Origin of the sequence: Shinella sp. NM-101, from assembly GCF_021401195.1 — a bacterium.
Taxonomy (GTDB): domain Bacteria; phylum Pseudomonadota; class Alphaproteobacteria; order Rhizobiales; family Rhizobiaceae; genus Shinella.
In genome coordinates this window covers 1-55815 of record NZ_JACBFT010000024.1, presented here as the reverse complement: position 1 = coordinate 55815, position 55815 = coordinate 1, and the positions used below count along the sequence as shown (strand labels likewise).

At 66.3% G+C, this 55815-nt stretch carries 50 protein-coding genes and 1 pseudogene; 24 read left to right on the top strand and 27 right to left on the bottom strand.

The features are described from left to right. Positions 1-265 precede the first annotated feature (265 nt). The 8 genes from L0976_RS26475 to L0976_RS26440 all read right to left on the bottom strand — a co-directional run bounded on the left by L0976_RS26475 (position 266) and on the right by L0976_RS26440 (position 9365). A complete protein-coding gene (locus L0976_RS26475) occupies positions 266-1090 on the bottom strand; it encodes a sugar phosphate isomerase/epimerase (protein ID WP_234189892.1) in 825 nt (274 codons plus the stop codon). Beyond that, positions 1087-2292, bottom strand: coding sequence for an NAD(P)/FAD-dependent oxidoreductase (locus tag L0976_RS26470; protein WP_234189891.1), 1206 nt, complete (start codon positions 2290-2292; stop codon positions 1087-1089). The genes L0976_RS26475 and L0976_RS26470 overlap by 4 nt, the downstream gene beginning before the upstream one ends. Positions 2293-2350: 58 nt before the next feature. Then, positions 2351-3295, bottom strand: a complete 945-nt coding sequence (locus L0976_RS26465) for a substrate-binding domain-containing protein (protein WP_234189890.1) — start codon at positions 3293-3295, stop codon at positions 2351-2353. Positions 3296-3373: 78 nt separating this feature from the next. Next, positions 3374-3685 (bottom strand): MocE family 2Fe-2S type ferredoxin, encoded by a 312-nt coding sequence (locus L0976_RS26460; protein WP_234189889.1) that lies wholly within the window; start codon positions 3683-3685, stop codon positions 3374-3376. Next, positions 3682-4716: a sterol desaturase family protein gene (locus tag L0976_RS26455; protein ID WP_203315734.1), complete on the bottom strand. Its 1035-nt coding sequence runs from the start codon at positions 4714-4716 to the stop codon at positions 3682-3684. The genes L0976_RS26460 and L0976_RS26455 overlap by 4 nt, the downstream gene beginning before the upstream one ends. Positions 4717-4843: 127 nt before the next feature. After that, positions 4844-5845: a LacI family DNA-binding transcriptional regulator gene (locus L0976_RS26450; RefSeq protein WP_234189888.1), complete on the bottom strand. Its 1002-nt coding sequence runs from the start codon at positions 5843-5845 to the stop codon at positions 4844-4846. 170 nt (positions 5846-6015) lie between these two features. Further along, positions 6016-8457, bottom strand: coding sequence for an FAD-dependent oxidoreductase (locus tag L0976_RS26445; RefSeq protein WP_234189887.1), 2442 nt, complete (start codon positions 8455-8457; stop codon positions 6016-6018). Next, on the bottom strand, positions 8454-9365 hold the full coding sequence (locus L0976_RS26440) for a choline/ethanolamine kinase family protein (protein WP_234189886.1): 912 nt from the start codon (positions 9363-9365) through the stop codon (positions 8454-8456). The genes L0976_RS26445 and L0976_RS26440 overlap by 4 nt, the downstream gene beginning before the upstream one ends. Before the next feature lie 249 nt (positions 9366-9614). On the opposite strand from L0976_RS26440, the gene L0976_RS26435 reads away from it, so the two are divergent. Then, entirely contained in the window at positions 9615-10376 is a 762-nt protein-coding gene (locus L0976_RS26435) for a DeoR/GlpR family DNA-binding transcription regulator (RefSeq protein ID WP_203315730.1), read from the top strand. 77 nt (positions 10377-10453) lie between these two features. On the opposite strand, the gene L0976_RS28810 is transcribed toward L0976_RS26435, so the two are convergent. From L0976_RS28810 to L0976_RS26420, 4 genes are all read right to left on the bottom strand, one after another. Beyond that, a complete protein-coding gene (locus tag L0976_RS28810) occupies positions 10454-11791 on the bottom strand; it encodes a TonB-dependent siderophore receptor (RefSeq protein ID WP_370643871.1) in 1338 nt (445 codons plus the stop codon). Then, complete coding sequence (locus L0976_RS28805; RefSeq protein WP_370643868.1) at positions 11701-12639, bottom strand: TonB-dependent receptor plug domain-containing protein; 939 nt, start codon at positions 12637-12639, stop codon at positions 11701-11703. The genes L0976_RS28810 and L0976_RS28805 overlap by 91 nt, the downstream gene beginning before the upstream one ends. Before the next feature lie 150 nt (positions 12640-12789). Next, the gene (locus tag L0976_RS26425) at positions 12790-13674 is read right to left on the bottom strand and encodes an AraC family transcriptional regulator (RefSeq protein WP_234189895.1); all 885 of its coding nucleotides are present in this window, start codon (positions 13672-13674) and stop codon (positions 12790-12792) included. 489 nt (positions 13675-14163) lie between these two features. Beyond that, positions 14164-14664 carry a heme-degrading domain-containing protein gene (locus tag L0976_RS26420; protein ID WP_234189885.1) on the bottom strand — a complete coding sequence of 167 codons (501 nt, stop codon included), beginning with the start codon at positions 14662-14664 and terminating at the stop codon, positions 14164-14166. 134 nt (positions 14665-14798) lie between these two features. On the opposite strand from L0976_RS26420, the gene L0976_RS26415 reads away from it, so the two are divergent. After that, entirely contained in the window at positions 14799-15380 is a 582-nt protein-coding gene (locus L0976_RS26415) for a LysE family translocator (protein WP_234189884.1), read from the top strand. A 2-nt stretch (positions 15381-15382) separates the two neighbouring features. On the opposite strand, the gene L0976_RS26410 is transcribed toward L0976_RS26415, so the two are convergent. From L0976_RS26410 to L0976_RS26390, 5 genes are all read right to left on the bottom strand, one after another. Beyond that, positions 15383-15673 carry a DUF6074 family protein gene (locus L0976_RS26410; RefSeq protein WP_234189883.1) on the bottom strand — a complete coding sequence of 97 codons (291 nt, stop codon included), beginning with the start codon at positions 15671-15673 and terminating at the stop codon, positions 15383-15385. Positions 15674-15762: 89 nt separating this feature from the next. After that, complete coding sequence (gene repC / locus L0976_RS26405; RefSeq protein WP_234189882.1) at positions 15763-17076, bottom strand: plasmid replication protein RepC; 1314 nt, start codon at positions 17074-17076, stop codon at positions 15763-15765. A gap of 156 nt (positions 17077-17232) precedes the next feature. After that, on the bottom strand, positions 17233-18258 hold the full coding sequence (gene repB / locus L0976_RS26400) for a plasmid partitioning protein RepB (protein WP_234189881.1): 1026 nt from the start codon (positions 18256-18258) through the stop codon (positions 17233-17235). A 2-nt stretch (positions 18259-18260) separates the two neighbouring features. Beyond that, positions 18261-19463 carry a plasmid partitioning protein RepA gene (repA, locus tag L0976_RS26395; RefSeq protein ID WP_370643870.1) on the bottom strand — a complete coding sequence of 401 codons (1203 nt, stop codon included), beginning with the start codon at positions 19461-19463 and terminating at the stop codon, positions 18261-18263. A 207-nt stretch (positions 19464-19670) separates the two neighbouring features. After that, positions 19671-20303 carry a hypothetical protein gene (locus tag L0976_RS26390; protein WP_234189894.1) on the bottom strand — a complete coding sequence of 211 codons (633 nt, stop codon included), beginning with the start codon at positions 20301-20303 and terminating at the stop codon, positions 19671-19673. 167 nt (positions 20304-20470) lie between these two features. Here L0976_RS26390 and L0976_RS26385 point away from each other — a divergent pair, with 167 nt between their 5' ends. From L0976_RS26385 to L0976_RS26355, 7 genes and pseudogenes are all read left to right on the top strand, one after another. Continuing rightward, positions 20471-20863 carry a RidA family protein gene (locus L0976_RS26385; RefSeq protein WP_203315723.1) on the top strand — a complete coding sequence of 131 codons (393 nt, stop codon included), beginning with the start codon at positions 20471-20473 and terminating at the stop codon, positions 20861-20863. 180 nt (positions 20864-21043) lie between these two features. Continuing rightward, the gene (locus L0976_RS26380; RefSeq protein ID WP_234189879.1) at positions 21044-21586 is read left to right on the top strand and encodes a flavin reductase family protein; all 543 of its coding nucleotides are present in this window, start codon (positions 21044-21046) and stop codon (positions 21584-21586) included. Between the two features lie 114 nt (positions 21587-21700). Next, entirely contained in the window at positions 21701-23053 is a 1353-nt protein-coding gene (locus L0976_RS26375; RefSeq protein ID WP_234189878.1) for an LLM class flavin-dependent oxidoreductase, read from the top strand. A gap of 9 nt (positions 23054-23062) precedes the next feature. Further along, positions 23063-23914: an ABC transporter permease gene (locus L0976_RS26370; protein WP_203315720.1), complete on the top strand. Its 852-nt coding sequence runs from the start codon at positions 23063-23065 to the stop codon at positions 23912-23914. A 31-nt stretch (positions 23915-23945) separates the two neighbouring features. Continuing rightward, the gene (locus L0976_RS26365; RefSeq protein WP_234189877.1) at positions 23946-24920 is read left to right on the top strand and encodes an ABC transporter substrate-binding protein; all 975 of its coding nucleotides are present in this window, start codon (positions 23946-23948) and stop codon (positions 24918-24920) included. Positions 24921-24929: 9 nt separating this feature from the next. After that, positions 24930-25700, top strand: a complete 771-nt coding sequence (locus L0976_RS26360) for an ABC transporter ATP-binding protein (RefSeq protein WP_234189876.1) — start codon at positions 24930-24932, stop codon at positions 25698-25700. A 112-nt stretch (positions 25701-25812) separates the two neighbouring features. Beyond that, positions 25813-27072 (top strand): annotated as a pseudogene (locus L0976_RS26355) (replication-associated recombination protein A); the annotation flags it as partial. Positions 27073-27132: 60 nt separating this feature from the next. On the opposite strand, the gene L0976_RS26350 reads toward L0976_RS26355, so the two are convergent. Beyond that, positions 27133-27729 carry a CDP-alcohol phosphatidyltransferase family protein gene (locus L0976_RS26350; protein WP_234189893.1) on the bottom strand — a complete coding sequence of 199 codons (597 nt, stop codon included), beginning with the start codon at positions 27727-27729 and terminating at the stop codon, positions 27133-27135. A 98-nt stretch (positions 27730-27827) separates the two neighbouring features. On the opposite strand from L0976_RS26350, the gene L0976_RS26345 reads away from it, so the two are divergent. From L0976_RS26345 to L0976_RS26315, 7 genes are all read left to right on the top strand, one after another. Then, positions 27828-29588 (top strand): bifunctional alpha/beta hydrolase/class I SAM-dependent methyltransferase, encoded by a 1761-nt coding sequence (locus tag L0976_RS26345; RefSeq protein WP_234189875.1) that lies wholly within the window; start codon positions 27828-27830, stop codon positions 29586-29588. 8 nt (positions 29589-29596) lie between these two features. Beyond that, the gene (locus tag L0976_RS26340) at positions 29597-30931 is read left to right on the top strand and encodes a phosphatase PAP2/dual specificity phosphatase family protein (RefSeq protein WP_234189874.1); all 1335 of its coding nucleotides are present in this window, start codon (positions 29597-29599) and stop codon (positions 30929-30931) included. Next, positions 30928-31362, top strand: a complete 435-nt coding sequence (locus L0976_RS26335) for a hypothetical protein (RefSeq protein WP_234189873.1) — start codon at positions 30928-30930, stop codon at positions 31360-31362. Before L0976_RS26340 ends, L0976_RS26335 begins: the two co-directional genes overlap by 4 nt. Further along, positions 31359-32015 (top strand): lysophospholipid acyltransferase family protein, encoded by a 657-nt coding sequence (locus tag L0976_RS26330; protein WP_234189872.1) that lies wholly within the window; start codon positions 31359-31361, stop codon positions 32013-32015. Before L0976_RS26335 ends, L0976_RS26330 begins: the two co-directional genes overlap by 4 nt. Continuing rightward, positions 32012-32944 carry a phosphatidate cytidylyltransferase gene (locus L0976_RS26325; RefSeq protein WP_234189871.1) on the top strand — a complete coding sequence of 311 codons (933 nt, stop codon included), beginning with the start codon at positions 32012-32014 and terminating at the stop codon, positions 32942-32944. The genes L0976_RS26330 and L0976_RS26325 overlap by 4 nt, the downstream gene beginning before the upstream one ends. An 86-nt stretch (positions 32945-33030) precedes the next feature. Further along, the gene (gene speB / locus L0976_RS26320; RefSeq protein ID WP_234189870.1) at positions 33031-33984 is read left to right on the top strand and encodes an agmatinase; all 954 of its coding nucleotides are present in this window, start codon (positions 33031-33033) and stop codon (positions 33982-33984) included. Between the two features lie 101 nt (positions 33985-34085). After that, positions 34086-34424 carry a RidA family protein gene (locus L0976_RS26315; protein ID WP_203315711.1) on the top strand — a complete coding sequence of 113 codons (339 nt, stop codon included), beginning with the start codon at positions 34086-34088 and terminating at the stop codon, positions 34422-34424. Between the two features lie 57 nt (positions 34425-34481). Here the strand turns inward: L0976_RS26315 and nadE are convergent, their stop codons facing one another. The 5 genes from nadE to L0976_RS26290 are packed head-to-tail and all read right to left on the bottom strand — an operon-like array spanning position 34482 to position 40308. Beyond that, positions 34482-35462: an NAD(+) synthase gene (gene nadE / locus L0976_RS26310; RefSeq protein WP_234189869.1), complete on the bottom strand. Its 981-nt coding sequence runs from the start codon at positions 35460-35462 to the stop codon at positions 34482-34484. A 13-nt stretch (positions 35463-35475) separates the two neighbouring features. Next, positions 35476-36972, bottom strand: coding sequence for a class I adenylate-forming enzyme family protein (locus L0976_RS26305; protein ID WP_234189868.1), 1497 nt, complete (start codon positions 36970-36972; stop codon positions 35476-35478). Between the two features lie 14 nt (positions 36973-36986). Next, complete coding sequence (locus tag L0976_RS26300; RefSeq protein WP_203315708.1) at positions 36987-37241, bottom strand: acyl carrier protein; 255 nt, start codon at positions 37239-37241, stop codon at positions 36987-36989. 2 nt (positions 37242-37243) lie between these two features. Continuing rightward, positions 37244-39193, bottom strand: coding sequence for an asparagine synthase (glutamine-hydrolyzing) (gene asnB, locus L0976_RS26295; protein ID WP_234189867.1), 1950 nt, complete (start codon positions 39191-39193; stop codon positions 37244-37246). A 5-nt stretch (positions 39194-39198) separates the two neighbouring features. After that, on the bottom strand, positions 39199-40308 hold the full coding sequence (locus L0976_RS26290; protein ID WP_234189866.1) for a hypothetical protein: 1110 nt from the start codon (positions 40306-40308) through the stop codon (positions 39199-39201). 262 nt (positions 40309-40570) lie between these two features. On the opposite strand from L0976_RS26290, the gene L0976_RS26285 reads away from it, so the two are divergent. Both L0976_RS26285 and L0976_RS26280 read left to right on the top strand, forming a co-directional pair. Next, on the top strand, positions 40571-42727 hold the full coding sequence (locus L0976_RS26285; RefSeq protein ID WP_234189865.1) for an exopolysaccharide transport family protein: 2157 nt from the start codon (positions 40571-40573) through the stop codon (positions 42725-42727). Positions 42728-43068: 341 nt separating this feature from the next. Next, positions 43069-44364 (top strand): glycosyltransferase family 4 protein, encoded by a 1296-nt coding sequence (locus tag L0976_RS26280; RefSeq protein ID WP_234189864.1) that lies wholly within the window; start codon positions 43069-43071, stop codon positions 44362-44364. On the opposite strand, the gene L0976_RS26275 is transcribed toward L0976_RS26280, so the two are convergent. Next, a complete protein-coding gene (locus L0976_RS26275) occupies positions 44361-45143 on the bottom strand; it encodes a PIG-L family deacetylase (protein ID WP_234189863.1) in 783 nt (260 codons plus the stop codon). The genes L0976_RS26280 and L0976_RS26275 overlap by 4 nt on opposite strands. 326 nt (positions 45144-45469) lie before the next feature. Between L0976_RS26275 and L0976_RS26270 the strand changes: the two genes are divergently transcribed. Beyond that, positions 45470-46585 (top strand): glycosyltransferase, encoded by a 1116-nt coding sequence (locus L0976_RS26270; protein ID WP_203315702.1) that lies wholly within the window; start codon positions 45470-45472, stop codon positions 46583-46585. Then, complete coding sequence (locus L0976_RS26265; RefSeq protein WP_203315701.1) at positions 46582-47736, top strand: glycosyltransferase family 1 protein; 1155 nt, start codon at positions 46582-46584, stop codon at positions 47734-47736. Before L0976_RS26270 ends, L0976_RS26265 begins: the two co-directional genes overlap by 4 nt. A gap of 30 nt (positions 47737-47766) precedes the next feature. On the opposite strand, the gene L0976_RS26260 is transcribed toward L0976_RS26265, so the two are convergent. After that, positions 47767-49569, bottom strand: a complete 1803-nt coding sequence (locus L0976_RS26260) for an alpha/beta fold hydrolase (RefSeq protein ID WP_234189862.1) — start codon at positions 49567-49569, stop codon at positions 47767-47769. 285 nt (positions 49570-49854) lie between these two features. On the opposite strand from L0976_RS26260, the gene L0976_RS26255 reads away from it, so the two are divergent. Further along, the gene (locus L0976_RS26255) at positions 49855-50826 is read left to right on the top strand and encodes an NAD(P)-dependent oxidoreductase (RefSeq protein ID WP_234189861.1); all 972 of its coding nucleotides are present in this window, start codon (positions 49855-49857) and stop codon (positions 50824-50826) included. Between the two features lie 45 nt (positions 50827-50871). Then, a complete protein-coding gene (locus tag L0976_RS26250; RefSeq protein ID WP_234189860.1) occupies positions 50872-51768 on the top strand; it encodes a glycosyltransferase family 2 protein in 897 nt (298 codons plus the stop codon). Positions 51769-51786: 18 nt separating this feature from the next. On the opposite strand, the gene L0976_RS26245 is transcribed toward L0976_RS26250, so the two are convergent. Both L0976_RS26245 and L0976_RS26240 read right to left on the bottom strand, forming a co-directional pair. After that, a complete protein-coding gene (locus L0976_RS26245) occupies positions 51787-53262 on the bottom strand; it encodes an oligosaccharide flippase family protein (protein WP_234189859.1) in 1476 nt (491 codons plus the stop codon). Then, positions 53259-54686 carry a hypothetical protein gene (locus tag L0976_RS26240; protein WP_203315697.1) on the bottom strand — a complete coding sequence of 476 codons (1428 nt, stop codon included), beginning with the start codon at positions 54684-54686 and terminating at the stop codon, positions 53259-53261. The genes L0976_RS26245 and L0976_RS26240 overlap by 4 nt, the downstream gene beginning before the upstream one ends. 294 nt (positions 54687-54980) lie before the next feature. On the opposite strand from L0976_RS26240, the gene L0976_RS26235 reads away from it, so the two are divergent. Both L0976_RS26235 and L0976_RS26230 read left to right on the top strand, forming a co-directional pair. Next, a complete protein-coding gene (locus tag L0976_RS26235; protein WP_233290576.1) occupies positions 54981-55475 on the top strand; it encodes a cupin domain-containing protein in 495 nt (164 codons plus the stop codon). A gap of 168 nt (positions 55476-55643) precedes the next feature. After that, on the top strand, positions 55644-55815 hold a 172-nt coding region (locus L0976_RS26230), incomplete at its 3' end, for a sugar phosphate nucleotidyltransferase (protein ID WP_255696232.1).

Here is a 55815-nt window from a genome sequence, read left to right as displayed (position 1 = left end):
ATCGTCGCCATCGTCGCGACCATGCGAAAGCTCCTCACCATCCTCAACGCCATCATCCGGGACGGAAAACCATGGCAAAGCGCTTGACTGACAAGACAGTCGCTCTCCCCTCGGGGAGAAGGTGCCGGCAGGCGGATGAGGGGGATGCCGAAGGCAAAAGAGAAAGTCTTTTCGTACCTCGCCCCCTCATCCGACCCTTCGGGCCACCTTCTCCCCGAGGGGAGAAGAGAAGAGCGGCAACGTCGAATTCCATAGGCGATAGCCCTTACCGCCAGAGCGCGCGCACCTCCTGCCGCAGCATCAAGGCCTCCGCCCAGCGGTCCGTCGTGTCGTTGCCGTCCCTTCCGGTGATGGCATAGGGCTTGGGACCGAGCTCGCAGGTGAAGACCAGTTCGGCATCCTCGGCCGCGTTTGCGCGCCAGTGGCGAAAGCCGTCGTCCCACCAGTTCAGGAAGAGGTCGAGCCAGGGGCGGTGATGCGGGAAGGAGATCTCGATCTGCACCTGCTCGCGCGAGGCGACGCGGCCGTGGAAGGCGCGGGCGTTCTGCAGGATGCGCCGGATGAGGGCGTGGTTCTCCTCCTCGACCGGAAAGGCGAATTCCCGGCCGACGAGGAAATGCGAGAGGTCGGCGAGAAGCGGCAGATCGGGGCGGCTGTCGAGAAGATCGAGCGTGAAGAACAGGTCCGTGGTCATGCGGTCGCGGTGGGTCTCGATGAAGACCGGAATGCCGGCCCGCTCGGCAAGCGCCATCCAGCCGTCGAGCAGCGGCAGGCAATCCTCCACCCGGCGCAGGCGGATATCGGGCTGGAGGTTGATGTGCCTCACCGGATATTCGGCGGCCAGTTCCAGCGGCAGGCGCAGGTCCTCGACGGTGCGCGGGAAGCAGACGCCCTCGATCCCGAGGCCGGTTCCCCGCAGCGCCTCGTCCAGCGTCCTGACGTCCGCGCGCTTCGTGTAATGCGCGCTGACGCCGTCGAAGCCCGCCTCCGCGATCATCGCGATGTTTTCCGCAAGGCTGCGCTCATGGCCGTCCGTATGCCGGCGTTCCATGGCCCAGAGCGACTGGAAGAACAGCAGCTTCTGCATCACGCCGCCCGCGCGCTCTTGAGAAGAGCCTTGAGGTTCACGGCGGGGTCCGAAAGCGCGGCGGGATCCGGGCTGATGCCGGCGGCGATCAGCATCTCGGCGAGCTTGATGTCCTTCGCAAGGCTGTTGCCCGGACCGAGGCCGGCGGCGGCCACGAGACGACCGCCGTCGAGATAGAATTCCAGCTCGCCCTCCCCGGCCGGCCGCAGGATGCAATCATGCCCCTGCTGGGGCAGGCCCGCGACCTGCAAGCCGAGATCGTACTGGTCGGACCAGAACCACGGGATTGCGGCGAAGGCTTCGCTCGCGCCCGCCATGTTGCGCGCGGCGGTTTCGGCCTGGCTGCGCGCGTTGCGCCAGCTTTCGAACCGGACATGGCCGCCGCCGGCCACGGATACGGCCGCGCAGTCGCCCGCCGCGAAGACATGCGGATCGCTGGTGCGCAGGAAGGAATCCGTCAGGATGCCGTTGCCGGTCGCAAGGCCCGCCGCCTCGGCAAGGCCGGTATCCGGCACGACGCCGATGGCCGAGACGACGATATCGGCCGGAACCCTCGTCCCATCGGCCAGAATGACGGCATCGGGCGTGATCTCGGCGATGCCCTGCCCGAGGTGGAACCGCACGCCCTCTTCGGCATGGCGCGCATGCAGCCGCGCGGCAAAGCGCGCGGGCACGGCGCGGCCGAGCGGCCTTACCGCCGCCTCGACGACGCTGACGGCAATGCCCTTGCCGCGCAGCACCGCCGCAAGCTCCATGCCGATCAGCCCGCCGCCGACGATCGCGACGGTTTCCACCCCTTCAACGCGGGAGAAGATCGCCGCCGCATCCGCGAAAGTGCGGAAGTCGAGCGCCCGTTCGGCGCCCGGGCAGGCGAGCCGGCGGGGGCGCGCGCCGGTGGCAAGTAGCAACCTGTCATAGGCAAGCGTCCGCCCGTCGCCGAGGAGAAGGTGGCGACGGGCGGCGTCGATCTGCACTACCGGCATGCCGGGAAGATAGTCGATGCCGGCGGCTTCGAGAGCCTCGGCCGAGCAGATCGGTTTCATCTGGACGACGCCGTCCAGCGGCTTGGAGAGCGACGGGCGCTCATAGGGAAGATGCGGCTCCGTGCCGGCCAGCGTGACCGGACCGGAAAACCCGGCCTCGCGGAGCGCGAAGGCCGCGCGGGTGCCCGCTTCGCCCGCGCCGATGATGACGATCCCGTTCATGAGGCTCTCCTTGGAAAAAAGATCGCCGGTACGCCCGGAAACGCACCGGCGGGGAGGATCAGTTCCGCGTGGAATAGTCCGCCATGTTCTTCGGCGTGACGAGCTCGAAGGGCACCCAGACCTGCCTGTCGACGGCCTCGCCGCGGGCGAGCGCCACGGCGGCGTCCAGCGCGCTGCCGGACTGGCCCCTGGCGTTCTGGAACACGGTCGCGTCGAGATCGCCCGCCGCCATGGCGGCAAGGCCGTCCTGCGTGGCGTCGATGCCGATGACGATCACGTCGTCCATGGAGACGCCCGCCGCCTTCAGCGCCTGGATGGCGCCGATGGCCATTTCGTCGTTGTTGGCGAAGACCACGTCGATGGGCTGGCCGGCGGTGATCCAGTTTGTCGTCAGGTCCATCGCATTGGTGCGCGTCCAGGCGGCGGACTGCTCGTCGGCGATCGTCACGGCCTTGCAGTCGCCGCCCGCCAGGGCGTCCTTGAAGGAGGAGGTGCGGTCGCGCGAGGCCTGATGGGCAAGGTCGCCCATGAGGATATAGACCTGCGCATCCGAAGCCTTGCCCTTCTCCTTCAGCAGCGAACAGGCCGCCTCCCCGGCAAGCCGCCCGGCGTCCGTCTCCTTCGAGCCGACATAGGCCTGCTTTTCGGGAAGACTGGCGAGGTTTTCCGGCTCGAGATTGAGGAACACGAGCGGAATGCCGGCCTTGGATGCCGCCTCGCTGACGCCGGGGGCGGCGGAGGTGTCCGTCAGCGTCATGATGATCGCATCGACACCGGCGGCGATGAAGTTGTTCACCTGGTTGAGCTGCTTGGAGATGTCGGTCTGCGCATCCTCGACCTGCACGTTGACGCCGTTCACCTCGGCGGCGCGGGCGCCGATGCCCTCGCGCAGCAGCGTCTGGAAGTTGTTGTCGAAGCTCTGCATCGAGACGCCGATCGTCTCGGCCGAAGCAGCGCTTCCCATCAAGGCGGCCAGAACGGCCGCCAGGCATAGAGATTTCATGTCATTCCTCCCAATGGGTGCCGGTTCACCCGCTCGCACACCGGAGGCCCGAAGGGCCCGATCGATGATGCGTGGCCTTCAGGAAAGCGCCACGCGCACCTCGCCGTCGATCACCTCGGCGGGATAGGTCTTCAGGTTCTCGCAGGCGGGAAGGCGGAGGGCCTCGCCGGTGCGATAGTCGAAGGCGCCGGAATGCTTGGGACATTCCACCTCGAAATCCATGACGAGCCCGTCGGCAAGATGGATCGCCTCATGGGTGCACAGGCCCGCCGTGCAATAGACGCTGTCGTCCGGGCCGCGATAGATCGCATAGGTGCGGCCGCCATGGTCGAAGCGCACGGCGCCCTCCTGCTCGATATCGTCGATCCTGCAAGCGGATACCCAGGTCATTCTGCGGCTCCCCGGACTTCGGTGCGGGCCTTGCGGGCGGCGAGCTTTTCCTTGCGCCTGCGGTAGCGCTCCTGCATGCGGGCCTCGCCCTCCGGCGAGCCGTCGTGCCAGGTGCCGAACCACTTATCGAGCGGGATCAGGGCGTCGCCGTAGTTCACCTCGAAATACTTGTGGTGCAGGTAATGCGCATAGGCGTGGCTATCGACCAGCCTGTCCTCGCCGACCTCCACCTTGTCGAAGCCGACATGGCCGGGAATGGCGCCGAAGCCGGCATAGTGGAGCTGGTAGAGCATCAGCACCGGGTTGGACGGCAGGATCAGGTGATAGAAAGCCGTGCCGAGATAGAGGAAATGCTCGACCGGGTGCATGGACAGCGACGACCACGGCGACGGGTTCACCGAATTGTGGTGGACCGAGTGCACCCACTTGTAGAGGAAGGGCACGTGGATGAGCCGGTGGATGCAGAAGAAGTGGAATTCGTGGATGATCGGCACGACGAGCGCGACCAGCGCCAGCGTCCACGGGTTCTCCGCGAAGGTCAGCCAGGGCGCATAGCCGTTGGCATAGGCCCACAGCATGCCGACCTCGATGGCCGTCCAGATCGTCACGCCCGACAGGAAGGTGCGCAGCATGTTGTCGACGTTCTGGCGGTCGAACCAGAAAACGTTGTTCTTCTGGTCGGAGGGAAACCTGCCATTGTACTTGAAGCGGTTCTCCTGCCGCTTCAGCACGTAGAGGTGAAGCTCGAAGGCACCGTAGAACAGGAAGACGCAGACCGCGTTCACCGCATAGAGCCAGAGCGCCCAGCCGATGGCGAGCGTCTTCATCGTCTCGACCGGGGGGATTACCCAGGCCCAGTAGGCCACCGCCGAAAGCGCGAAGATGGCGTTCCAGGGGAAGAAATAGTGCGGCAACCATTTGAGGATCGCCATGAGCTTCGGCGGGAAGGCGAACAGCGGCGCGGTCTCCACCGGATCGTTCGGCGCCCAGTCGCCGCGCTTGTTGCGCTTGCCGTATTTCAGATCGTCCATTGCGCTCTCCTTCGGGCTTTCGCCCGCACAATTGCCGGATGACGGGAGAGCGCCGCCGGCCCTCCTCCTGACTTGAAAAATATCAGGAACAGGGCGGCGCGCCGAAGGCTTCCTTGATCAAATCAGATCAAAGCCCCTCGGCCGTGATGGTGATGAAGCGGATGGGATTGCGGTCCGGCTCGATGTCGGTCAGGCCGATCCGGCGCAGGACGAGATCGAGGGCGCGCTGGGCCTGCGCCTCCGGCGCCTGATCCAGCACCACGTCCATGATGCCCTCGCCGAGCGCCGCGCGGGTATAGTCCGTCAGCTCATGGCCGACGAAGAGGATGTCGCGCCCGCGCGGGTGGCGCTGCAGCACGCTGATCAGCGCCGCATTCGCCCCGCCCGCATTGTAGAGGCCGACGAGATCGGGGTGCCTTTCGAGCACCATCGCCAGCGTCTCCGCGCTGAAATGCTCCTCGTCGCGGGTGAAGCCGAGCCATTCGAAGGCGATGGGGCCGGGATGCTTGAGGAAATAGTCGGAGAAGCCGCGGATGCGGTCGCGATGCACCTGGTAGATGGGATGACAGAGGGCGACGACCGGGCCTTGCGCCCGCGCCATGCGCGCGATGAAGAAGGCGGCCGTGCGGCCCGCCGCTTGATTGTCGATGCCGACGAACTCGCCCGTATGGCCCGAGGCGCGCGTAACGACATGGACGACCGGAATGCCCCGGGCGACCACCGCCTCGACCGCCGCGCTGATCAGCGGGCTGTTGGGGACGGCGAGGATGAGGGCCGCGCGCGGCGTCTCGGTGGAAAGGATGCGCCTTGCGATCGCCTCCGGCTTCATCTCCTCGGTGAAGCTGCGCTGGACGACCACCAGCGGATCGAGCGTCGCGGCGATGCGCTCGAAGGCCCGGGAAAGCCGCCGGTAGAACGTCGTCTCCGGCCGCACCATCAGCACCTCGATGCGCAGCAGGCCGCGATGGGTATCGGGCAGCGTGCGCGGATATTTGAGGCTTCGCGCGGCGATCACCACCCTGGCGACGAGGTCCGGCCGCACACCGCCGCGCCCGTTCAGCACCCGCTCGACCGTCGCCGTCCCCACGCCGGCATGGCGGGCGATGTCGCGGTAGTTCGGCTTGCTCACGGTACGGCGTCCTTCGATGGCTTCAGGGCGAATCCGAGCCTAGAGCAATTCCGGCGAAACTGCGTAGCGGTTTTGCGTCCGGATGCGCGGAAATGCTTCCCCCCGGCCCGACGCTTGCATGTGCCTCTGAAGCAGGAAATCGAAGCCGGACGCTGGACTATCTTTCGCGGTCATCCCCTCACCCGCGCGCCGGAGGGATCGTAAAGCGGTTCGAAATGGATCTTCGCGGGCGTGCGCTCCATGGCGACGACGAGCTCATAGTCGCCGCCTCTCAGGAAGTCGTCGTCGAGGCCATCGACGCGGCGCACATAGCCGTAGCCGATGTTCCTGCCGAGCGTATAGCCGTAACCGCCGCTGGTCAGGTAGCCGACAGGCTCGCCGTTCCTGAGGATCGTCTCGCGGCCGACGAGAACGATGTCCGGATCATCCACCGTAAAGCCGGCGAAAGCCTTCCTGCGTGGCTCGCCCCGCACCGCCTCCAGCGCCCGACGGCCGAGAAAATCCGTGTTCTTGCGCAGCTTCACCGCCCAGCCGAGCCCGGCGTCGAAGGGCGTGTCGTTCGGGGTGATATCCGCCCCCCAGGCACGGTAGCCCTTTTCGAGGCGCAGCGATTCCAGCGCGCGGTAGCCGACCGGACGTATGCCGGAAGGCGCCCCGGCGGTCATCAGCGTGTCGAACACGTCCCCGACGGCGGCGATCGGCATATGCAGCTCCCAGCCCAGCTCGCCCACATAGGTGACGCGCAGTGCGCGCACGACATGACCGGCGATCACGATCTCGCGCACATGGGCAAAGGGAAAGGCCGCATTGCCGACATCGGCGTCCGTCGCGGCGGCCAGCACGTCGCGTGCCCTCGGCCCCATCAGCGAGAGGGTGCCGAAATTCTCGGTCACGTCGCGCAGCGTGACGTCGAGGCCCTCGGGAAGATGGTCCGCGATCCAGCCGAGGTCGTGCGTGCGAAAGCCCGTGCCCGTGACGATATAGAACATCGTGTCCGAAAGCCGCGCGACCGTCAGGTCCGCCTCGATGCCGCCCCGGCTGTTGAGAAGCTGTGTGTAGGTCAGCCGGCCGGCGGGTTTTCCGACATCGTTGGCGCAGATCCAGTCGAGCGCCTTCAACGCGTCCGGCCCGGTCATCTCGTACTTGGCAAAGGAGGACTGGTCGAAGAGGCCGACCGCCTCACGCACATGGCGGTGCTCCTCGCCGACCGCGGCAAACCAGTTCTGCCGCCCCATGGAGTAGATGTCCCGCAGCGCCTCGCCCTCCGGCGCGAACCAGTTCGGCCGCTCCCAGCCGAGCTTCGAGCCGAAGACCGCTCCACGGGCCTTGAGACGTTCGTAGAGCGGCGAGACGATGCGCGGCCGACCGCTCTCGTATTCCTCGTGCGGGAAGGCGATGGCGTAATGCTTGCCGTAGGCTTCGAGCGTCCGGTCGAGCACCCATTGGCGGTCGCGGTGCATCCCGGAAAACCGGCGGATGTCGACCGCCCAGAGATCGAGCGGCGCCTCGCCGTCGACCACCCATTGCGCCAGCACCCAGCCCGCCCCTCCCCCCGAGGCGATGCCGAAAGCGTTGAAACCGGCACCCACGAACATGTTGCTACATTCCGGCGCGGCGCCGAGGATGAAGTTGCCGTCCGGCGTGAAGCTTTCCGACCCGTTGATCATCTGCCTGACGCCGACCCTCTCAAGCGCGGGCACCCGGGCGATGGCCTGCTCCATATGCTGCTCGAAATGGTCGAAATCGTCGTCGAACAGCCGGTAGGCCCAGTCGTCGGGCACGTCGCCGGTCGTCCAGGGCTGCGGGTTCGGCTCGTAGCCCCCCATGACGAGCCCGCCGACCTCCTCCTTGAAATAGGTCCGGCGGTCCGGATCGCGCACCGTCGGCGCATCGCCGGCAAGGCCGGGCACCTTTTCCGTGATGATGTACTGGTGCTTGACGGGCTGGAGCGGCACGCTGCAGCCCGCCATGGCGCCGACCTGCCTTGCCCACTGTCCGGCGCAGTTGACGACCTTCTCGCAGGCGATGTCGCCGAGCGTGGTGCGCACGCGCCTGATGCTGCCGTCCTCCATTTCGAAGCCCGTGACGCGGACGTTCTCGACGATCCGCGCACCGTGCATGCGCGCGCCCCTGGCGAGCGACTGGGTGATGTCGGACGGGCTTGCCTGTCCGTCGGTCGGCAGGAAGGAGGCGCCGACGAGGTCGCCGACCTCCATCAGCGGCCACATCGCCGTCACCTCCTGCGGCGTCAGCAGGTGCATGTCCATGCCGAAGCTCTTCGCCGTGGTGGCGAGGCGGCGGAATTCCGTCCAGCGGTCCCGGTTCGTCGCAAGGCGCAGGCACCCGGTCATCTTCCAGCCAGTCGCAAGGCCTGTCTGGATTTCGAGATCCTTGTAGAGATCGACGGAGTATTTCAGCACGCGGGTAATGGAGGCCGAGGAACGGAGCTGGCCGACAAGGCCCGCCGCATGCCAGGTCGAGCCGGAGGTCAGCGTGCCCTGCTCCAGAAGAACGACATCCGCCTTGTGGTCGCGCGCAAGATGATAGGCCGTCGAGCAACCGATGATGCCGCCGCCGATGACGATGATTTCGGCGTGGGTAGGCAGGGTCATTTGGTGCATTTCCCGTATGTCGTCCTGTACTGGTCGAGCGCCTTGTCGAGGCGCGCGAGATTTTCCGCCGCGTAGCCGGCATAGTCCGCGCCGGGCGCGGCAAGGTGCAGCTCCGATACCATGCTCCACATCGCCTCCCGCAGGAGCGAGGCGCATTGCATGGCGCCGTGCGCCCGGCGGATCGCCGTGTCCGGCGGCCCGCCGAAATAGGCGTCCAGGAAGTCCTCCGCCGCCTCGGGCGAAAACCCGGCATTGGAGGTCGCACCGGCGAGGTCGAACATGGCGGTGGAAAAGCCGGCATATTCGAAATCGATCAGCCACAGCCGCTCCCCGTCATCGAGGATGTTGCCCGGCAGGAGGTCGTTGTGGCCGAAGACGATGGGCAATGGCACCTGCGCCGCCTCCAGTTCGCCGGCAAGCGCGAGATAGGCGGGAAGCTGCGGCAGCATGCGGCTGCCCCCCGCCCTCAGGGTCCGTGCATAGTCGCGCACCACATGGAACGGCCAGAAGAGGAAGGCGGCGCCGCTGATCTCCGCCGGCATTGCGGCATGGAACCGGCGCAGCAGGTCGGCGACGCGCCGCCGCTGCGCGACGACGTCCCCTGCCCCGAAGGTCCGTGCCCCGAGATAGGCCGACACCATGACACCCGCCTCCGCATAGCGGATTTCCGGCCCGAAGCCCGCGGCATGGGCGGCGCGCGCGGTCATCAGCTCCCGCTCTCGGACAACGTGATGAAAGGGGTAATCCTTGCCGAAGCGCACCACATGGCGCCCTGCCCCGTCGCTGACAAGGTAGCTCTCGTTGCTGATGCCGCCGCTCAACGGTGCGATCTCGATGGCGCCGCTCCAGCACGGCAGGCACCGGATACGGTCTTCGACCGCGCGGGCGAGCATTGCATGCCCGTCCATCAACGTCCCTCCCTAGGCTGGCCGGGTCGGCAAGGGCGTCCCCAGCCCTGCAATTGCCTGCCCAGCCGCCCGCGCATCGTTCCCCGATTGTCCTGCCGACCGCCTTTTCACCAATGTCGTTCCGGCAACGTGAGGCTGTCAATCCCGGGATGTGGTTTTTTATGTGTTTCTGCCCGTTTATGACGCTTTCTTGCCAGCCGCCGCGGGACGGATTATGAAACGAGGGAACGCTCCCCGGATTCGACCGACATGAACCATTCCAAGCGCCACAACGACATCATCCGGCTTCTCCAGCAGCACGGGACGGTGACGATCGCCGACCTCGCCAGAAAGCTCGACGTCTCGCTGGAAACCGTGCGCCGCGACATCAGGCCGCTGACCGACAACGGAGCCGTGGTGAAGATGCACGGCGCGGTGGCGCTGCCCTCCGTCGTCGGCGAGGCGCCGTTCGAAAAGCGCATGCGCGAGAACAGCGAGGCGAAGAAAGCGATCGCCATCGCCATGGCCGCCACCATTCATGACGGCGATTCCATCATGCTCGACACGGGAACGACGACGAGCTACCTCGCCCGCGAACTCCTCAGCCATCGCCGGCTGACAGTGGTGACCAACTCGTCCGACATCGCCCGCACCCTTTCGACGGTCAACGACAATCGCGTCTACATGGCCGGCGGCGAGCTGCGCAGCGACAACGGAGCGGCATTCGGCGTCTCGTCCATCGAGTTCATCAGCCATTTCACCGTCGGCCATGCGGTGATCACCGCAGGCGCGATCGATGCGGCGATCGGCATCATGGACTACGATCTGGAGGAAGCCGAGTTCGCCCGCGCCGTCGTCTCGCGCGGCAAGCGCACGGTCGTCATCACCGACCACACCAAGTTCGGGCGGCAGGGGCTCGTTCGGGTCTGCGAGTTCGGCGCCCTCACCGACCTCTTCACCGACAGGGCCCCTCCCCGCGACATCGCCGCCGCCCTCAAGACAGCGGGCGTCACCGTAACCCTCGCCCGCTGAGTTGACCGCAGTAAACCGAAAGCCCGGCGAAAGGGTTCGCCGGGCTTTCGGTTTATTGAACAGTCCATTCCGGCTGGCTACCAGGAGGTGCTGGCCTTCAGCATGAAGGTGCGACCCGCGCCGTAACCGCACAACGAGACGCCCTGGCAACTCGACACGTACTCCTTGTCGAACAGGTTTGCCACGTTGAGCGCTACGCTCCAATTGTCACTCTCGTAGCGGATGGCCGCGTCGAAGAGAGTGGCACTGTCGACCTTGAGCGTATTGACGCGATCGGCCCAACTTTCGCCGATATAGCGGACCCCGGCGCCGACGCTGAGGCCTTCCAGTTGATCGCCCTGGAAGGCATAGTCGAGCCACAGCGAGGCGGTCAGGTCGGGAATCTGGATCGGCGTGGTGCCGGCCTGCGCAAAATCGTAGCTTGGGCCGTAGGGGCTTATGACCTCCGCATCGAGGTAGGTCACGCCACCGATGACTTTCAGGCCGTTGTCGAGATTGGCGTGGGCGGACAGTTCGACGCCCTTCACCCGCACCTCGCCGATGGTCTCGGTCAGCGGCGGCGCCGTCGAAACCTGCGTAGGAACGTTCTGGCGCGTAATGTCGAAATAGGCGAGCGTGAAGAGGCCGTCGAAAGACGTCGGGGCGTACTTGATGCCGGCTTCCCACTGCTCCGCGGATTCAGGCGCCAACAGCGCGCCTTGGCCGTTGTCGCTTGTCGTTGGGCTGAAGGATGTCGAATAGCTGACATAGGGCGTGAAGCCATTGGCGAACTCATAGGCAAGAGCCGCCCGGCCGGTGAACTCATTGTCGTTGCGTTCCATGCTCGACGTATCGAGCTTCGAGGAAACGAAATCGTAGCGGCCGTTCAGCGTTGCCAGCCAGCCCTCCCCAAAGCGGATCTGGTCCTGGGCATAGAGGCCGAACTGGTTGAGGGTCGTCCTGCTCTCCGGCCCCAGCGCTGGCGGTCCGTAAGCTCCGCCATAGATGGGGTTGAGAATATCTATCGACGGCGTGGTGCCGGGGAAGAACGCGGCGTCGGCCGAGGGGTCATAGAAAGTCGATGCCCCATGGCGGTACCAGCGATAGTCCGCACCGAGCAGCAACGTGTGCTGGAGCGCACCGGTATCGACCATGCCTTCAAGCTGATTGTCGACGGTGAAGGTATTGACCTTGGTGTCGTGCGCCCAGCGATAGCGCTGCAAGGTGGTTCCGGTGAAGACGCCGTTGCTGTATAGGCCGTCCTCCTGCAACGAAACCGTGCCGTAGCGAAGGTTCTGGCGCAGGGTCCAGTCGTTGTCAAATGTGTGCGAGAACTCGTAGCCGATCATCGCCTGCGTACGGTCGTACTGCTCGACGTCCTTGTCACCGTAGAAGAAATCGCGCGGAATCTTGTAGCCGGCGGCATTCGGAACCACCGTACCGTAATAGGGCAGGAAGCCGGTGCTGGTATGGACAATATCCTGCTCGACAGTGAGCCAAGTACCGTGAGGCTGGTCGCTTCGTCCGGCTGCCACCGGAAGCTCGGCGCGATGGCGCCGCGCAGGTCCTCGGCGTGGTCCGTCTCCCAGCCACCGCCTGACAGCTTTCCGTTCACGCGGTAAAAAAGCGCATCGCTCAACGTGTCGCCGATGTCTGCGGCGAGATAGCCGTTGCCGAAGCTGTTGACGCCCGTTTCCACATAGCGATGGTGCTCGCCGGGGCGCTTGCTGACATAATTGATGAAGCCCCCGGGATTGCCGCCGCCATAAAGCGCTGACGACGGGCCTTTCACCACCTCGATGCGCTCAAGGAAGAACGGGTCCATCAGGAAGGTGCCGAACCCCGTCTGGTAAAAGGACAGGCCGTCGAGGAAGATGCCGGACTGGTCCGCCTGGAACCCCCGTATGAAGATCCAGTCGGTGTCGGAGTCCGTTCCGTAGGTCGAGGGATTGACGCCAGGCACATAGCGGAGCGCCTCGTCAATCTTCTGCGGGCTCTGCATCTCCATCTGCTCCCGACCAACGACCGAGACGGACTGCGGAATATCCTTGATTTCCGTGGAGGCCTTGGAACCGGTACGCGACTTCTTGGCGACAACGCCCTTTACCGGATCGACGCCGGTGGTATCGCCTTTCGCGTTGCCCTGCTCGACGCGGATCTCCTCAAGCTGCGTGGACGGCGTGCCATCCTGCGCGTGGGCAGCCAGCGGTGCCAGCAGGGCGATTGCGGTTCCGCAAGCCAGAGCCAGCCTCTGCGATTGTTGTTTCCTCAACTTCATTATCATCAGCAGACACCCCGAACAGGCCGCCCATCCCAGGCAGCCGCAATAAGCTGAGTGATTAACTCAGATTTAATCGGCGGGATTGTCGCATTCCGCGAAAATTGAACGTTCTTGGGCAATTCTCCCGATGGCGGATATTCGCCCGCAAACGCCTCAGGCAATTTGCGTCTTCTGCCAGTGGGCGGGCGTCGTTCCGACGTTCTTGCGGAAGACACGCGTGAAATGGGCCTGGTCGGCGAAGCCGGTTTCGGCCGCGACCTCTGTCAGGGAGTATTCTCCGTTTCGAATCAAGAGCTTGGCGCGATCCAGCCGCGCATTCATTTGCCATTGGTGGGGTGCGATGCCGGTCGATGCCTTGAAGGCGTGGCTGAAATGGGACTGGGAAAGGCCGACGAGGGCTGCCAGTTCCTCCAGGCGGATATTGCGCAGGCAGTTTTCCTCGATGAAATCGGTGGCGCGGCGCAATTGCCAGCCGGCAAGCCTGCTGCGCTTGCGGCCCGGCGCCTTGGCGAGCTTCATGACATCGATGATCAGGGCAAGCGAAAGGCCGTCGCCGTAGAGATCATGGAGCGGCCGCGGGTTGACGCATTCGGCGGCGATAAGTTGCGCGAGGGAGAAGAGCCTGCTGTCGGAGAAGAAGAGCTGCGGCACGGAGAGACGCTCGGGATCGAGATCCTCCGCAAGGCGCCGGCTGATCGTCTCGACGTCGAAATGCAGGTCGAGATGACGCATGAACTGATGATCGACGAGGTCGGCCCAGAGCTCGAAATCGGCGGGGATATAGGCGATCGGGCGACGCCCCCAGTCCGCCACCGTCTCCTTGCCGCCCGGCGACATGCGGATGCGCGACTGGCCCGGTCCTCGCTTGTCGAGCAGAATGAAGAGCCGCGGATCCTGGCCGACATAATAGCCTCCCGCAAAGGGCGCGCATTCCACATCCCAGACGTCGGCGACGATGCCGTTCCAATGCCGGCGGTTGAGATCCCCGACGACGGAAAAGCCTTCGATCCGGTTCTGCATGCGCGGCTGGAACGTCATCTCGCCGATCAATACCTTCTAACTTCCATCAAGTTTTATCGTGCACCAGGCCGCAATGCAATATCCCGGAAATCGGAAGGGGACCGGCTGTGACCTCACGCGCGAATCAGGGCCAATGCAACGGCTTCCGATGGCGGGGAAGGGAAAAACGGACTTGGTATGGGAGAGTTTACGGCGGTAAACCGGCGTTGCGAGAGTTGCCGTGCCGGTATTGGCTTGCCAGTATGGACAATCGCGCTTCCGGCTTTAGGGCCGAGCGGGCGCTGCAGGACATAAGGAGAAGGGATACAGGCTACCGCATGGCCGGCAAGGAACATGCAGGGCCGATGGCTTTTCTTCAGACCCGCCGTGCACGCCGCGATGAAGCAAACGACAGCACGACAGCGCTAAGACCACGGTATGAGGCCGCCTTATCGGACGAAGGAGTCCCGCATCATTCCGGCGGGACGCGTTGGTCGATCTCTGTGAGAAAGGCGGGGAGGGGAGTACTCACTCCGGCAGGCGGGCGTCGCCGAGAGCGATATTCAGGAACGACGCGATCGCATCCGTGACGATCGCATGGTCGATCCGCTCCGGCACGCCGGAAACCGTCACGGCGCCGACGCAGCCGAGATCGCCGACGAAAAGCGGAAAGCTGCCGCCATGGACGGAGAAGTCAGCATAGGAAAGGTTGCGCGCTTCGAGCTGGTCGCGCCCCGAAAGCGCCAGCCGCCGGCCGACGAGATAGGAGGCGCTCCACAGGCGCAGCACGGTATTGCGCTTGCGGCGAATCCATTCGGCGTTGTCGGTCGTGCTGCCGGGCAGGGCGGTATGAAAAAGCGTGCGGTCGCGCAGCGAAATGTCGATCGCGACGCCGGCGCCGCGGGCGAGGGCGGTTTCGCGAACACGGTTTCCAAGCACCCAGGCGTCCTCCACACCGAAGCTGCTGAATCGCAGGAGTCGCTCCTGTTCTTCCAGTCGCCGGATGTCCTGCGCAATCGTCTCCGTCATCGCCGCCTCCCTTGGTTTCACCTGATCGCTTCTACCGGGACTCGCTATCGAGGGGAAGGCGGCTTGACGGAGATCAAGGATGCGGTGCACGAAGACCCTAGTGTGGGCCACCTCAATCGACCGACGGATTTCCGATGCCGGACAGTTTCTTCGCTTTCGCCATTCTCGCGCTGCTCTTGACGCCGGGGCCAACCAACACGCTGCTGACCGTGGGCGCGGCAGCGCGTGGCCTGCGCGCCAGCCTGCCGCTGCTTCTGGGCGAGATTCTGGGTTATCTGGTCGTCGTTGTCCCGCTGGCGACCATTGGGGCCTCCCTTCTGGAAGGTCGCCCGGCACTTGCTGCCGGCCTTCGCCTGCTCGCCGCCTGCTGGGTGCTGTTCCTGGCGATCCGACTCTGGCGGGTTTCCTCCGTCGAGAAGGCTCGGAGTTCATCGGCGCCCGTAACGGTCGGCCAGGTGTTCCTGACCACGCTTCTCAATCCGAAGGCGCCGATCATCGGGCTCGTCATCATGCCGCACGGAGCGCTTGTTGATATCGCACCGGCCCTCGGCCTTTTCAGCCTGCTCGTGCTTTGCGCCGGAACCGGTTTCCTGACGCTCGGCGGCCTCGCCGGCCGGACACCGCTGCTTTCACCGCGCCTGATCTACCGGATCGCGGCCTTCTGCCTCGCGGCATTCTCGATCGGGCTTGCCGGCAGTGCCTCCGGCATGATCTGAGGTCAGAGGTCTTCCGCAAGGTGCATGCGGGAAAGCTCCTGCTGCACCTCGTCCTGAAAGGCGAAGACCGCCGCTCGCGCCTGGTTTTCGCTCGTTCCGAGCTTGCGCAATTCCTCTGCCAGTTCGCGGCAGACTTTCATCCAGTAGAGGCGGGCATCCTCGCCCTGCAGGCCGTCGAGCTCCCCGGCGCAGCGCCGCACATGCGCGGTCCTCCGCTCGGCGGGGAAGGGCACGACGGGGCCGGACTTGGCGGCAATGGAGCGGCGCGGCTGGGCCGAGGCAAATGACGGCATTGATTCGGGCTTCCTTGTCTTCCGCCCATGATTAGGAACCGCATGGTTAACATGCGGTTTCCAAAGCGGATTCGTGGCGCCTCCTGCCATCATCCCGCACGCTTTGCCGGCGCGCCGTTCGCTCGTGCCAGGGCCATCAGCATCGGGCCGAGCGAGAATTCGCCACGCTCGGCCCTGCGGGTGAGATCGCGCAGATAACCGCCCGCCGAGTTGATATGGCCGGCGCGCTCGAGAATGCAGGCGATCACCGTCGCCGCATTCTCAGGGCCGAGCGCCGCGCAGGCCTCCTCATAGGCCGACGGGCTGACGGCCAGCATCGAACGCACCACGACGGCCGCCGTCATGAAGTCGCGCCAGTTCGAAATGCTGCCGCCAGGCCCGAAGGGCACGATTTCGGGGCAGGCCTGCAGGACGAGGGGCAGCGGGTAGGGCTTGTGCGGATCGGCTCCTGCCGAAAGATGACCGTGATTGCGGCGGACCGCCTGCATCCGCGCTCCAGTTTTCAACGGTTCGCCTTCGGGTGCCGCCGACGTCTCCCATCCTGCCGCCGGTCGAGGTGGGGTTTCACCATCGCCACCCGGCTTCTTTTCGAAGCGAGGTTCAAAGTCAGAGGTGGAGTCGGATTTTGAATTCTGTTTGTGCCGCTCAGTATGGTCGGCATTGCCAGCCGTATTCTTAAAATTTACCTGCTGGTCCAGGCATTTAAGGACGTCTGCGCGCAGGGTCTCGAGCGCCGCGAGGATCGGCGCCAGTATTTCTACAGTTGCAACGCGCGGCAGCGCCTGGACCTGGCGGCGGTATTCCGCCTCGAATCCCAGCCAGTCGCCGGCCAGGCCGTCTTCCAACGCGGTCTCGATCAGCTTGGCGATGTCGCGGCGGACCAGCGTCACGCGCTCGCGCAGCCGCTGCAGCAGGAGCCGTTCGGCCGAGACTTCCGCGGCAAGCGTCTCGATCTCCCCGGCCCGGGCGAGCAGCGGCGCAAGGGAGAAGCCGAACGCTTCGCCGATCGTGCCCTGCTGGTCGCGGCGCACATAGCGCTTGCCGTTCGGGCTGTCGCGGCGCGTCAGTAGGCCGGCCTCGACAAGCGCGGCAAGATGGCGGCGCAGCGTCGTCTCGGCCATGCCGTGCGTGCGCAGCGAAAGCTGGGCATTGGAGGGAAACACGACCAGCCCCTCGCTGCCGACGAGGTCGGTCTTCGGATAGAAGCTCATCAGCGCATTGAGCACCGAAAGCGACCGATCGCTGATGCCGAGCTTCGGCCGCGCCTCGCAGAGCCAGCGATAGAGCTTCCACTTGTCCACGCTCGCCTCGGGCGAGACCGTCTTGGCGATCGCTTGGCTTGCCAGCATGCCAAGCGTCATCGCACGCCGCCCGAAGGGCGTCGTTATGCCGTCCGTCTCCATGTCTCTTCACCTTTCAACAGGCAAAAGAGACCCCATCACCGAAACCGGCGCCGAAAAGGCTTGACTGTGATTCGGGGAAGTGCGATTCTCAGGCTGCTAAACGATGAGAAGGGCTTCCGCGACGGTAACGTTGAGGGGGCCTTTTTCTTTTGCGGATCAATCTCCTGATTTCTGATTGTTTTCAGAACGGTACGCCTCGTAGAGGCGATCCAGATTGCGGGTGATGTAGGCGCCGAAGGCGGCCGCTTCCGCCGCTTTCAGCGCGATCGTGTACTGGCGGCCGTTGGTCTTGATGCTGGCTTCGACCGGCCCATCCTTGCGCCGCCATGTGGCCGGGGCCGCCTTGGCAACCACGGGCGTATCCGTCCGCGCCAGATGGTTGCCGAGAAGGTTGAAGCGCTCTTCCGGCGAACGGGCCTTGATACGCTCGCGCGCAAGAAACTCCACCGCCTTGTCTTCGTTGGCGGGGTCGTCGAAACGCGTCGCGAGCTCGTGCCAGCGATCGCGGCCGATGGAGAGCGCCGGACCGATGCCGGAACGGACCGCCTTCGGTATCCGGTTCACGACCGACAGCATTTTCGAAAGGGTCGTCTTGTCCGCGCTGAGCGCCGCCATGATCGTCTCGCGGTCGAAGCCGCGCGCTTCCAGTTCTCCCGCGAAGGTCGCCCGCTCAAGGAAGGAAAGATCCGCCCGCGCGCTGTTCTCCTGGCCCTGGGCGATGACGTGGTCGCGGTCGGTCAGCACCTTGACCACCGCACGGACAGGCCGGCCGAGCAGGCGGGCGGCCTTCGCGCGCCGGTGGCCGAAGGCGATCTGGTAGATCCCGTCCTTTGCGGGATGGGGGCGCACGAGGATCGGCGAATCCTGGCCGCGCACGCGCATCGCCTCGACGAGTTCCTGGAACTGCTGGTCGGAATGCACCAGACGGTCGGAAATGAAGGATTCCTCGATCTGGTCGGGCTCGAGCTCGATGACGACCTCGCCGGCCGTCAGCTTCGCCTCGATTTCCTTGGCGGCGTCGGCCTTGGCGGCAAGCGCGTCGATGCTGCGCGTCACGGCGCCGAGCGCACCGATCCCCTTGTAGGTGACGTGCTGGCGCGGTTCTTCCGAAGCCGGGTTTACCGGCGTCAACTTCTCCGGCGCCGGGTTCATCAGGTTGGAAAGAACGTTCTTGCGCGCCATGATCAACGCCCCCACGCCCTGTGAATGAGATCGACGATTTCCGCGTTGACCGCTTCCATGGACTCAAGCGCGCGGTCATAGGTCGCCCGCGTGAACTGGCTGCGGTCGACCTCGTAGAGCGTCTGGTTGGTCAGCGCCGCATCCGCGATGGCAACGCTTCGCACCATCGGGTTGGTCAGAACATGCTGCTTGAACAGCGAGCGCATGAAGGCGACCATCTGCGTCTGCGGGCCGTCGGCCGGGTCGTAGCGGGTGACGAGGTAGCGCAGCCAGTCGAGGTTCATGTTGCCGCCGGCGCTCTTCAGCGTGTTCAGCACCTCGCCCAGCATCTGCAGGAACTGGCACATGGACATGACGTCGAGCATCTGCGGATGCACGGTGATGAGCACCGCGGTGGCGCCGCAGATGGCGCTCATCGTCAGGAAGCCGAGCTGCGGCGGGCAGTCGATCACCACCACGTCGTAGTCGTCGGCCACGGACGAAAGCGCCTCGTCGAGCCGCGCGAAGAAGATCCGGCCGTAGTCGCCGCTGTTGCCCTGCGCGAGAATGCGCGGGGTGTCGTGCTCGAACTCCATGAGCTCGAGATTGCCGGGCACGATGTCGAGGCCCGGGAAATTCGTCTTGCGGATGATCTCCTTCAACGGCCGGCGCTGGTCGTCATAGCGGATCGCGCCATAGAGGGTCTCGTTCTCGTTGACGTCGAATTCCGGCTGGAAGCCGTGGATCGCCGAAAGGCTGGCCTGGGGGTCGAGATCGACGGCAAGGACGCGGTGCCCCGTCAGCGCGAGATTTTGCGCCAGATGCGCCGTCGTCGTCGTCTTGCCCGAGCCGCCCTTGAAGTTCACCACCGCGATGACCTGCAGATGCTCGCTTCCGCGCCGCCGCGGCACATAGCGCTGGCCGCGGCTGTTCTGTTCCAGATACTCGCGCATTTCCTGCAACTGCTCGGCCGTATAGGAGCGGCGGCCGGACGGCGTGACCTGCGGCAGCGGCCCCTTGGATTCGAGCGAAAGATTGCGCAGGTAGCCGCTGGTGACGCCGAGGAAGTGGGCAGCCTCACTCAGCTGGAACTGGCGCAGGGTCTTCTGCGCAACGGGCGGGAACATCTCCAGCCGGTGCTGCTTCAACTTGTCTGACAGTTCGTGCGCCTGCCCGATGATCAGTTGATCGACCTCGGAAATTGCCTGTCCGAACATTGCGGCCATATTCATGTCGAGAATCTCAAAATGCGATTTCAAGCCCATATGAGGGATTAAACCGCATTTAGAACCGATTCTGATGTTAGAGCAAGGCATTAATGGTTAACGGAAAGTAACCGCGAGCCCTCGCGCGCCGGCGTTTGCCGGGCCGCAGGCATTGCTTGCCACACTCTTCTAGCGCGGCGCGGGGCCGCCAGACAGATGCAGGCGAGGTTACCCACCGTTTATTGCCACGTCCATGGAGGGGTGGAAAACGGGCCGGTATCCGGCAGCCAGCACCAGCACCGTCGAAGGCGGCGTGAGAAGCCCGTCGGCCCTGTCGAGGCCCTGCGGCAGGGCGTAACCGGCTTCGGTCCAGCGATAGGCAAGTCCAGCGCAAAGCGTGAACGCGTCCTTTCCGACGGCGACGATCGTGCCGTCTGGAAGCGCCGGGAGCGGGCCTGCAATCGGATGCAGCCGTTTCTTCCGTCCCACAAGGCGCTCGCCATGAAGCGTAGCGTCGATCGCGGCGGCGGAGGGAAGCGGTTCCCGTTTTGCCGCAGCCCAGAGGGCGCGGAATGCCTCCGCCGCTTCGCGCCGGCAGAAGAAGCAGGGCCTGTGGCCGGCGGCGAGGGCAATGGCCTCGTCGAGGAAAAACAGCTCGGTCCAGCTTCTGCCGCCCATCACCACGCGGCGACGGTTCTTGTATTCGCAGGCGCAGATCAGCCATGCCTTGCCGGCCCAGCGTTTGCCGAGGAGCGTTCTGGTCGCCGGATCGTGAATGATGCCGCGATTGCCGGTGAAAAGGCCCCGCTGCGCGATGGCGACGATCTCGCCGAACGGTGTGACACGGTTTTGAAGCGGCATGCCTATCCGACCTGAATGACGGGCCATCGCGAGGGTTCTGCAAACCATAGTGCGCAGCGCCACCGGGCGCCACCCGCTTTGCATCGCACGTCAGCACGGCGTTTTCGGTTGACGGCGGAATGGTAAAACGGTGGTGCTGCCGCCAACCACCGCCAAGGGAGAATCGCATGGCCGAAAACAACGCACCCTTCTTCATCGAGGATACGGACGAGGGCGAGATTTCGTCCGACGTCGCGGGCCTGGGCAACCTCCTGATGACGACACATATTCCGCTTCGCGCGGACGGTTCGCTGGAAACGGGTGACATCAGGACGCAGAGCGTCGCCACGCTCGAAAGCCTGAAAGCCTCGCTGGAAAAGGCCGGCAGCAGCCTCGCCGACGTCATACACCTGACGATCTATCTCACCGACATGGCCGACCGTCCCGCCTTCAACGAGGTCTACTGCAGCTTTTTCAGGAAGCCCTATCCCGTCCGCTGTGCCGTCGGCGTCAGTGCGCTCGCCGATCCCGGCATGAAGGTGGAGGTGACGGCCATGGCCGCGCGGCGCGGGTCTTTCTGATGCCGGCCATGCCGCAATCCCCGGCGTGCAAGGGCCTTCCTGGGAACATCGGCCATCGCGCCATCCTTCTATGTGCATATTTTCTATAAAAATAGTCAATTAAAGAAAGCCGTGCCTGCTGACCCCCGTTTTCGTTTGGTATCCCTATAAGCCTCAGGGGTCTCCAGCGGAGCGGGAACGATGAATGCCCATATCGAGAACACGCATTTCAACATCCGCGGTACGGTGCCGCCGGACCATCCGGCCGATGCCGACAGCCTGAAGGCTGCGCTGCGCACGCTGGGCGGCGGGGTCAGCATCATCACGGCAGGGCAGGGGGAAACGCGAACGGGCGCCACCGTCACCTCCGCGACCGCGCTCTCCGTCGAGCCGGCGCGCATGCTCGTTTCCCTCAACCGCACCTCCTCGACCTGGCCCGTCGTCGAGCAATACGGCCATCTCGGCATCAACATCGTCGGCCCCGCCCATGAGACGCTTGCCGACCAGTTCGCCGGCCGTGGCGGCCTGCGCGGTCCCGATCGTTACCGCGGCGCGGAATGGACCACCGCCATCAGCGGCGCGCCCCTGCTGGTCGATGCCGTCGCGGCCATCGATTGTACCGTCGAGGAAGCCATCGAGCGGCACAGCCATGTGATCGTCATCGGCAAGGTGCAGGCGATCCGCATCGGCACCGGTCACTCGCTGCTCTATCAGGACGGCCGCTATCACGCCGTGCCCCGGTAACGGCCGGGCGGCTTCCATCAAGCGACATCCAGGCATGGAAGACCCGCCCGTCGGCGGGAACGCGAAACTGCGGCCAAAGGCGGCCACCTTCGAAAAGAAGCGAAAGGAAACAAGATGACACGCAAGATCAGGCTTGGCGCATTCCTTCCGGGCGGCGGGCAGCACATCGCCTCGTGGCGGCATCCGGACCAGCCGGCCGACGGCGCAACCAGCCTCGACTTCCACCGGCAACTCGCCCAGACGGCCGAACGCGGCCTCTTCGACGCCTATTTCCTGGCCGACAACCTCGCCATCGGTTTCGGCGGGGCGAGGGAGGGCGGCAACGCCCGCGTCGCGGGCTTCGAGCCGGTGACGCTCTTCTCCGCGCTCGCACCGTTCACGAAGAACCTCGGCTTCATCGCCACGGCATCCACCACCTACGAGGAGCCCTACAACACGGCCCGCAAATTCGCCTCGCTCGACCTCATTTCGGGAGGCCGGGCCGGGTGGAACGTCGTCACGACGACGGGCGATCCGACCGCGCAGAACTTCAACCGCGAGACCCAGTTGCCGCACGCCGCGCGCTATCGCCGCGCCGGCGAGCATGTCGAGGCGGTCAAGAAGCTCTGGGACAGCTTCGAGGACGACGCCTTCATCCGCGACAAGGAGAGCGGCGTCTTCTACGATCCGGAAAAGCTGCACGAGAGCGAGCATCGCGGCGAACATTTCCAGGTGCGCGGGCCGCTCAACGTTCCCCGCTCGCCCCAGGGCCATCCGGTGATCGTGCAGGCGGGCCAGTCGGATGACGGGCGCGGGCTTGCCGCGGCCACGGCCGAGGTGATCTTCACCGCCCACCAGCACATCGAGACGGCGCAGGAATTCTACCGCGACATCAAGGCGCGCGCCCGGGGCCTTGGCCGCAACCCGGACCACATCCTCGTCATGCCGGGCGTCGCCGCCTTCGTCGGCCGCACGCAGGAGGAGGCACGCGAGAAATACGAGCGCCTGACCTCGCTGATCCTTGAGGAAGACGGCGTCGGGCTTCTCAACGGCCTGACCGGCGGGACGCTCGACCTGCGCGGCTACGACGTCGACGGCCCGCTGCCGCCCGCCCCGCCCACCGAGGGCATGAAAAGCCGGCAGGCGCTCATCCGCCAGATCGCCGACGAGAACAATTTCTCGATTCGCCAGCTCTACCAGTGGGTCGCCACCGCGCGCGGGCACTTCACCATCGTCGGCACGCCCGAGACGATCGTCGATACGTTGCAGGAATGGTTCGAGAACGAGGCCGCCGACGGCTTCAACATCCTGCCGCCGTGGCTGCCGACGGCGCTCGACGACTTCGTCGACCTGGTGATCCCCGAGCTCCAGCGCCGGGGCCTGTTCCGCACCGCCTACGAGGGCACGACGCTGCGCGAAAACCTCGGCCTGCCGTTCCCCGTCAACCGCTGGGCCGGCGCGCGCAACGCCGTCCAGGCCGCCGAATAGGAGGGCGTCATGTCCTATGAGAACGTCAACTCCACCCTCGGCGCGGATTTCCGCCTGGCCGCGCGTCCACGTACGGCGCCCGCCCGGGTCGGACGGCTGAGCGCCGCCCTGTCGCCCTTCGTCGCCCGCTACGGCATTGTGCTGGGCTTCCTGGCGCTCTGGCAGATCTCGAGCACGCAGGGCTGGGTCAACCCCTCCGTCTTCCCGCCGCTCGACACCATCCTCGCCGCGCTGTGGGACAGCATTTCCAGCGGCGCGCTCGTCGATGACATCGCGATCAGCCTCCAGCGGTCCGGCATCGCCTTCCTCGCGGCCGTCGCCATCGGCGTCCCGCTCGGCCTCGTCATGGGGCAGGTCCGAGTCGTCGAGCAGGCGCTGGATCCGCTGCTGCAGTTCTTCCGCCAGACGTCCGCGCTCGCACTCTATCCCGTCTTCATCCTGCTGCTCGGGCTCGGCGAAACGTCGAAGGTCTTCGTCATCTTCTGGGCGACGCTCTTTCCGCTTCTGCTTGCGACCATCGGCGGGGTGAAGGAGGTCGACACCAAGCTCATCGAGATGGCGCGAACCTATGGGGCGAGCCGCTTCACCATCTTCCGCCGGGTGGTGCTGCCGGCCTCGGTTCCCGCCATCTTCGTGGGCCTGCGCCTGTCGGCGACCACGGCGCTCCTGCTCCTCATCGCCGCCGAGATGATCGGCGCGAACAAGGGCATCGGCTTCCAGGTGATGAACGCCCAGTACAATTTCCAGATCCCGCTGATGTTCGCGGCGATCCTGCTGCTCGCCCTGCTCGGCCTTGCCGCCAATGCCGTGCTCGTCCTTCTCCAGCGCAAGCTCTGCCGCTGGTCGCAGCCGGCCGCCTGATCCTGCTCCCATTTTCCGAAAGGACACCGAAATGACCTTCCATTCCCGCAAGCTCCTGCTTTCCGCAGCCCTCTTCCTCGGCCTTGCCGGCGCGGCCTCCGCAGAGGAGGTCAAGCTGCGCTATCTCGCAAGCCAGGGCGGCCTTTCCGCCCATGAGCTGGCCGCCGAGCTCGGCTATTTCGAGGGCACCGGCATCACGCTCGAAAATGTCGGCTATGCCGCGGGCGGCCCGGCCTCGCTGATCGCGCTCGCCTCCGGCGACGTGGAGATCGGCAGCGCGGCGACCTCGGCCGTGCTCAACTCCATCATCGGCGGCAACGACTTCGTCGCCGCCTATCCCTCCAACGGCATCAACAAGGAGGTGGAGTCGATCTTCTACGTGCTGGAAGACAGCCCCATCAAGGCCATCAAGGATATCGCCGGCAAGAGCATCGCGGTGAACACGCTGGGTGCCCATCTCGACTACACGATCCGCGAGGCGCTGCACTCGGTCGGCCTGCCGTCGGATTCGGCGAACCAGGTCGTCGTGCCGGGTCCGCAGCTCGAGCAGGTCCTGCGTTCCGGCCAGGTCGACATCTCGGCCTTCGGCTACTGGCAGACCACCTTCGAGGGCGCGGCCAGGAAGAACGGCGGCCTGCGCGCGGTCTTCGGCGACACGGACGTGCTCGGCGAGATCGCCGGCGGCTTCGTGGTGCTGCGCCGCGACTTCGTGAAGGCGCATCCCGAGGCCGCCAAGGCCTTCGTGGAACAGTCCGCCCGCGCGCTCGACTATGCCCGCGAGCATCCGAAAGAAACCCGCCAGCTCCTCGCCAAGGCGCTGAAGGAGCGCGGTGAGAACCCGGACATCGCGCAGTATTTCCGCGGCTACGGCGTGCGCGCCGGCGGCCTGCCGGTCGAGCGGGACGTGCAGTTCTGGATCGACGTGCTGGTCCGCGAGGGCAAGCTGAAGGAAGGCCAGCTTGCGGCGAAGGACGTCCTCTACACGCCCGACACCGCAACGAACTGAGGCAGGACCATGAGCCTTTCCGCCGAAACCGTGCGCGGAGAGGTGGCGATCCGTCACCTCTCCAAGTCCTACACGCTGGACGGCCGGCCGCTGCCCGTCCTCAGCGACGTGAACCTGAACATCCGCTCCGGCGAGAGCCTTGCCATCGTCGGGGCCAGCGGATCGGGAAAGACGACGCTGCTGCGCATCCTCGCCGGGCTGGAGAATGCCGATGGCGGCGAGGTGCTGATCGACGGCAGGGCCGTGAAGGGCGTCGGCGCCGAGCGCGCCGTCATCTTCCAGGAGCCACGGCTCCTGCCCTGGCTGACCGTGCTGGAAAACGTCGCCTTCGGCCTCGACACGCGCGGCGTCGGCCGTGCGGAAGGGAAGAACCGGGCGCGCCGCTATGTGCAGCTCGTCGGCCTTCAGGCCTTCGAGAACGCCTATCCGCGCCAGCTCTCGGGCGGCATGGCGCAGCGCGTCGGCATCGCCCGGGCGCTGGCGGTGCAGCCGGAGATCCAGCTGCTCGACGAGCCGCTCGGCGCCCTCGACGCCATGACGAAGATCGGCATGCAGCAGGAGCTGACGCGCATCTGGCGCGACGAGGACGTGACGACCATCCTCGTCACCCACGACCTCGAAGAGGCGGTCTATCTTGCCGACCGCATCCTCATCCTGCCGCGCGAGAAAAACGCCGCGCCACGGCTCATCGAGATCGACCTGCCGCGCCCCCGCGACCGCAGCTCGCCCGAATTCGTGCGCCATCGCGAGGAACTGCTGAACCTCTTCGGCCTGCATTGACGCATGATTGCCTTTGACCCCGCCCGCTCCGGCCGATAGACGAACGTCATCCGGCCGGGCGGGTCTCTTCACGCCCCGGTCGGAATGAAAGAGCCTTTCGACGGGGGATCCCATGACCGATCTTTTCGATGCCGCGCCGCGCACCGGCTCCATGCCGCTCGCCGCGGAACTGCGCCCGGCGACGCTGGACGACGTGATCGGCCAGGAAAGGGTCATCGGCCCCGGCACGATGCTGCGCCGGCGCATCGCTGCGGGAAGGCTCGGCAGCATCATCCTCTACGGCCCGCCGGGGCTCGGCAAGACGTCTATCGCCCGCGCCATCGGCAACATGCTCGGCAAGAACTTCCGCCCGCTGCACGCCGCCCACAACAATGTCGCCGACATCCGCAAGATCGCCGACGAGGCGCGCATGCGGCCCACGCTGCTCTTCGCGGACGAGGTGCACCGCTTCAGCGCCACGCAGCAGGATCACCTGCTTGCGCTCTGCGAAGAGGGCGTCGCGGACTTCATCGGCGCCACGACGGGCAATCCCTACCACACCCTGACCCCCGCTCTCATTTCCCGCTCCTCCATCCTGAAACTGGAACCGCTGGCCATCGAGGAGATGGAAGAGGTGGTCCGGCGTGGTCTGCATCACCTTGCGGCACGCGGCATCGAGGTCACGCTGGAGCCCGCCCTGCTGCGCCGCATCGCCGGCCGTTCCGGCGGCGACGCCCGCCGGGCGCTGACCGTCCTGGAAAGCCTTGCGGTCGGGCACGCGCCCGGCGCACCGGTCGTCATCAGCGAAGCCATGGTCGAGGAGGCCTATGCGGCCGCCCCCGTCAACCACGACCGTTCGGGCGATGCGCATTACGACGTGGTCTCGGCCTTCGTGAAATCCATGCGCGGTTCCGATCCCGACGCTACGCTCTATTGGCTCGCGCGGCTCGTCCATGGCGGCGAGGACCCGCGCTATATCGCCCGGCGGATCATGATCCACGCCTCCGAGGACGTCGGCCTTGCCGACAACACCGCGCTCCAGACCGCCGTCGCGGCGCTGCATGCCGTGGAAAAGATCGGCTATCCCGAGGCGCAGATCGTGCTGGCCCATGCGGCCCTGCACGTCGCCCGCGCGCCGAAATCCAATTCCGCCTGCCGCGGCATTTCGCTGGCGCTCGCCCATGTGGCGAACGAGGCGCCATCCGCCGTGCCGATGCATCTGCGCGATGCGCATTACAAGGGCGCAGCGGCGCTCGGCCATGTCGGCTACGCCTTCCCGCATGACGACGGGCGCGGCTGGAGCGACCAGGCCTATGCGCCGGACGTGCCGCGCGGCGCCTTCTACCAGAGCGACGCGCGCGATGCCGCCACCTTCGAGCGGCGCGCCGACGAGCATTGGGAACAGGTGACCGGCCGGCCGACTCCGGCCGCTTTGCCGGAAAACGCTGACGGCTCAGTGCTCGGCAAGCCCCGCCCGGACGCGGTTGACGACGGTCCAGACGAGCAGCACGCAGGCCATCGGCTGGATATGCCACGTCCAGGCCGGCAGCGTGCCGAAGGCCGCGACGAGCGCGCCCAGCGCCCCGAACAGCAGCGCCCGGTCGCTCTTGCCCATCGGCCCCTCGTAGCTCCGCCCGTTGCCATGGGCGACGCCGAGCACGCCGGCAAATTCCGTCAGGGTCGCAAGGAAGACGATCGCCGCCATCCAGGGCAGCGACAAGGGGGCGACCATCGCGAAGGGTATGTAGAGCGCGGCATCGGAAACGACGTCGGCGATCTCGTTGAGATAACCGCCGAGCGCGCTCTTCTGGCCGTGCTCGCGCGCCAGCATGCCGTCGATGACGTTGAACGCCATGCGCAGCAACATCCAGACCGGCACGAGCGCGAAGAGCGCCGGCTCGGGCCGGGCGAGAAGAAGCGCGCCGATCCCCACCGAGACGATGGCCGCGACGAGCGTCACCTGGTTGGCGGTGAGCCCCATGGTGGCCAGGCGCCCCACCAGCGGGCGGAGCAGGGCCTGGAAGGACGATTTCAGTTTATAGATCGACATGAAAGCGCGAATCCGCTCGATTGCTGCGACTGAAATGAAAGCGCAGCCGATTGGAAATCAACTGCGAATACGGGTCTTCATCCGTATAGGGGAGGACGATGTCTGTGCAAGGGGATGACGGCATGATCGAAAAGGCGTTTGCGAGCCATGACGGCGTGGAGCTGTTCTATCGCGTCTGGCCGGCCCGCTCAGGCACCGCGAAGGGCGCCATCGTGCTCCTGCATCGCGGCCACGAGCACGGCGGGCGCGTCGCCCATATCGCCGAGGAACTCGGGCTCGACGACTTTGCCTTCTATGCCTGGGATGCGCGCGGCCACGGCCGTTCGCCCGGCGAGCGCGGCCATTCGCCCTCCTTCGCCCATTCGGTGCGCGACCTCGACTGCTTCGTGCGCCACATCTGCGCGACCGACGGCTTCGCGACGAACGAGATCGCCGTCGTCGCCCAGAGCGTCGGCGCGGTACTTGCCGCGACCTGGGTGCACGACTACGCCCCCGACATCCGCGCGCTGGTGCTCGCCTCGCCGGCCTTCGACGTGAAGCTCTACGTTCCCTTCGCCAAGGAGGGCATCGCGCTCTGGCAGAAGCTGAAGGGTACGTTCTTCGTCAACTCCTACGTCAAGGCCCGCTTCCTGACCCACGATCCGGACCGCATCGCCTCGTTCAAGGCCGATCCGCTGATCACCCGCCCCATCGCCTCCAACATCCTGCTTGAGCTTTACGAGGCGGCGGATCGCGTGGTGGCGGATGCGCGCGCGATCACCGTGCCGACGCAGCTTCTGATTTCCGGCAGCGATTTCGTCGTGCGCCATGCGCCGCAGCACCGCTTCTTCGAGAACCTCGGCAGCACGATCAAGGAACGCCATGTCCTGCCCGGCTTCTACCACGACACGCTCGGCGAACGGGACCGCGCCAAAGCGCTGGAGAAGGTGCGCGCCTTCATCGCCGCACGCTTCGCCGAGCCGCCGGTCGTGACGGACGTGCGGCGGGCGCATCTTTCCGGCTACACGCGCGACGAGGCGGACCGGCTGGCGACGCCGCTTTCGCCTGTCTCGCCGCGCGGGCTCTACTGGGCGCTGACGCGCGCCTCGATCCGCCTCGGCGCCCTCTTTTCCAAGGGCCTCGCCACGGGCGTGCGCACCGGCTTCGATTCCGGCTCGACGCTGGATTACGTCTATGAGGACGAAGCGCGGGGCCTCGGCCCCGGCGGGCGGCTGATCGACCGGCAGTTCCTCGACGCCATCGGCTGGCGCGGCATCCGGCAGCGGAAGATCCATCTGGAAGAGCTGATCGGCACGGCGCTCGCGCGTCTGAGGGCGGAGGGCAAGCCGCTGCGTGTCCTCGACATCGCCGCCGGCCACGGGCGCTACGTGCTCGATGCCGTCGCCGCATCCGAGGCGAAGCCCGAGAGCGTCCGGCTGCAGGATTTTTCGCCGGTCAACGTGGAAAAAGGCGCGGCGCTGATCGCCGCGCGCGGCCTGGAGGCCATCGCCTCCTTCCACCGCGCCGACGCCTTCGACGCGGATGGCCTTGCTTTTGTCGAGCCGCGGCCGACGCTTGCCATCGTCTCCGGCCTCTACGAGCTCTTCCCGGACAATGGCCTGATCGAAGCCTCGCTCGATGGCCTGTCGCGGGCGCTGGAGCCCGGATCGCTGCTTCTCTACACCGGCCAGCCCTGGCATCCGCAGCTCGAAATGATCGCACGGGCGCTCACCTCCCATCGCGGCGGCGAGGCCTGGATCATGCGGCGGCGGACCCAGCAGGAGATGGACCAGCTCGTCGCCGCGGCCGGCTTCCGCAAGATCGAGCAGCGCATCGACAAATGGGGCATCTTCACCGTCTCGCTGGCCGAGCGCATCTGAGGCCGACGATGGGGGAGGGTGTCGCATCCGCTCGTGCCGTCGACCGCCGCGCCGTTTTCCGCGCGGCGGCGCTCTGGCTGCTGTTCCTCGCGCCGTTCTTCTACCTGACCTACGGCACGTCGAACTGGCTGGCCTCGCTGGGAACGGCCGTGCCGAACCTTGCCTTCGGCTGGGAAGGGCACATCCCCTTCATCGCCTGGACCATCGTCCCCTACTGGTCGATCAACGCCTTCTACGCGCTCTCGCTCTTCGTCAACGACACGCCTGACGACGTCGGCCGGCTGGCGCGGCGGTATCTCACGGCGCAGGTCGTCGCCGTCGCCTGCTTCATCGCCTTTCCCCTGCAGGCCATCTTCGTGCGGCCGGAAACGCACGGGCTGCCGGGCTTCATGTTCGACGTGCTCGGCGGCTTCGACAGGCCGTTCAACCAGGCGCCCTCGCTGCACATCGCCCTCGTCGTCATCGTCTGGGATCATTGGCGCCGGCGGCTCGCCGGGACATGGCTTGCGATATGGCACGGCTGGAGCCTGCTGATCGGCATTTCCGTGCTCACCACATGGCAGCATCACGTCATCGACATCCCGACGGGCGCGCTGCTCGGCCTCTTCGCCCTCTGGCTCTTCCCGCAAGGACAGGCCTCTCCGCTTGCCGGCTTCCGGCTGACGGAGAATGCGAAGGCCCGGCGGCTCGCAGGCTGCTATGCAGCGGGCGCCGCGTTTCTCCTCGCGCTGACCGTTCCGGCAACGCGCGTTTCCGGCGCGGGCCTCCTGCTTGTCTGGCCCGCTCTCGCGCTGGCCATCGTCGCGCTCGGCTATGCCGGCGCGGGAGAGCGCGTGTTCCAGAAGAGCGCGGACGGCCGGATGAGCCTTGCGGGCCGCTGGCTGCTCCTGCCCTGCCGGCTGGGCGCGCGGCTGAACATCCGCTGGTGGACGCGGCGGCTGGCGCCGGCGGCGGAGATTGCCGACGGTGTCTTTCTCGGCCGCATGCCGGCGCGCGGGGAACTGGCGACCTATGCGTCGGTCGTCGACATGACGGCGGAGCTGCCGGGCCTGTCGGTGCCGGGCCTCGCCTGGTACGCCTTCCCCTCGCTCGACCTGCTGCCCGTACCCGCCGCACGCATCCGCGCGGCCGCCCTGGCGGTCGAGGCGGCGCGCCGGCATGGCCCGGTCCTCGTCTGCTGCGCGCTCGGCTTCCAGCGCAGCGCGGTGGTCGCGGCGTGCTGGCTGGTGCGCGCCGGCCTAGCCGCGAACGCCGCCGCGGCCGTGGCGCAGATCAAGGCGGCGGGCCGACCGGTCCATCTGCCGTTCGAGGCCTATGCCCTCATCGAGGAGGCGGCGCGATGACGGCCTGGAAAACCGCAACCAAGAGCGCCGCCCGCCGGCTGCGGCGCAACGGTTTCATCGGCGGCGGTGCGGTGTTGCTGATCCTCGCCCTTGCGCCGCCGACCGCGGGCGCCCACGGCTTCGCCGGGCCGCTCGCCTGGTGGCTGCTGCTGGCCTTCTGCCTGCTGCCGCTCGCGTTCTCGATCCATCTCCTGTTCGATGCCGCGCTCTTCCGGCTCGCCGCGTCCCACGACGCGGAGGAAGCGGGCCTTGCCGCCATCGACGATGTGCTGGTGCGCATGGGCCTACGGGCAGGGGACGGCGCCACGAGGACCTTGCCGGAGCGCCTTGCCGGATGCCGCCGGCTCGTCTGGCTGCAACGGATCTCGCTCGCCGCCGGCATGGCACTCTACGCTATCCTTCTGCTCGATGCGGCGGGAGGCGGCGCATGACCGGCGGCAAGGCATCTCTCCTGCAAAGGGCCTGCGGCGCGGTGCTTGCCGGCCTGTCGCGTGCCGTCACCGGCGTCCGGCCGATCTGGGCGGGCGTCAAGCCGAACGGCCGGCAGCGCATCTATTTCGCCAACCATGCCAGCCACGGCGACTTCATCCTCGTCTCGACCTGCCTGCATCCTGCCGAGCGCAGCCGCACGGCCGCCGTCGCCGGTGCGGACTACTGGAAGGCCGGTGCCGTCCGCAGCTTCATCTCGGGCAAACTCCTGCGCACCGTTCTCGTCGAGCGCAACTGGGTGGAGCGCACGGCCGATCCGCTGCAGGTCATGCTCGCGGCGCTCGATGCCGGCGAATCCCTGATCTTCTTTCCCGAGGGAACCCGAAACATGACGGAGGAACCGCTGCTGCGCTTCCGCTCCGGCCTCTACAACCTCGCCGCCGCACGGCCGGATGTCGAGCTCGTGCCCTGCTGGATCGAGAACATGTCCCGCGTGCTGCCGAAGGGCGCGCTGCTGCCGGTTCCGCTGCTCTGCCGCGTCGTCTTCGGCGAACCGGTCACGCTGGAAGACGGGGAGGACCGGAAGGTCTTCCTCGAGCGCGCCCGCGCGGCACTTCTTGCCCTTGCGCCCCGAAAGGATGGACACCGCCGATGAGCGACGACACAACCCGCCTCTTCCTCGGCCTCGTCGCCGTTCTCGCCACGGCGAGCCTCGTTGCCGGCATTCTCTCCTGGCGCAGCTCAAAGCCCCTGCCGGCAACGCTCGACAACCTCAATGCACGCATCAAGGCGTGGTGGATCATGGTGGCGGGCATCAGCATCGCCTTCCTCTTCGGCAAGGGCGGCGTGATCGCGCTCTTCGCCTTCGTCTCCTTCGCCGCGCTTCGCGAGTACGTGACGCTCACCAACACGCGCCATGCCGACCGCTGGACGCTGCTCGGCATGTTCCTCGTCGTCGTGCCGGCGCAGTACTACCTCATCTGGATCGACTGGTACGGGCTCTACTCGATCTTCATTCCGGTCTACTGCTTCCTCGCCATGCCGGCCGTGACGGCGCTGCGGGGCGATACGTCCCGCTTTCTCGAGCGGGTCAGCGAGCAGCAATGGGGCATCATGCTCTCCGTCTACTGCATCAGCCATGTGCCGGCGCTGGTGACGCTGCCCATTCCCGGCAACGAGGGCAGGGGCCTCCTCCTGATCGCCTTCCTGATCGCGACCGTCCAGGGCTGCGACGTCCTGCAATATATCTTCGGCAAGCTCTTCGGCCGCCACAAGGTCGCGCCGTCCATCTCGCCGTCGAAAACCTGGGAGGGGCTCGTCGGCGGCATCGCCAGCGCGTCGCTGATGGGCGCGGGGCTCTACTGGCTCACGCCGTTCTCGCCGCTGGAGGCCGGGACGCTCGCGGGCCTTGCCTGCATCATGGGCTTCTTCGGCGGCCTCGTCGCCTCGGCGATCAAGCGCGACCGCGGGGTGAAGGACTGGGGCCACATGATCGAGGGCCACGGCGGCATGCTCGACCGCGCCGACAGCCTCGTCTTCGCCGCGCCGGTCTTCTTCCACATCGTGCGCTACGCCTGGACCTAGCCTTGCTTTCTCCCGCAGGCCGAATCCTTTAGAACCGTGGGCAGTATGCGGCCCGCAGGAACGAACGGCCCGCCGGAGGAACCGAGATGACGACGAAGACCTTCAACCAGCCGCTCGGCGGCAACGAGATGCCCCGCTTCGGCGGCCCGGCCACCATGATGCGCCTGCCGACGCAGCCGACCACCGAAGGGCTCGACGCCTGCTTCGTGGGCATTCCCATGGACATCGGCACGTCCAACAGGCCGGGCACGCGCTTCGGGCCGCGCCAGATCCGCACCGAGAGCTGCATGATCCGCCCCTACAACATGGCGACCCGCGCGGCCCCCTTCGACAGCCTCCAGGTGGCCGACATCGGGGACGTGGCGATCGATACGTTCAACCTGCCGAAATGCGTCGACATCATCACCGATGCCTATCGCGGCATCATCAAGGACGGCTGCAAGCCGCTGACGCTCGGCGGCGACCACACGCTCTCCTATCCGATCCTGCGCGCCATGGCGGAGAAATACGGCCCCGTCGGCCTCATCCATGTCGACGCCCATGCCGATATCAACGAGCACATGTTCGGCGAGCCCATCGCCCACGGCACGCCGTTCCGCCGCGCCGTCGAGGCCGGCGTGCTCAATACGAAGCGCTGCATCCAGATCGGCGTGCGCGGCACCGGCTATGCCGCCGACGATTTCGACTGGCCGCGCGAGCAGGGCTTCCGGGTCGTCCAGGTGGAAGAGTGCTGGCACAAGTCGCTGACGCCGCTGATGGAGGAGGTGCGCGCACAGATGGGCGACCGCCCGGTCTACCTCTCCTTCGACATCGACAGCCTCGACCCGTCGATCGCGCCCGGCACCGGCACGCCCGAGATCGCCGGCCTCAACACGATCCAGGCGCTGGAGATCATCCGCGGCTGCTGGGGCCTCAACCTCGTCGGCTGCGACCTCGTCGAGGTCTCGCCGCCCTACGATCCCTCCGGCAACACGGCGATAACGGCGGCGAACCTGCTTTTCGAGATGCTCTGCGTCCTTCCGGGCGTGCAGAGACGCTGACGCCGGGCGGGCTGCGCGTTGCACTTCCTCAGCCTTTCGGGCATGGATGCCGCGCGGCCACGCATACGGCCGAACCGTTTCGTTCCAAAAGGAGGACATCCATGATCAAGCGTATCAAGCCCGGCCAGCGCTTCTGCGGCGCCGTCGTCGTCAACGGCGTCGTCACCACGGCCGGCGTCACCGGCAAGGGCGCCGACACGGTCGCCCAGACCCGCGACATCCTGGCGCAGATCGACGCCCTGCTCGCCGAGGCCGGCACCTCCAAGGCCAAGCTGATAAGCGCGAGCATCTGGCTTCGCGACATCGCCCATTTCAGCCAGATGAACGAGGTCTGGGACCAGTGGGTCGACAAGGACAACCTGCCGGTCCGCGCCACGGTGGAAGCCCGCCTCGCCACGCCGGAACTGCTGGTCGAGATCCAGGTCACCGCGCTCGCCTGAGCCGGCCAGGAACGACAATCGGGGCCGGGGCTGCGGAAGCGGCCCCGGCCTTTTTCGTCAGCCCATGACGAGCGGCTGGCTGTGCAGGTAGCGCGCGACCTTGCGCTTGGCCGCGATGTCGGCCCAGACCAGCTCGACCTCGCCCGCCTTCAGCCCCGTCGCCTCCGCGATGGTTGCGGCCGGCACGGCGTTCTCCAGGCCGTAGAGGCAGATGTCCATCTTGTCGTAGGGCAGGGCGAAGTAGAATTCCTCCTGGGTCTGCGGCAGCGAATAGGTATCCGTCGTCGGCGGGCGGGAGAGGATCTCGGCGGGCACGCCGAGATAGGCGGCAAGCTGGTAGACCTGGGACTTGTAGAAATGGGCGATCGGCTTGATGTCGGCCGCGCCGTCGCCGTTCTTGACGAAGAAGCCCTGGTCGTATTCGAGCCGGTTCGGCGTGCCGAGCACGGCGAAGTTCAGCCGGTCGGCGTGATAGTATTCGAGCTGCTTGCGGGTGCGCTGCTTCATGTTCGTCGCCGCGACGATGCCGAGATAGGAGCCCGCGCCGAGGCGCACCTTGCGCGTCTCGCCATCAGGGGACCGCACGACAAGGGAGGAGATGTTGTAGCCGCCCGACGTCATCGGATTGTCGAAGACGATCTTGGAGGCCCAGCCGGCGCCGTATTCCGGCACCGCCTCGCGGATGAAGGCGTCGCGGCGCTCGTAGCAGCCCATGGCGGCAAGCGTCGGCCCGATGTCTTCCACCACGCTTTCGATGCCGAAGGTCTGCGCGACGCTGCGCCCGAGCCGCAGGCTCTCCGGGTCGGAATCGTTCTCCGGCATGAAGAGGGCGAAGACGTTCTTCGCCCCGAGGGCGCGCACCGCAAGCGCGGCCGAGAGGCTGGAATCGATGCCGCCGGAAAGGCCGAGCACGAGGCCGCGCTTGCGCAGATCGAGACGCAGCCGCGCCCGCATCCAGGCGGCGATGCGCTCGACCTCCGCTTCCGGATCGAGCACCAGCGGTGCGAAGGAGGGCGTGCGGGACATCGGTGCTGTCATGGGTTCGATCCTGTCAGAGGGCGGCGGCCAGCCTGCGGCTGGCCTTGCCGGATTCGGTTTTCGGCAGGAACTGCCGGAATTCGACGATCTTCGGGACCATGTGGTCCTCCAGGTTCTGCGCGCAGAAGCGCATGACGTCCCGCTCCGTCAGCGCCGGGTCGGTGGCGACGACGAGCGCCTTCACGGCCTCGCCGAGAACCTCGTGCGGCACGCCGACGACGAGCGCCTCCGCGACCCCCGGCATCCGGTGCAGCACGTCCTCCACCGCCTTCGGCGCGACCTTCTCGCCGCGCGACTTGATGATGTCGTCGGTGCGGGCGACGAAGGTGAGATAGCCGTCGGCGTCCGCCGTGAAGAGGTCGCCGGTATGAAGGCGGATCGTGCCGGTATTCGGATCGGGCCGAAGTGCCTTGCGGGTCGCCGCTTCGTTTTTCCAGTAGCCCCGCATCACGTTCAGGCCGCTCACCACCAGTTCGCCGACCGCGCCCGGCGGCACGGCCAGTCCGGCCTCGTCCACCACCTCGGCCCGCGTGCCGGGAATGGCGATGCCGACCGAGCCGCGCCGGGCGTCGATCTCCTTCGGCGGGAGATAGGTCGCGCGGGTGCATTCGGTCTGGCCGTACATGCAGAAAAGGCGGGCATGCGGCAGGAAGGCACGCAGCCAGTCGAGATGGGCGGGCGGCAGGGGCGCGGCCGCGCTCGTGACATAGCGCAGGCTCGCAAAGAGCGACGGATCGAGTTCGCGCGCCTGCATCATCATGGCGGCCATGGCCGGCACCAGCGCAAAGCCGGTGACGCGCTCGTCGCGGATCCTCTCGAAAACCGCCTGCGGAAAGGCGAAGGATTTTTCGATGACGAGCGTCGCGCCGCAAAGCATGGCGGTCACGAGCTGGTTGAGCCCGTAGCCGAAGGACATCGGCAGCACGACGAGGATCGTGTCGGCCGCAGTGTTGCCGAGATAGGCCGAGATCGAGCGTGCGGCCGCATCCATGTTCTCATGGGCCAGCATCACGCCCTTCGGCACGCCGGTCGAACCGGAGGTATAGATCAGGGCCGCAAGATCGGTGTCCGGAAAAGCTTCGCCGGCAAACGGCGCGGCCTCCAGCCCCGCTTCGAAGCTGCCCGCTGCGCCCGTCACCAGCCGCGGCACGGCGGAAAGCGCGTCGACATCCGCGACGAGCCTTTCGAGCCGCCCCTCCGCCACCACCATCGCAGGCGTGCAGTCCTGCTCGATGTGCTGGAGGCGGGGCGCCTTGGACGCCGGATTGACGGGGCAGATGACCGCCCCCGCCAGCCAGGTGGCGAGAACCGTCACCGCAGCCTGCCAGCCGTTGTCGAGCAGGATGAGGACGCGGTCGCCCCGGCGCAAGCCGCGGCTGCGAAGCGTCGTCGCCATGCGGGCGGCAAGGTCGAGAAAGCGGTCGTAGCTCAGCCGCACGTCGCCCGCGACGATTGCCGTCCTGGTCCCGTCGCGCGCAACGCTGTTGCGAAGATAATGCTCGATTCGCATGGCCGCTTCCGCCGTCAGGCCGCCTGCTTGCGGGCGATGAAGCCGGAGATCCGTTCGATCGTGTCGAGATTGGCGGGCACGATGTCGGCATCGGCAACCTTGATGGCGAACCGCTCTTCCAGGAAGCCCACGAGCTCGAGAATGCCGGTGGAATCGATGAGGTCGTTGTCGATCAGCGACAGATCCGCCGGCAGCGGATGGCTCTCGTCGCCGAACAGGAAATTCTCCACGATGAAGGCGCGGATTGCGGCCTGGGTCTCTGCGGTCATGCTCAGCTTGCCCCGATGTTCGATAAGGTTTGTGACGATTGCGCGGTGTCGGTTCCGCGCAGCAATTCGGTCGAAAGGATGCCGATGAAGGCCGCGTTGTCGCGGAAGCCGGCGACCTGTTTCCTGAGGACCTTTTCCTTCAGCTTGCCCACGGCCTGCACATTGAAAAGCCCGCTTTCCGCCAGCCGCTCCGGCGCCAGGACAGTGTCGAGGAATGCCGCGGCGCCGGAAAAGGCTTCGGCGTCCGGCGCGCGGTAGGGCTGCTTGGGGCGGTCGATGATCGCGGTCGGCACGATGCCGCGCGCGGCTTCCTTGAGGACGTGCTTCTCGCGCAGCCCGAGCAGCTTGGCATCGGGCGAAAGGCCTGCGGCGAAGGAAACGACCCGGTGATCGAGGAAGGGGAAGCGACCTTCGACCGCATTCGCCATCATCACGCGGTCGCCCTGGCTGGACAGGATATAGCCCGGCAGAAGGAAGGCCGTCTCGATATATTGCGCCTGATGCAACGGATGCCAGCGGGCGAAATCGGCCGGCAGGCGCCCGGCAAGGTCGGCGGCGGCATCGTAGTCGCCGATGGCCTCCTTGAGACCGGCGGAGAAGAACAGTTTCGCCGCGGCGGTGGACCGGAAGCGCTGCCGATGGGAATAGAGCGGGTCGTCGAGCGCTTCGGACCCGAAGGAAAAGAAGCGCGCGAGATATTCCGGCGTCTGCTGCCTGAGGCCCGGCAGGTAGGGATAGAGCCGCTGGAAGAGCTGCGTGCGCCGGGCCGATCCCGGCTGGCGCCCGCAGAAACGCCGCACCCGCGCTTCGCGGAAGATGTCGTAGCCCGCGAAGACCTCGTCCGCGCCCTCACCGGTCAGCACCACCTTCATGCCCCGCGCGCGCACCCGCGCCGACAGCAGGTGAAGCGGAACGGGCGCCGTGCGCAGGATCGGGCAGGCGACATGCCGCATGACATCCGGCATGCGCGCGACGATCTCTCCGCCGGTGCATTCGACGCTGTCGGCCTCGGCGTCGAGCGTCGCGGCAACCTGCCGCTGCCAGGCGCTTTCGTCGTGCTCGGCGCTGCGGAAGGTCAGGGAGAATGTCCTGAGACCATGCGTCACCCTTCGCGCCGCCAGCGCCGCGATGAAGGACGAGTCGAGGCCGCCGGAAAGGTAGGCGCCGACCGGCACGTCGGCCCGCAGGCGAATGCGCGTGGCATCGTCCAGCAGCGCGCGCAGTTCTTCGGCCTGCGTCTCCACCCGGCCGGCGGGGGGCGCATCGGCGCGGTCGGGATAGGAGAGTTGCCACCACGGCCGCACCGTGCGCCGGCCGTCCTGCACGATCATGACGTGACCGGGGGGAAGCTCGTGGATGCCGCGATAGGCGGTGCGCGGCGGAATGGGGCACCAGAGCGTGAAGATCTGGTCGAGCGCCAGCGGATCGATCTCCGCCGTCACGCCCGGCAGGGCGAGCAGCGCACCGATCTCGGAGGCGAAGAAGAGCATGCCGCCCTGCTCGGTATAGAAGAGGGGACGCACGCCCATGCGGTCACGGGCGAGCACCAGCGTGCGGCTGCGGACATCGTGCAGGGCGAAGGCGAAGTCGCCGTTGAAATCCGCAAGGCAGTCGAGGCCCTTCTGCGCATAGGAGGCGAGCAGCACCTCCGTGTCGCTGGTCGTGCGGAAGCGGTGGCCGCGCGCCTTCAGGTCCTCGCGAAGCTCCACGTAATTGAAGATCTCGCCGTTGAAGGAGACGGCAAGCCCGCCGTCCGCGCTGGTCATCGGCTGCGCCCCGTCGGCAAGGCCGACGATGGAAAGACGCGTATGGGCAAGGCCCGTTTCGCCACGAACGAGGATGCCGTCACCGTCAGGCCCGCGGTGGCGCAACGCCCCGACCATGCGGCCAAGGCGATCCACAGCCTCGCCGGGTGCGATGGTATTTCCGTTATATCCTGCTATCCCGCACATTGCAGCTACCCGAACCGATCGCCGATGAGGCGCGTCCAGCCTTCCCCGACGAGGCCGTTGAGAAAGGCCCTGCCCGACGTCATCGCCTCGAGAAGGGCGGGGTCGCGGGAGTGCACCACAGTGGAAGAGGCCTGGAGGAAGGCGCATTTCTTGCCGATCATCGCCTCCAGAAGCGCCGGCTGGGTCTGGCCGCGGATCGCGGCGAGACCGCGCTCGTGCGCATTGCGAAGAAGGCACTCGACGACGATCGATTCCTGGCCCGGCGCCGACAGGACCTGCACCGTCCGGCCTATGCCGCCGGCATCGCCATAATAGAGATACGCGCCGATCGCCTTGCCGGAGCGGGTCTTGACGAGATGCTGGACCCGCTCGCCATGCAGCGCCTTGCGCGCGGCGTGCCGGAGCATGGTCTCCAGCACCGGCCGCTCCCAGCGCGGGCGCAGGGAAAATCCCTGCACGACAAGCGGCAGGGCATCGATGAATTCGCCGTCGGAGGCCGGTTCGTCGAGGAACGCGTCCGCCTTGCCCGCGAGCGGCGTATAGTAGGTCCATGCCCGCGGCCTGCCGCGCCTGCACAGCACTGCATCGGCCGCCTTGGCAAGGGGCCTTGCCAGCCTTGCCGCCGCAACGCGCCGCGCAGCCGCCTCGACGGCGAAGGCGGCCGGTCGCAGGACGCGCAGCCATTCGAGGCTGTAGGGGCCGAGAACGCGCGCCCGCATGCTCCGCCACATATCGGTGGAGACGTCGTTCGACGTTTCGCTGAAGGAAAGGTCCTGCGGCCCCGACAGGACGTCACGCAGCAGGCGCGCGCCGGCGAACGGATCGCAGTCGCGGTCGTCGCTGACGAAGGAGCCGCAATTGGCCGCCAGAACACGACGTCCCTCGAATTCCATTTCCACGGGAAGAACGCCGATGAAGCCGGATACCGTGCCGTCGGCGCGGACATGGACGCGCGAGCCGAGGCGGGCGTCCCGGCTTTCGGCGCCGAGATAGAGCGCGCCGAGATAGTCCTTGAGATCGGCGCTTGCCGGGGCGCGGTCCTTGCGCAGCAGCCGCTGGAAAATATCCGCGACAGCGTCAACGTCACCGGCCTCGAATGAACGTACGTTCGACATTGAAATCCACTTAGAACCTGCCCGTTCCGGTTCCCGGCGTGCGGCCACCGCGACCTCTCCTTACGCGAGGAGCATGAAGAAAAGGTCAAAATGCCCGACTTGCCTTGCCGCGCCTTCGCGTGGCCGGCCTAAAGCTCGGTAGCCGGGGCAGGTGAGCGTAAATTACGGTAAATGATATGTTAACTCATCGAAAATACCATCGCGCCGAGCAGCCGTGATTCCCATCGTCACGGTCCGCAAGACCACCCAACGGTGCCGAAGCATGGTCGACAGCAACATTTCCCACGCCGAAAGAGAGGACGTGCAGAGCGCGGGCACCATTCCGCAGATCGATTTCGCGCATGTGTTTTCCGTCCTGCGCAACCGCTTCCTGATGATCGTCGCCCTCACGGCCCTTTTCTGCGTGGCGTCGGTCTTCCTTTCGCAGCTCATGAAGAACTATTACGTCTCCACCGTCAGCATCCTGGTGGACCCGGAAGGCTCGCGGATCGTGGACGGCGAGATCAACGGCGAGAGCCGCGCCACGGAGGCGCGCACCCTCAACCAGCAATACATCCTGACCTCCGTGAAGGTCCTTTCCGCGGTGGTGGAATCGCAGGGCCTTGCCGACGACCCGGATTTCGGCGCGGCGCAACCCTATGAGCCCGACCGGGAGAAGCGCACCCAGCGCGCGCTCGCCACGCTCCAGGGCGCGATCGCCGCCACGCTCAACAAGGCGAGCTTCGTCATCGACCTCTCCGTGACGTCGTACGATCCGGAAAAGGTCGCGCGGATCGCCAACGCGATCGCCGACACCTATATCCAGACCCGCCTCGAGATGAACAACGGGCTGGTGCGCCAGGCGACGACGGACCTTTCGGCCCAACTGGCGAGCCTGGAAAAGGCCGTCGAGGAAGGTGACCGCGCGATCCAGGCCTACAAGGCGGAACACAACCTCGTGGATGTCGCGGGCCGGCCGACCGCCGAGCAGCAGATCACCGACACCAATACCGAGATCACGCGCATTTCCGCGAGCATCGCGGAGAACGAGGCCCAGATCGCCGAGCTCGCCCGCGCGCGCTCCAACCCGGAATATCTGCGGTCGACGCCGGATTCCTCCCTGACGCCGGCGATCATCGAACTGCGCACGCGCTACCATACCGCGCTCGAGCAGCAGTCGGTGCTCCAGTCCTCCTTCGGCGAGCGCCATCCGTCCCTCATGAGCGCCAAGGCAAGGACGCGCGCGGTTTCCGCGCTTCTCGAAGGGCAGTTGAAGGACTTCACGACGGCGCTCGCCAGCAACGGCGAGAAGTTGAAGAACCAGCGCGAGCTGCTCCGCAAGAACCTTGCCGCGCTGAAGGGGAGCCTGAACGAGTCGGACCAGTCGATGGTTCGCCTGCGCGAGCTGGAGCGCAAGCTCGCCAGCGACCGCGCGGTCTACGAATCCTTCCTGCTGCGCACCCGCCAGCTCTCCGGCCAGGAACGCACGGTCAGCGAGAATCCGCAAATCATCTCGGTCGCGCAGGTGCCGCTGACCAAGGCGGGCCCCAAGCGCTCCCTCATCATCGCCGGCGCGACGGTGCTCGGCCTGTTGCTCGGCTGCGGCATCGCGCTCGCCCGTGACCGCAAGCCGCTTGAGGACGACCGGCCGGAAGAGGCAGCCGACGCGGCAAGGCGCCCGGCCGGGGAACGCCTGCCGTCGCGGCTGCTTGGATGGCTGCGCCGCCGCAGGAAACGGGAACGGGCGCCTCCGGCGCACGACGACGCCGACCGGCAGCACACCCTGGCCTTTCCGCTGCCGCGCAATGCGCGGCAGGCGCCATCCGGAGACGCCGTGGAGGGCAGCCATTTCGACATCGCGCAGCAGCTCGTCGCGGAAGCCGAGGGCCGGTCGAACTACTCGGTCGTCCTCTACTCCACGCAGGTGCAGGGCAATGCCGCCCGCACCGTCTTCCAACTGGCGCGCACGGCCGCCCGTTCCGGCAGCTCGGTTCTCCTCGTCGATGCGGACGCCGAAGCCGCCTTGACGCGGCAGGCATCGGCCGTGGGGCTTCCCGGCCTGCTCGATTCCGTCTCCCTCCAGAGAATAGAGGGGGATTTCGTCACTCTCTCCGACACGGGAGGCTTCTGGCTGATGCCGGCGGGGCGCAGGTCGCCCCGTGTCTCGACACGGCGGGGCACCGAAACGGGCGCCCTGGTGGACTGGCTGGAGGCGAGCGGGTGCCGCTTCGATCTCGTCATCGTCCATGCCGGGCGTTTCGACCAGCAAAAGCCCGTTCCCGCCGTGGAAATCGCAGCGGACCGCTTCGCCGTCCTGGGAAGCCGGTTCAGCCGGAAAAGCGTTGAAAGCGCGGTTTCGCTCCTCAGGCAGCGCGGCCTGACGCCGGTCGGCCCGATCATCGTTCAGGAGGAGCAGCGCAGCGTTCCGCGCGCCGGCTGAGAGCCTGGCCCGGAAGCAACGCCCCCGCGCATGGGCGAAAGGTAATGAAGGGCAATCTTATATTGCTATTAAACATACCTTCAATATGCAGGCGCCCCGGCGGCGGCGGGCAGCCGTTTTCCCGCTGCGTTATCGATATCGAGACGAACGCGCGCTAACGTGGCGAAGGGACGCCGCTCTACCTGCGGTTTCCCATCGATTCGTCGTGCCCGGGGGTTGATCGTGCCTGTCGTCGAAGGAAAACCGGAAATCGTGACCGCCATCGCGGCGCCGCGCTGGCGTCCCGTGGCCGGGGTTCCTCGCATCGTCGGCTTCCCCGTCTTCCATGCATCGGGGTATCGATGAGCGCCGTGACGCCCATATCGCGTGTCGTCCTGCTCAACGACTTCTCCATCGCACGGGGCGGAGCGACCACGCTCGTGCTCCTGCTCCTGCGGCTTTTGAGGGCACGCGGCATTTCCGTCACGATGATCGCCGGAGACGACGGCGACAACCCCGCATTCGCCGAACTCGGCGTCGATGTCGTGACGCTCGGCCAGAAGGCCCTTCTCGGCGGCAATCCGCTCGCATCCGCGGTCAACGGCATCAACAACCGCTCCGCAAGCGCGCTGCTTTCGGACTGGATCGACCGGAACGACACGCCGGGCACGGTCTACCACACGCATGTCTGGTCCCAGATCCTGTCCCCTTCGATCTTCGTGCCGCTGCGCAGGGTCGCCGGACGCACGGCCATCCACGCGCACGATTTCTTCCATGCCTGCCCGAACGGCGCCTTCATGAACTATCGCCGGGAGGAAAGATGCATGCGCGTGCCGCTTGGTGCGGGCTGCATCGCTACTCACTGCGACCGGCGCTCCTACGCGCAGAAGCTGTGGCGTACCGCCCGGCAGGCACGGCTGTTCTCCGCCATGGGGCGGGACGTGCCGTGGGGCAGGATCGTCCTCATCCATGAAAAGATGATCGAGGGTTTCACGCGCGCCGGGTACCGGGCACGCGACCTGCGGGCGGTGCGCAACCCCGCCATGCCGTTCGTCGCCGGCCGCATCGCCGCCGAACGCAACGAAAGCTTCTTCTTCATCGGACGCCTCGAGCAGGAAAAGGGCGCGCAGGATGCACTCGCCGCGGCGCGCCTGGCCGGCGTGCCGCTCGAGATCATCGGCGATGGTCCCATGCGCGCCGAACTGGAGGCGCAATATCCGGAAATGCGGTTCCACGGCTGGCGCGAGCAGGCGGAAATCGGCGGATTGATCGGCAAGGCGAGGGCGCTCGTCATTCCCTCTCGCCTTCCCGAGCCCTTCGGCCTCGTGGCCGCGGAAGCGGCCGCGAGCGGCGTTCCCCTCATCCTGACGGACATGGCCTTCCTGGCCGACGAGGTGGTCGAGCGGGGGATGGGCGTCGCCTGCAACACGCAGGACAACGCCGCCTTCGCCGCAGCGCTTCGCGCGATGGCCGGCATGGCGCCGGAGGCGATGCGCGGAATGAGCGAGCGCGCGCGCGCGAACGGAATGACCCTCGCCAATACGCAGGACGCCTGGGCCGAAGCGCTGATCGACCTCTACGCGGAGTTGCTGGGCGCCGGCCGCCCGCGGAGCCAGCCGTCCTCAGCCCTCGCCCGCGCAGGACGTGAAAGAGCCTAGGAAAGCGAGCGCAGGCGTCGTTTCACCCCGCGGTAGACGCGGCGCCAGAGCGGCAATTGTCCATCGAGCCAGAGAACGTTGACGGGCAGGGACGCCATGGTCCTTTCGCCGGCGCGAAGCGGTGCGTCCGGCTTGGTGACCTCGTAGAAGCATTCCCGGTCGGGCCATTCATAGCCGGCATCCCAGGTCCAGGCATCATGGGCCTCGTATAGCTGCTTCAACTCGCTGCAAAGCGCCTTGTCGGTCGGCAGCATGGCGGATGCCAGGCCGAGGCGCGGGACGTTCCTCTCCATGAAGTGAAGCACCCTGTCGCTGACATAGCCCGTCACGAACAGGCGGAAATCCTTCTGCTGCCGCAAGGCGGAAACGGCCCGGTAGACCTGAACATGTTCCTCGTGGCCGTACTCGCCCCAGGGATTGTGGGTGACGACCAGATCGCCGTCGTCGAGATGCTCGCGCAGCGCGTCCATCACCAGCCGGAAATTCCGTGCATAGGCACCGTCGCGGCCGCAGCGGATGCCGTGGGCGGTTTCCACGGGCCGGCGCCAGTCCGCCATCTGGTAGACGCGGGCTTCGGTTATATCGAGGCTGACCACCGATTTCAGCGGGAACTGGCGAAGAAGGGCACGCCGGCCTGCGCTGACCTGCGCGCTTTCCGGACTGTCGCCGTAGCACATGATGATCTTCTTCGCGCAAGCAAGCAGGGAGCTCGCCCACAATATCTCGTCGTCGGGATGGGCCACGACGACGATACAATCCTTGAAATCATCGAAATTCATTGTCGAACAGATCTCTACCAGCAATTTTTCTTGAGAAGGAAGCCACGAAAACATTAAGAAAGTGGCGCGTGGCAGTCATGAGATACCGATCCGGCCGGCATGACGCATTCTTGCTTCAAATCAGGCCTGCCATCGGGTAAAACCCGGTCGATTTTTAGTGAATCGTTAATCCTGTTTGCGTTTCCACCCCCGGTTTTTCCCGGATTCGATCAGGAAATACCTTCCGGATAGGCTTTTACTCGAAGTCTAACGATCCTTTTCACGGTTTCTCGATATTGTTGGCGTAACCCTCGCTGGAATACACAACCAGCCCGAGGGAGTTCGCGGTGAAGGTCGCCCTGGTTCATTATTGGCTCGTCGGCATGCGCGGTGGCGAGAAGGTTCTCGAAACCTTCTGCGACATCTTCCCCGAGGCCGACATCTTCACCCTCGTCGCCGATCCGGAAAAGCTGTCGCCGAAGATCCGGCGCCACAAGCTGACCACGTCCTTCCTCCAGAAGATCGGCGGGCGGAAGCATTACCAGAAGATGCTGCCTCTCATGCCATACGCGCTGGAATCCCTCGACCTGACCGAGTACGATCTCGTCATTTCCAGCGAGGCGGGCCCGGCCAAGGGCGTCATCACGCGGCCGGATGCCGTGCATGTCTGCTACTGCCATTCGCCCATGCGCTACATATGGGACCTCTATCCCCAGTACATGGCCGAGTCCGGCTTCCTCGCGCGCACCGTGCTGGCGCTTGCCGCGCCGAAGCTGCGGCAATGGGACGTCACGACCTCCCACCGCGTCGACCATTTCATCGCCAACTCCGGCTATGTCGCAAAGCGCATCGAGAAGTTCTACCGGCGCGACGCGGCCGTCATCCATCCGCCCGTCGAGGTCAGCCGCTTCAGGATCTCCGACGGCCCGAAGGACTACTATCTGTGCGCCGGCCAGATCACGCCATACAAGAAGATCGAGCTGGCGGTCGCCGCCTGCACGCAGATGAACCTTCCGCTCGTCGTGCTCGGCGACGGCGCCTCCGCCAAGCTCAGGCAATCGGCCGGCCCGACGGTGCAGTTCCTCGGATCGGTATCGGATGCGGAGATGGAGGCCCATTTCTCCGCCTGCAAGGCGCTCCTTTATCCGGGCGTCGAAGATTTCGGCATCGTGCCGCTCGAAGTGATGGCGAGCGGCCGCCCGGTGATCGCCTTCGGCCGGGGCGGGGCGCTGGAGACGGTGGTGGACGGCAAGACCGGCCTCTTCTTCCACGAGCAGAGCGTCGAGGCCCTGATGGCCGCGCTCGCCCGTTTCGAGAAGGAGGCCGGCCGGTTCTCCCCGGCGGAAATCCGCGCCCACGCCCTCAAGTTCGAACCGCGGCGCTTCGAAAGGGAGCTTCGCAGGTTCCTTGGCAACCTTCCTGGATTCGCCATGACGGCGGAAAACATGAGGCTTACGGCATGAAAGCGCAAACCGGCATGACGCCGATCGTGTTCAACGGCAAATTTCTGGCGGCGGCCCCGACAGGCGTCCACCGCGTCGCCCAGGAGCTCATCCAGGCGCTGGACCGCCTTCTGGCGCCTCTGGACGGCGCGCCCGAGACGCTCGTGCTCGCCCCCGCGACGGCGAAAAGGAACCTTGCGCTCTCAAGGACGCGGATCGTCAGGACGAGCTTTCTGAGCGGCATCGCCAAGGACATTCCCTGGGAGCAGATCAGCCTTCCCTGGCTGGCGCGCAAGGGCACGCTGGTCAGCCTGTGCAATCTCGGGCCGGTTCTTCACCCGCGCGCCGTGACGATGATCCACGACGCGCAGGTGCACCTGACGCCGCAATCCTATTCGCGGGGCTTTCGCCTCTGGTACAAGTTCCTCCAGCCCCTCGTCGGGCGGACGAACCGGCAGATACTGACGGTCTCGGAATATTCCAAGCAGCAGCTCGTGCGCTACGGCGTCGCGCCGGCCGACAGGATCACGGTCATCCACAACGGCTGCGACCACGTCCTGGCGTACCGCCCCGCTGACAGCGTCATCGCCGCAAACGGCCTGGAAAAGGGCCGCTATGTCCTGGCGCTGGCCAACACCCAGGCACACAAGAACATCCCGGTATTGCTGGAGGCCTTTGCGGATCCACGTCTCGGCGACATGACGCTCGTGCTGTTCGGCGCCGCCTCGCGCGAGGACTTCCAGCGCCTCGGCGCGTTTGTGCCGGAAAACGTGCGCTTCATCGGCCATGTCGACGACGCTCAGCTTGCCGCGCTGATGATCCATGCCTGCGCCTTCGCCTGCCCCTCGACCACCGAAGGCTTCGGCCTGCCGCCGCTCGAAGCGATGATCCTCGGCTGTCCGGCCGTCGTCGCCCCCTGCGGCGCCCTGCCGGAAGTCTGCGGCGAGGCCGCGCTGACCGCCGATCCGCACGACGCCGGCCGCTGGGTCGAGCAGATCCGCGCGCTTGCCGACAATGCCGAACTCTCGGCCCGGATGCGGGACGCCGGGCGGCGCCAGGCCGCCACGTTCACCTGGGAAAACGCCGCGCGCAAGCTGGCGCACGTCCTCGGCCTGCCGCTTGCCGATCGCGACGCGGCAGACACGGCTCCAGAACGGATAGCGGCGGAATAATACCGGCGGCAGGATGATGCCGCGGTTCGGTCAGGGATGAAACTGCCGCGCGGTCTTCTCGAGCTCGGCCTGCCAATATTGCCGGGCCGGTGCGGTCGTCAGGTTGTGGTCGGCGTCGGCGAGGAAGGCAAGGCTCGTATTGTCGTAGCGTGCGAGCAGATACCCCCGCTTGCCGAAGCGCGCTTCGAGATTGGGCACGCCGATGTCGCCCTCGCTATAGATCAGCGATACCCGCGTCCCGTTCGCGGCGACGGCCTTGAAATCGCGCGCCGCCGCGGTCACGTTGCGTGACAGGAACGGGAAGCGCACAAGAAGCGGCAATGCGGTCGCGGTGCCTTTGGCAAGGATCATCCGCGACAGGTTGCGCACGCCCCGCACCACATTGACTTCCCCTCGCAGGACCCGTTTCCAGAATCCGCCGCTGCGCATTTTTTCGCCATAGCTGGCGAGCGGCTGGAGCGACGCGTTGATGAGGGCATCGACGTCCGTATCCGGTGCCAAGGCGAAGTCGAACGGGTTGACGGGAACGACGGCCTTGACCGCCCCGTAGCGGATCGCGCTTCTGAAGGCGGTGTAGCCGCCGCTGCAGCGGCCGGTCAGGACGACCGGCGAGAGCCCGCGCGCCTCCAGGAAGGCCAGCGCCTCGCCGACATCGCTGACGAGGCTTTCGCTGTACATGACCTGCGCGGGCGCCTGCGGGCAGGGCGGGCTGTCCGCGACATTGGCGAAGTCGAAACGGAAGGCCGGAATGCCCGCGCGCGCGAGGTCCCGGCAGATGCGGGTGGTGATCCGGCCCCATCCCGACATGCGGTCGTAACCGGTCGACAGCATCATCACCGTCGCGCCCCGGCGCGGGCCTTGCGGCTCGCACAGCACGCCATAGAGGCGCTCGCCCTCGCCGAAGCGGACGGGCGTCTCCGTAAAGCCGTCGCCGGCAAGCGGCCGGCTTTCCGGCAACGCCGGCGCGGCGGGGGTCTGCGTCCCCTTCAGGCCGCATGCCCAGTCCACCAAGCGGCCGATCGCCGCGCGCGGCGGAATGGACAGCAGCACGTCGCGGACGAAGAGGTCGTAACCCTCGAACGGCGCGGTCCGCACCTGCACTCCGAGCGAACCCAAGTGGTCGAGGAAGGCGGCATCGGCGCGCCCTTCCGGGGACAGGACGAGGACCTCCGCGGCGGCCGGCTTGTCCGTCCGGGAGATGTCGAGGGCGCGGATACCGGCGAGAATGGCGTCCGGAATGGTCTGCTCGCCCATGGCCGGCCCGCCGGGCGGCGTCGCATGCTTGATCGCGCCGTGATCGGCGATGCGGCTGAGGGCCATGAATTCGCGCACCCAGCGGCGGCCGGAGGTCGCCGGCGCGGCCATGGCGATGCCCGCGACGTCGTCGATCATCTCGGCCGCGCGCCATGCCAGCGCAGCCCCGATGCCGTGCCCCATGAGCAGCAGGCGCCTGCCTCCCGAAAGATCGCGAAGCGCCGCCGCCGCAGAGGCGATGCTTTGCAGCCAGATGTCGAGACCGGCGGAGCAGTCCTCCGGGTCGAGTGCGTCGCCCGTCCCCGGAAAGTCGAAGCGCAGGCTGGCGATACCCTGGCGTCCCAGGTCCTCGGCCAGCAGCCGCCAGAACTTGCGGGCGCACAATTCCTCGAACCCCCAGGAACCGACGAACAGCACGGCTATATCGCTCGCCTGTACGCGCGCATCGGCAGGCGTATAGAGGCCGACGGTTCCGGCGAACGTGACGGGACGGCCGGCCTCTGCGGGCCTTTCCCCGGCCTTTTCCGCAGCAGGCGCCGCGGGCAGGGGAGGGATATTTCGAGCGGACGTGCCGTGCATTGCCAATTTTCCCGATACACCGATCTGCCGGAATTTCAATCGGCCATAGCAAAGCGGAATTTCATTAAGAAACCGGGACCGGATCGCGACTTCGCGTTGCACATCGCACAAATCTTCGCCATTCGAACTCCGAAGCACGGCAAGCCATTTACGCTCTGCTCACCAAGACGGGCTCCGGGCGGCCCTTCAGCCGGCTGTTTAAGCAATTATGCAGAAGTTGCACCTATTAAAATCGTCGTGCGCCTTGAATTTCCCGCGCCCGTTCTGTCTCAGGAGGCAATCTCGATGGTTGGTGAAACGCCCAGGAACGACCTCGTTTTCGGCGGTTCCGGCTTCATCGGAACGCATCTTGTGCGCCGGCTGGCGGGCGAGGGGCACCGTGTCGTCTCGGTCGACATCCGGCCGCCGCGCGAAAGGCTGGACGGCGTGACCTACCTGACGGGCGATGTCCGCGATCTCGCGGCCTTCGACCCCGGGATGCGCATCGACCGCATCTACAATCTCGCGGCCGTTCACACGACGCCGGGACATCCCGCGCACGAATACTACGAGACGAACATCCTCGGCGCGACGTCGATCACGGCGCTTGCACGGCGCCTCGACATCCGCGACATCGTGTTCACCAGCTCCATCTCCGTCTACGGCCCGGGGGAGGAGACCAAGCGCGAGGACTCCAGGCCGGCGCCGGAATCGCCCTATGGCTGGTCGAAATACATGGCCGAGCGCATCCAGACGGCATGGCTGGAGGAGGACGACAGCCGCCGTCTCGTCATATGCCGCCCCGCCGTCATCTTCGGTCCCGGCGAAGGCGGCAACTTCACGCGCATGGCGAAACTGCTGAAGAAGGGCTTCTTCGTCTATCCCGGCCGCAAGGATACGATCAAGGCCTGCTTCTATGTCGGGGACCTGCTGGACGCCATCGAGCTCGCCACCCGGCGAGAAGAGCGTCTCGTCCTCTTCAACGGCTGCTATCCCGATCGCTATACGCTCGAACAGATCGTCGAGGCGTTCCGCGCGCAGCACATGCGCGGCGCCAGGACCTTCCTCGTACCGCGCGGCGTGGTGACGCTGGCCGCGACGCTCCTGCGGCCCTTCTCCGTCATGGGCCTCGGCATCCATCCCGACCGCGTCATGAAGCTCGTGCGCTCGACGGACGTGGTGCCCGGCTGGCTGGAGACGGTGGGCGAGGCGACGCGGGGAAGGCTTCCCTCTGCCATCGACAGGTGGAACGCCGAAAGCGGCGGCCGCTTCGTCTAGCAATCGCGCGAACCCTGCAATGCCTCGAGTGAACAAGGACCGGACATGAACATGCGCAAGGACGGCCTGACCATAGCCGTCGCCATAGCCACGGCGGGACGCCGGGATATTCTGACGCAGACCATCACGTTCCTCAACAACCAGGAGCGCAAGCCCGACGAGTTCTTCGTCTGCCCGTCGCGCCCGGACGACGTGGACGTCGAGGCGCTGTCCGCCTACCACGGGAGCATCGAGATCCTGCCGGGCCCGGTCGGCCTGCCGCATCAACGCAACGTGATGATCGCGGCCTCCAGGGCCGACGTTGTCGTCTTCTTCGACGACGATTTCCTGCCTGCCGCGAATTTCCTTACGGAAGTCGAGAAGCTGTTTGCGGACAATCCGGACATCATGGTCGCCACCGGCTACGTCATCGCGGACGGCGCGCGCGGCGCGGGGCTGGAATTCGACGAAGGCCGCAGGCTGCTGGAGGCGGATGTCCTTCGCCGCCCGCCCGCCATCTCCCCGACATTCAACGGCTACGGCTGCAACATGGCCATCCGCCTTGCGCCGGTGCGCGAACATGCCATCCGCTTCGACGAGAACCTGCCGTTCTACGCCTGGCTGGAGGACCTCGACTTCTCCCGGCAGCTTGCCGCCTATGGCAGGATCGTGCAGGCCGACCAGTTGCGCGGCGTGCATCTTGGAACCAAGAAGGCCGGCCGAAGCCCCGGCAAGCGGCTCGGCTATTCGCAGATCGCCAACCGGATCTACATCCAGCGGAAAGGCAACATGTTCTGGTATCAGGCCTGGGGCGGCAGCATCAGGAATTTTGCCTCCAACCTCGTCCGCAGCTTCAACCCGGAACCCTGGGTCGACCGTCGCGGCCGGCTGCACGGCAACGTCCTTGCCCTGCGCGATTTCTTTACCGGCCGGCTCGACCCGCGCAACATCCTCGACATGTAGGGGCCGAAAGGCCCCCCGTTACCGCCGGAAATAGGCCGTTGCCTTGCCGGCGAGATAGGATTCGAGCCCATCGGGCCGCCCCGTCACCCACCAAAGCCCGTACAATCCCGCGACATAGAGCATGCCGTAGACGAGGCCGACGACCGCGATGGCCGGGTAGAGGTAGGGGCCGGACTGCGTGAGATCGGGCACGCCATAAAGGAACGCGACGGCGGGAACGAGCGCGACCATGGGATAGAGGCTGCTGCGGAGCTGGTCGCGGATCGGGATGCCGGCGACGGATCGCACCGAGTAGAGCGTCATCATCAGCAGCGCCACGCCCGCGCCCGCCTTCGCGGCGATGGCGCCGGAAATCCCGTAGAAGATGATGCCGACCACGGTGAGCGGCACGCGCGCCGCCAGTTCGACCAGCGAGCGGAAAGCCACGAGGCGGGGCCGGTCCAGCACGAGCACCAGCGCGGACATGGGAACGGTCGGCAGGACGAAGAGGCTCGTCAGGGCGACACCCGCGAGGATGGGGGCGCCGCTCGCCCAGGCAGGCCCGAGCAGGATATGGATCACCGGGCCGGCCATCAGCGCGATGAAGCACATCACCGGCGCCATCAGCATGACGATGCCGGAGCAGGCCTTGAGATAGGCGCCGACCAGGCTGCCCTTCTCGCGCGCATTGACCAGCGCCGAAAACAGCGGGACCGCCGTCGGCTGGACGATCGCCTGGAAAGGCAGCCCCGCGATGTCGTTGGCCGTCGTGAAGCGCCCGAAGGAGGTGACGTCGATATAGATGGGCAGGATGAGGCGGTCGACCTGCCAGTTGAGCGCCGAGACGATCTGCGACAGGAAGTTCCAGCCCGTCATGTTGGAGAAGATCGGCCAATCGGCCAGCGAGAGGCGCGGGCGCATGGGCGCCATCACGTAGGAGACGATCATCATCACGACGGGCGCGGAGATCGTGCCGGCCGCCACGGCCCAGTAATTTCCCGTGCTCACGGCGATGAAAATGGCGATGGCGCCCGCGGCGGCCTTGCCGAGAAGTTCGAGCGCGCCCTTGCGACGGAAATCCAGTGCTTTCTCGAAGATTACCATGCGAGGGCTGATCAGGCCGCGGGCCGCGGGCGCGAGCGCCAGGGTGCAGATGAGCGGCATCAGGCGCGGGTCGCCGTAAAGGGAGGCGAGCGGCCACGACAGCGCGGCCATCAGGCCGGCGACGAGAAGGCCGCGGATCAGGCCCAGCGTGAAGGCCGTGTCATACATGCGGTCCGTCACCTGCGGCAGGCGGACGAGGACGAATGTCAGCGGCAGCTCCAGGATGGCCTCGACGATGTAGATGACGGTCATCGCCGTCGCCACCAGGCCGAAGTCGGCCGGCCCCAGCAGGCGGGCGAGGACGAGCAGGACCGCGAAATCGATCAGGCGGGAGGACAGCCGCGCTCCGACGGTCCAGATTCCGGCCCGGATCGTCCGCGCGGAGAGGGAAGCGCCATCGGCGGCAGTCATGGGCGGGGCCTTTCCGGATAGGCGAAGGACAGGGAATGGGCGGGCAGGGCCCGCGCGGGAACCGGCCAAGCGGTCGCCGCCGCGAGGGCATAGATGCAGGCGTTCATGATGCCGAAATCGGCTGACGTGCCGACCAGCGTCGCCATGATGAGCACGGGCGGCATATAGAAGCGCACGGCGTTGAGGATGGCCGCGCCGGTCGCATCGCCCGGCCGCGCCCGGCGCAGGAAGGTCTGGAGCATGAAGCCGTAATAGAGCAGCCCGCCGACGACGCCGCTGTTGCTGAACACGGCGACGATCCCGTTCGAGGCGCGGGTCGCGCCCATGCCGACGCCGAGCCCCCAGGTATCCCACAGCGCCTGCAGGGAAACCGCCGTCCACATGCTGCGCTCCTCGTAGGAGTCCGAGGCGGTCTTCTGGAAGATGATCGTGTCGATCAGCTTCAGGAACGGATCAAAGGCCTTGGGATAGACGAGCGCCAGCAGATAGACGGCGCCGAAGCCCAGAAGGACTGCCCAGAACTCCACCACCAGCCCCTCCCGCGCCACGCTTCCCTTGCCCGCCGTCAAAAGGCGCCAGAACCATTCGGCAGCGGCCACGCAGCCGAAGACGGCGATGCCCGCATAGGCCGCGGACGAGGTCGAAAGCAGCGAGAAGAACGTCAGCAGCACGATGAGGAAGGGCGCGCCGTAGAGCCGCAGCCAGGGCGCGGCGATCGCACGGCGGAAGAAGTAGATCGCCGAGAGGAACGACACCGCCAGCGACCCGTAGGTCGAGGCTTCCGGCATCAGGCCCACGACGCGCTTGACGTCGGCAATGTCGACATCCGTCAGATAGGAATATTGGGCGGTGCGGAACATGTCGAGATAGGGGCCGAGGCCCGCCAGGTCGACAATGCCCGTCAGCACGACGAGGCACCCGCCGACGCAAAGGGCGGAGAGCAGGTGCTGGCGCGCAGGCGCCGAACGGAAGGCCAGCGCACAGGCGAGCACCGTCACGATCGAGATCGTCAGGTACATGAGCTGCGAGATGTTCTGCTGCGTGGGATAGAGCGGAATGCCGCTGGTCCATTCCTCCAGCCGCATCGGGATGATCGTCACATGGCCCGCGAAGATCCGCGGCATGAACAGCGTGACCCAGACGGCGACGAGCCAGAACAGGAACAGCAGCAGGCACTGGGACGGCCTCAGAGCAATGTCCAGCATCCGCGACAGGCCGTTCGCCCCGCCGGCATAGATGAAGACGATGGCGAGGGCGACGATCGGGGGAGGGGTGAAGCTCAGGCCCTGCGTGATCTCCGGCGGGATGACCGCGAAGGAGCCGAAGGACATCGAGCCGAACAGCAGGTAGAAGATGAACGGCCCCCGGCTTGCCATTCCGACGAGCAGCAGTACCCAGAACAGAATGACGGGTATGAAGTCCATTTCGCGTCCTTTGAAGGCCGCCCGCACGCAGCACGGGTCCATCAGGTAACGACCAAAGCACAGCGCCGTGAATCTTTGCTTAAATCCTGCCCGCGCAGCTTCTCCAGCCGCCGGTTTTCACGTCCCGCCATGCAGGGCGGCGATCCATCCCGAAGTGAGACACAATCCGCCGGAACCGCATCCTCAGCGTGCAAACTTCATGCAGCCGTTAAATGTCTAACGGATTTTTCAACCGGCTTCTCATCCTTGCCGCCTATGTTGCCGCCAGGGTTTGAGTGGAATGGAGCGAAAATCTTGGTTTTGAAGCTACTCGTGGCAGGTGCCGTCGCGCTTGCCGTACGCCGCACGTCGGATAGTCCCTTCGCGCGGCAGCGTGTGAGAACGGTGTGCAAGCGTGCGCCGGACCTTGCGATGCGGGATGCCCCGATCGAGCCGGACTGGATTCTCGAAGGCGCGCCGAGGGCGCGCGCGGCCGACCATGTGCGCAGCGCGGACGATTCCGCGTTCTCCGCCTTGTGGGATTGCACCGCCGGTACCTTCCGCTGGTATTTCCATTGGGACGAGACGGTCGTCATCCTCGAAGGCGAGGTTCATATCACCGACGAGGACGGGACTTCCTATACGTTGCGGGCCGGGGACATGGGCTATTTCGCCGCCCGCACCTGGGCGACCTGGCGCATCGACGACTATGTGAAGAAGGCCGCCTTCATCCGCCGCCCGTTCCCTTCACCCGTCGCGGCGCTCTATCGAATGCGCAATGCCTTGCGGCAGAAGCAGCCGAGCTTCTGACGGAGCGGGGTGGTTCGAGATTGTGGCGGAGTGCCGGGCACCATGAAGGCGGCCGCGGCATTCGCATCCAGGTGCTCGCCTGGCGCCACGTAACGCGGTAGAACGCAGGGCCGGGCAGAGACTGCTCCTCCGGCCGGCATTGCCCGCTCCAGCATCAGGATGGAATGGATGAGCATGAAGATCGTACCCGTGATCATGGCCGGCGGCAAAGGGACGCGGCTTTGGCCGCTGTCGCGCGCCTCGGCGCCCAAGCAGTTCCTGGAGTTCCTCGGCGAGACGACGCTCTTCCAGAAGTCGCTGGCGCGCGTTGCCGACAAGGCGCTCTACGCCCCGCCCGTCG

Coding starts and splice junctions, on each gene's coding strand:
- L0976_RS26470 (WP_234189891.1), bottom strand. CDS start 2,292: ATGAACGGGATCGTCATCATCGGCGCGGGCGAAGCGGGCACCCGCGCG.
- L0976_RS26465 (WP_234189890.1), bottom strand. CDS start 3,295: ATGAAATCTCTATGCCTGGCGGCCGTTCTGGCCGCCTTGATGGGAAGC.
- L0976_RS26460 (WP_234189889.1), bottom strand. CDS start 3,685: ATGACCTGGGTATCCGCTTGCAGGATCGACGATATCGAGCAGGAGGGC.
- L0976_RS26455 (WP_203315734.1), bottom strand. CDS start 4,716: ATGGACGATCTGAAATACGGCAAGCGCAACAAGCGCGGCGACTGGGCG.
- L0976_RS26445 (WP_234189887.1), bottom strand. CDS start 8,457: ATGACCCTGCCTACCCACGCCGAAATCATCGTCATCGGCGGCGGCATC.
- L0976_RS26440 (WP_234189886.1), bottom strand. CDS start 9,365: ATGGACGGGCATGCAATGCTCGCCCGCGCGGTCGAAGACCGTATCCGG.
- L0976_RS26435 (WP_203315730.1), top strand. CDS start 9,615: ATGAACCATTCCAAGCGCCACAACGACATCATCCGGCTTCTCCAGCAG.
- L0976_RS28805 (WP_370643868.1), bottom strand. CDS start 12,639: ATGATAATGAAGTTGAGGAAACAACAATCGCAGAGGCTGGCTCTGGCT.
- L0976_RS26425 (WP_234189895.1), bottom strand. CDS start 13,674: ATGACGTTCCAGCCGCGCATGCAGAACCGGATCGAAGGCTTTTCCGTC.
- L0976_RS26420 (WP_234189885.1), bottom strand. CDS start 14,664: ATGACGGAGACGATTGCGCAGGACATCCGGCGACTGGAAGAACAGGAG.
- L0976_RS26415 (WP_234189884.1), top strand. CDS start 14,799: ATGCCGGACAGTTTCTTCGCTTTCGCCATTCTCGCGCTGCTCTTGACG.
- L0976_RS26410 (WP_234189883.1), bottom strand. CDS start 15,673: ATGCCGTCATTTGCCTCGGCCCAGCCGCGCCGCTCCATTGCCGCCAAG.
- repC (WP_234189882.1), bottom strand. CDS start 17,076: ATGGAGACGGACGGCATAACGACGCCCTTCGGGCGGCGTGCGATGACG.
- repB (WP_234189881.1), bottom strand. CDS start 18,258: ATGGCGCGCAAGAACGTTCTTTCCAACCTGATGAACCCGGCGCCGGAG.
- repA (WP_370643870.1), bottom strand. CDS start 19,463: ATGGCCGCAATGTTCGGACAGGCAATTTCCGAGGTCGATCAACTGATC.
- L0976_RS26390 (WP_234189894.1), bottom strand. CDS start 20,303: ATGCCGCTTCAAAACCGTGTCACACCGTTCGGCGAGATCGTCGCCATC.
- L0976_RS26385 (WP_203315723.1), top strand. CDS start 20,471: ATGGCCGAAAACAACGCACCCTTCTTCATCGAGGATACGGACGAGGGC.
- L0976_RS26380 (WP_234189879.1), top strand. CDS start 21,044: ATGAATGCCCATATCGAGAACACGCATTTCAACATCCGCGGTACGGTG.
- L0976_RS26375 (WP_234189878.1), top strand. CDS start 21,701: ATGACACGCAAGATCAGGCTTGGCGCATTCCTTCCGGGCGGCGGGCAG.
- L0976_RS26370 (WP_203315720.1), top strand. CDS start 23,063: ATGTCCTATGAGAACGTCAACTCCACCCTCGGCGCGGATTTCCGCCTG.
- L0976_RS26365 (WP_234189877.1), top strand. CDS start 23,946: ATGACCTTCCATTCCCGCAAGCTCCTGCTTTCCGCAGCCCTCTTCCTC.
- L0976_RS26360 (WP_234189876.1), top strand. CDS start 24,930: ATGAGCCTTTCCGCCGAAACCGTGCGCGGAGAGGTGGCGATCCGTCAC.
- L0976_RS26350 (WP_234189893.1), bottom strand. CDS start 27,729: ATGTCGATCTATAAACTGAAATCGTCCTTCCAGGCCCTGCTCCGCCCG.
- L0976_RS26345 (WP_234189875.1), top strand. CDS start 27,828: ATGTCTGTGCAAGGGGATGACGGCATGATCGAAAAGGCGTTTGCGAGC.
- L0976_RS26340 (WP_234189874.1), top strand. CDS start 29,597: ATGGGGGAGGGTGTCGCATCCGCTCGTGCCGTCGACCGCCGCGCCGTT.
- L0976_RS26335 (WP_234189873.1), top strand. CDS start 30,928: ATGACGGCCTGGAAAACCGCAACCAAGAGCGCCGCCCGCCGGCTGCGG.
- L0976_RS26330 (WP_234189872.1), top strand. CDS start 31,359: ATGACCGGCGGCAAGGCATCTCTCCTGCAAAGGGCCTGCGGCGCGGTG.
- L0976_RS26325 (WP_234189871.1), top strand. CDS start 32,012: ATGAGCGACGACACAACCCGCCTCTTCCTCGGCCTCGTCGCCGTTCTC.
- speB (WP_234189870.1), top strand. CDS start 33,031: ATGACGACGAAGACCTTCAACCAGCCGCTCGGCGGCAACGAGATGCCC.
- L0976_RS26315 (WP_203315711.1), top strand. CDS start 34,086: ATGATCAAGCGTATCAAGCCCGGCCAGCGCTTCTGCGGCGCCGTCGTC.
- nadE (WP_234189869.1), bottom strand. CDS start 35,462: ATGACAGCACCGATGTCCCGCACGCCCTCCTTCGCACCGCTGGTGCTC.
- L0976_RS26305 (WP_234189868.1), bottom strand. CDS start 36,972: ATGCGAATCGAGCATTATCTTCGCAACAGCGTTGCGCGCGACGGGACC.
- L0976_RS26300 (WP_203315708.1), bottom strand. CDS start 37,241: ATGACCGCAGAGACCCAGGCCGCAATCCGCGCCTTCATCGTGGAGAAT.
- asnB (WP_234189867.1), bottom strand. CDS start 39,193: ATGTGCGGGATAGCAGGATATAACGGAAATACCATCGCACCCGGCGAG.
- L0976_RS26290 (WP_234189866.1), bottom strand. CDS start 40,308: ATGTCGAACGTACGTTCATTCGAGGCCGGTGACGTTGACGCTGTCGCG.
- L0976_RS26285 (WP_234189865.1), top strand. CDS start 40,571: ATGGTCGACAGCAACATTTCCCACGCCGAAAGAGAGGACGTGCAGAGC.
- L0976_RS26280 (WP_234189864.1), top strand. CDS start 43,069: ATGAGCGCCGTGACGCCCATATCGCGTGTCGTCCTGCTCAACGACTTC.
- L0976_RS26275 (WP_234189863.1), bottom strand. CDS start 45,143: ATGAATTTCGATGATTTCAAGGATTGTATCGTCGTCGTGGCCCATCCC.
- L0976_RS26265 (WP_203315701.1), top strand. CDS start 46,582: ATGAAAGCGCAAACCGGCATGACGCCGATCGTGTTCAACGGCAAATTT.
- L0976_RS26260 (WP_234189862.1), bottom strand. CDS start 49,569: ATGCACGGCACGTCCGCTCGAAATATCCCTCCCCTGCCCGCGGCGCCT.
- L0976_RS26255 (WP_234189861.1), top strand. CDS start 49,855: ATGGTTGGTGAAACGCCCAGGAACGACCTCGTTTTCGGCGGTTCCGGC.
- L0976_RS26250 (WP_234189860.1), top strand. CDS start 50,872: ATGAACATGCGCAAGGACGGCCTGACCATAGCCGTCGCCATAGCCACG.
- L0976_RS26245 (WP_234189859.1), bottom strand. CDS start 53,262: ATGACTGCCGCCGATGGCGCTTCCCTCTCCGCGCGGACGATCCGGGCC.
- L0976_RS26240 (WP_203315697.1), bottom strand. CDS start 54,686: ATGGACTTCATACCCGTCATTCTGTTCTGGGTACTGCTGCTCGTCGGA.